General features: G+C 72.0%; 44 protein-coding genes. 30 read left to right on the top strand and 14 right to left on the bottom strand.

What is annotated here, in order from left to right:
* Nucleotides 1–1,132 precede the first annotated feature (1,132 nt).
* Together V6U86_RS31320 and V6U86_RS31315 are read left to right on the top strand one after the other, a co-directional pair.
* A complete protein-coding gene (locus V6U86_RS31320; protein ID WP_334509722.1) occupies nt 1,133–2,107 on the top strand; it encodes a pirin family protein in 975 nt (324 codons plus the stop codon).
* Between the two features lie 57 nt (nt 2,108–2,164).
* On the top strand, nt 2,165–2,833 hold the full coding sequence (locus V6U86_RS31315; RefSeq protein WP_334509720.1) for a hypothetical protein: 669 nt from the start codon (nt 2,165–2,167) through the stop codon (nt 2,831–2,833).
* A 259-nt stretch (nt 2,834–3,092) separates the two neighbouring features.
* Here the strand turns inward: V6U86_RS31315 and V6U86_RS31310 are convergent, their stop codons facing one another.
* Both V6U86_RS31310 and V6U86_RS31305 read right to left on the bottom strand, forming a co-directional pair.
* Nucleotides 3,093–3,758 (bottom strand): DUF1345 domain-containing protein, encoded by a 666-nt coding sequence (locus tag V6U86_RS31310; protein WP_334509718.1) that lies wholly within the window; start codon nt 3,756–3,758, stop codon nt 3,093–3,095.
* Nucleotides 3,759–3,836: 78 nt separating this feature from the next.
* Nucleotides 3,837–4,109 carry a DUF2795 domain-containing protein gene (locus tag V6U86_RS31305; protein WP_030332551.1) on the bottom strand — a complete coding sequence of 91 codons (273 nt, stop codon included), beginning with the start codon at nt 4,107–4,109 and terminating at the stop codon, nt 3,837–3,839.
* Between the two features lie 155 nt (nt 4,110–4,264).
* On the opposite strand from V6U86_RS31305, the gene V6U86_RS31300 reads away from it, so the two are divergent.
* From V6U86_RS31300 to V6U86_RS31265, 8 genes are all read left to right on the top strand, one after another.
* Complete coding sequence (locus V6U86_RS31300; protein ID WP_334509716.1) at nt 4,265–4,675, top strand: DUF2267 domain-containing protein; 411 nt, start codon at nt 4,265–4,267, stop codon at nt 4,673–4,675.
* A 217-nt stretch (nt 4,676–4,892) separates the two neighbouring features.
* A complete protein-coding gene (locus V6U86_RS31295) occupies nt 4,893–5,915 on the top strand; it encodes a TerC/Alx family metal homeostasis membrane protein (RefSeq protein ID WP_334509714.1) in 1,023 nt (340 codons plus the stop codon).
* Between the two features lie 75 nt (nt 5,916–5,990).
* The gene (locus V6U86_RS31290) at nt 5,991–6,590 is read left to right on the top strand and encodes a sulfite oxidase-like oxidoreductase (protein WP_091408112.1); all 600 of its coding nucleotides are present in this window, start codon (nt 5,991–5,993) and stop codon (nt 6,588–6,590) included.
* A gap of 7 nt (nt 6,591–6,597) precedes the next feature.
* Nucleotides 6,598–7,362, top strand: a complete 765-nt coding sequence (locus tag V6U86_RS31285; RefSeq protein ID WP_334509728.1) for a ferredoxin reductase — start codon at nt 6,598–6,600, stop codon at nt 7,360–7,362.
* 35 nt (nt 7,363–7,397) lie between these two features.
* Nucleotides 7,398–7,691, top strand: a complete 294-nt coding sequence (locus V6U86_RS31280; protein ID WP_334509709.1) for a DUF6510 family protein — start codon at nt 7,398–7,400, stop codon at nt 7,689–7,691.
* 34 nt (nt 7,692–7,725) lie between these two features.
* Nucleotides 7,726–8,145: a hypothetical protein gene (locus V6U86_RS31275; RefSeq protein ID WP_334509707.1), complete on the top strand. Its 420-nt coding sequence runs from the start codon at nt 7,726–7,728 to the stop codon at nt 8,143–8,145.
* Nucleotides 8,146–8,411: 266 nt separating this feature from the next.
* On the top strand, nt 8,412–9,134 hold the full coding sequence (locus V6U86_RS31270) for a VOC family protein (protein ID WP_334509705.1): 723 nt from the start codon (nt 8,412–8,414) through the stop codon (nt 9,132–9,134).
* 350 nt (nt 9,135–9,484) lie between these two features.
* Complete coding sequence (locus V6U86_RS31265) at nt 9,485–10,012, top strand: GNAT family N-acetyltransferase (RefSeq protein WP_334509703.1); 528 nt, start codon at nt 9,485–9,487, stop codon at nt 10,010–10,012.
* 37 nt (nt 10,013–10,049) lie between these two features.
* Here the strand turns inward: V6U86_RS31265 and V6U86_RS31260 are convergent, their stop codons facing one another.
* The gene (locus V6U86_RS31260) at nt 10,050–11,519 is read right to left on the bottom strand and encodes a M1 family metallopeptidase (protein ID WP_334509701.1); all 1,470 of its coding nucleotides are present in this window, start codon (nt 11,517–11,519) and stop codon (nt 10,050–10,052) included.
* A gap of 199 nt (nt 11,520–11,718) precedes the next feature.
* Between V6U86_RS31260 and V6U86_RS31255 the strand changes: the two genes are divergently transcribed.
* Nucleotides 11,719–13,020 (top strand): NAD(P)/FAD-dependent oxidoreductase, encoded by a 1,302-nt coding sequence (locus V6U86_RS31255; protein WP_334509699.1) that lies wholly within the window; start codon nt 11,719–11,721, stop codon nt 13,018–13,020.
* A gap of 68 nt (nt 13,021–13,088) precedes the next feature.
* Here V6U86_RS31255 and V6U86_RS31250 read toward each other — a convergent pair whose 3' ends face one another.
* The 3 genes from V6U86_RS31250 to V6U86_RS31240 form a co-directional block, all read right to left on the bottom strand.
* On the bottom strand, nt 13,089–14,183 hold the full coding sequence (locus tag V6U86_RS31250) for an AI-2E family transporter (RefSeq protein ID WP_334509697.1): 1,095 nt from the start codon (nt 14,181–14,183) through the stop codon (nt 13,089–13,091).
* Between the two features lie 58 nt (nt 14,184–14,241).
* Nucleotides 14,242–15,036, bottom strand: coding sequence for a spermidine synthase (locus V6U86_RS31245; protein WP_334509695.1), 795 nt, complete (start codon nt 15,034–15,036; stop codon nt 14,242–14,244).
* A gap of 115 nt (nt 15,037–15,151) precedes the next feature.
* Nucleotides 15,152–16,129 carry a DUF2267 domain-containing protein gene (locus V6U86_RS31240; protein ID WP_334509693.1) on the bottom strand — a complete coding sequence of 326 codons (978 nt, stop codon included), beginning with the start codon at nt 16,127–16,129 and terminating at the stop codon, nt 15,152–15,154.
* A gap of 200 nt (nt 16,130–16,329) precedes the next feature.
* On the opposite strand from V6U86_RS31240, the gene V6U86_RS31235 reads away from it, so the two are divergent.
* Nucleotides 16,330–16,644, top strand: coding sequence for a hypothetical protein (locus tag V6U86_RS31235; RefSeq protein ID WP_334509691.1), 315 nt, complete (start codon nt 16,330–16,332; stop codon nt 16,642–16,644).
* A gap of 75 nt (nt 16,645–16,719) precedes the next feature.
* Here the strand turns inward: V6U86_RS31235 and V6U86_RS31230 are convergent, their stop codons facing one another.
* Nucleotides 16,720–17,052, bottom strand: coding sequence for an STAS domain-containing protein (locus tag V6U86_RS31230; protein ID WP_334509689.1), 333 nt, complete (start codon nt 17,050–17,052; stop codon nt 16,720–16,722).
* Between the two features lie 159 nt (nt 17,053–17,211).
* On the opposite strand from V6U86_RS31230, the gene V6U86_RS31225 reads away from it, so the two are divergent.
* The 5 genes from V6U86_RS31225 (at nt 17,212) to V6U86_RS31205 (ending at nt 21,630) form a co-directional block, all read left to right on the top strand.
* Entirely contained in the window at nt 17,212–18,969 is a 1,758-nt protein-coding gene (locus V6U86_RS31225; RefSeq protein ID WP_334509687.1) for a PP2C family protein-serine/threonine phosphatase, read from the top strand.
* Nucleotides 18,966–20,003 carry a cobalamin B12-binding domain-containing protein gene (locus V6U86_RS31220; RefSeq protein ID WP_334509685.1) on the top strand — a complete coding sequence of 346 codons (1,038 nt, stop codon included), beginning with the start codon at nt 18,966–18,968 and terminating at the stop codon, nt 20,001–20,003. Before V6U86_RS31225 ends, V6U86_RS31220 begins: the two co-directional genes overlap by 4 nt.
* Before the next feature lie 114 nt (nt 20,004–20,117).
* Nucleotides 20,118–20,465 carry an STAS domain-containing protein gene (locus V6U86_RS31215; protein ID WP_334509683.1) on the top strand — a complete coding sequence of 116 codons (348 nt, stop codon included), beginning with the start codon at nt 20,118–20,120 and terminating at the stop codon, nt 20,463–20,465.
* 82 nt (nt 20,466–20,547) lie between these two features.
* The gene (locus tag V6U86_RS31210; RefSeq protein WP_334509681.1) at nt 20,548–20,994 is read left to right on the top strand and encodes a response regulator; all 447 of its coding nucleotides are present in this window, start codon (nt 20,548–20,550) and stop codon (nt 20,992–20,994) included.
* A 114-nt stretch (nt 20,995–21,108) separates the two neighbouring features.
* The gene (locus tag V6U86_RS31205) at nt 21,109–21,630 is read left to right on the top strand and encodes an ATPase (RefSeq protein WP_334509679.1); all 522 of its coding nucleotides are present in this window, start codon (nt 21,109–21,111) and stop codon (nt 21,628–21,630) included.
* Between the two features lie 139 nt (nt 21,631–21,769).
* On the opposite strand, the gene V6U86_RS31200 is transcribed toward V6U86_RS31205, so the two are convergent.
* From V6U86_RS31200 to V6U86_RS31190, 3 genes are all read right to left on the bottom strand, one after another.
* A complete protein-coding gene (locus V6U86_RS31200; protein WP_334509677.1) occupies nt 21,770–22,618 on the bottom strand; it encodes a hypothetical protein in 849 nt (282 codons plus the stop codon).
* A 430-nt stretch (nt 22,619–23,048) separates the two neighbouring features.
* Entirely contained in the window at nt 23,049–23,474 is a 426-nt protein-coding gene (locus V6U86_RS31195) for an OsmC family protein (protein ID WP_334509675.1), read from the bottom strand.
* 70 nt (nt 23,475–23,544) lie between these two features.
* Nucleotides 23,545–24,492, bottom strand: coding sequence for a serine/threonine-protein kinase (locus V6U86_RS31190; RefSeq protein ID WP_334509673.1), 948 nt, complete (start codon nt 24,490–24,492; stop codon nt 23,545–23,547).
* 198 nt (nt 24,493–24,690) lie between these two features.
* Here V6U86_RS31190 and V6U86_RS31185 point away from each other — a divergent pair, with 198 nt between their 5' ends.
* The 5 genes from V6U86_RS31185 to V6U86_RS31165 all read left to right on the top strand — a co-directional run bounded on the left by V6U86_RS31185 (nt 24,691) and on the right by V6U86_RS31165 (nt 30,699).
* The gene (locus V6U86_RS31185; protein WP_030491015.1) at nt 24,691–24,921 is read left to right on the top strand and encodes a hypothetical protein; all 231 of its coding nucleotides are present in this window, start codon (nt 24,691–24,693) and stop codon (nt 24,919–24,921) included.
* A 112-nt stretch (nt 24,922–25,033) separates the two neighbouring features.
* Complete coding sequence (locus tag V6U86_RS31180; protein WP_334509671.1) at nt 25,034–25,780, top strand: response regulator transcription factor; 747 nt, start codon at nt 25,034–25,036, stop codon at nt 25,778–25,780.
* A 31-nt stretch (nt 25,781–25,811) separates the two neighbouring features.
* Nucleotides 25,812–27,257, top strand: a complete 1,446-nt coding sequence (locus V6U86_RS31175; RefSeq protein WP_334509726.1) for a sensor histidine kinase — start codon at nt 25,812–25,814, stop codon at nt 27,255–27,257.
* A gap of 44 nt (nt 27,258–27,301) precedes the next feature.
* Nucleotides 27,302–29,464, top strand: a complete 2,163-nt coding sequence (locus tag V6U86_RS31170) for an ArnT family glycosyltransferase (RefSeq protein ID WP_334509669.1) — start codon at nt 27,302–27,304, stop codon at nt 29,462–29,464.
* A 5-nt stretch (nt 29,465–29,469) separates the two neighbouring features.
* A complete protein-coding gene (locus V6U86_RS31165; RefSeq protein WP_334509724.1) occupies nt 29,470–30,699 on the top strand; it encodes a glycosyltransferase in 1,230 nt (409 codons plus the stop codon).
* A gap of 8 nt (nt 30,700–30,707) precedes the next feature.
* Here V6U86_RS31165 and V6U86_RS31160 read toward each other — a convergent pair whose 3' ends face one another.
* Genes V6U86_RS31160 through V6U86_RS31150 form a run of 3 tightly spaced genes read right to left on the bottom strand, consistent with a single transcriptional unit; the run spans nt 30,708 to nt 33,479 of the window.
* A complete protein-coding gene (locus V6U86_RS31160) occupies nt 30,708–31,844 on the bottom strand; it encodes an FUSC family protein (RefSeq protein WP_334509667.1) in 1,137 nt (378 codons plus the stop codon).
* 46 nt (nt 31,845–31,890) lie between these two features.
* Nucleotides 31,891–32,265, bottom strand: a complete 375-nt coding sequence (locus V6U86_RS31155) for a sensory rhodopsin transducer (RefSeq protein WP_334509665.1) — start codon at nt 32,263–32,265, stop codon at nt 31,891–31,893.
* Complete coding sequence (locus tag V6U86_RS31150) at nt 32,262–33,479, bottom strand: D-arabinono-1,4-lactone oxidase (RefSeq protein ID WP_334509664.1); 1,218 nt, start codon at nt 33,477–33,479, stop codon at nt 32,262–32,264. Before V6U86_RS31150 ends, V6U86_RS31155 begins: the two co-directional genes overlap by 4 nt.
* Before the next feature lie 68 nt (nt 33,480–33,547).
* Here V6U86_RS31150 and V6U86_RS31145 point away from each other — a divergent pair, with 68 nt between their 5' ends.
* The 5 genes from V6U86_RS31145 to V6U86_RS31125 all read left to right on the top strand — a co-directional run bounded on the left by V6U86_RS31145 (nt 33,548) and on the right by V6U86_RS31125 (nt 40,706).
* A complete protein-coding gene (locus tag V6U86_RS31145) occupies nt 33,548–35,389 on the top strand; it encodes a glycoside hydrolase family 15 protein (RefSeq protein WP_334509662.1) in 1,842 nt (613 codons plus the stop codon).
* A gap of 232 nt (nt 35,390–35,621) precedes the next feature.
* The gene (locus V6U86_RS31140) at nt 35,622–35,771 is read left to right on the top strand and encodes a hypothetical protein (protein WP_334509660.1); all 150 of its coding nucleotides are present in this window, start codon (nt 35,622–35,624) and stop codon (nt 35,769–35,771) included.
* A gap of 17 nt (nt 35,772–35,788) precedes the next feature.
* On the top strand, nt 35,789–37,219 hold the full coding sequence (locus tag V6U86_RS31135; RefSeq protein ID WP_334509658.1) for a class I SAM-dependent methyltransferase: 1,431 nt from the start codon (nt 35,789–35,791) through the stop codon (nt 37,217–37,219).
* Complete coding sequence (locus V6U86_RS31130; protein WP_334509656.1) at nt 37,212–39,215, top strand: sulfatase-like hydrolase/transferase; 2,004 nt, start codon at nt 37,212–37,214, stop codon at nt 39,213–39,215. The genes V6U86_RS31135 and V6U86_RS31130 overlap by 8 nt, the downstream gene beginning before the upstream one ends.
* 207 nt (nt 39,216–39,422) lie before the next feature.
* On the top strand, nt 39,423–40,706 hold the full coding sequence (locus V6U86_RS31125) for a citrate synthase (RefSeq protein WP_334509655.1): 1,284 nt from the start codon (nt 39,423–39,425) through the stop codon (nt 40,704–40,706).
* Nucleotides 40,707–40,933: 227 nt separating this feature from the next.
* Here V6U86_RS31125 and V6U86_RS31120 read toward each other — a convergent pair whose 3' ends face one another.
* Nucleotides 40,934–42,397, bottom strand: a complete 1,464-nt coding sequence (locus tag V6U86_RS31120; RefSeq protein WP_334509653.1) for a glycosyltransferase family 4 protein — start codon at nt 42,395–42,397, stop codon at nt 40,934–40,936.
* 317 nt (nt 42,398–42,714) lie between these two features.
* Between V6U86_RS31120 and glgX the strand changes: the two genes are divergently transcribed.
* From glgX to treZ, 3 genes are read left to right on the top strand one after another with little or no spacing between them, the layout of a single operon-like run.
* Nucleotides 42,715–44,832 (top strand): glycogen debranching protein GlgX, encoded by a 2,118-nt coding sequence (glgX, locus tag V6U86_RS31115; protein WP_334509651.1) that lies wholly within the window; start codon nt 42,715–42,717, stop codon nt 44,830–44,832.
* Nucleotide 44,833: 1 nt separating this feature from the next.
* A complete protein-coding gene (gene treY, locus V6U86_RS31110) occupies nt 44,834–47,140 on the top strand; it encodes a malto-oligosyltrehalose synthase (protein ID WP_334509649.1) in 2,307 nt (768 codons plus the stop codon).
* On the top strand, nt 47,137–48,861 hold the full coding sequence (treZ, locus tag V6U86_RS31105; protein WP_334509647.1) for a malto-oligosyltrehalose trehalohydrolase: 1,725 nt from the start codon (nt 47,137–47,139) through the stop codon (nt 48,859–48,861). Before treY ends, treZ begins: the two co-directional genes overlap by 4 nt.
* Nucleotides 48,862–48,966: the final 105 nt, after the last annotated feature.

Below are 48,966 nucleotides of genomic sequence, written 5' to 3'. Positions count from 1 at the left end.
ACCGCCCGCCCCGCACGCCAGCCCCACAGCACGGCAAGACCGCACGAAAGGCCGCGGGCCGCCACCCGCACCCCGGGGGTCCCGCCCAGCGCCCTTTTTGCTGTCGTGGCCGCCGTCCGCTGCCTGCCCGCTGCCCGCTGCCCGCCGTCCGCTTGCCGCCGTCTGCCGCCTGCCGTCGCCCGCCGCCCCTGCCCGCGCTGCCTGCTGTCCGCTGCGCCCACCGCCTGCCCGCCGTCCGTCGCCTGCCGTCTGCCGCCGTCCGTCCTCTGCCGCCTGCGGCTAGTCGTTGGCTGGTCGCTGGTCGCTGGTCGCTCGTGGTGGCTGGTCGCCGGTTGCAGGGGTGAGGATGCCGCGCAAGGCCTTTGGGGGAGTCGGGTGGCGTGGTCTGGTCGGGGGTTTTCCGTAGATCTTGGACAGTTTCCGTTCTGCGTGAACTGCGTGAACGGAAACTGTCCAAGATCTACGTTGGCGACGTAGCGGAGTGACGTGATCGGCGCCGAGTGATCCGATCGACCGGCGGGTACGGACCCCTGAACGGGGGCCGTCGGAGGGATATGAGGCATGGCCGCAGTGGGGAACGGCGCGGATCGCGAACTGGAGTCGGAGCCGGGCCCTTCCGGTGTGGCCGCGCCACGACAGTGGTCCACCGGGCTCGCCTGTTGGTGGCTGCCGCCGCCGTCGTGTTGCTCCTGGGGGCGGCAGCGGTGGCCATGATCGTTGCCGATCCTGACCGCCTCGGCGTGATCTACTCCGGCCAATCCGACGGCGCGCGCCCTGACGCGCCACGCCACGCCGCGCGCCGGGCACGCCAGGTCACGCCGGGCATGCCAGGTCACGCCGGGCTGCGCCGGGCCGCGCCGGGCACGCCGGACCGCGCCGGGCACGCCGGACCGCGCCGGACCGCGCCGGACCGCGCCGGGCCAGGTCACGCCGGGCCGCGCCGGGCCACGCCAGGTCACGCCGGGCACGCCGGGCACGCCACGCCAGGCTGCCCCGGGCCAGGCCGTGCCAGGCCAGGGGCCGCGCCGCGCCAGGTCACGTCCGGCCGCGCCAAGGCCACGTGCTGGTGAAGCGTGGCAGCCCTGGCTGGAAGCGCGGCGGTCGCAGGCGGGTGTGAGCGTACAGTCGGGCGGTGGAGCGTACTGATTCGATGCTGGCGCAGACCCGACCGCCTGGCGTGGCCGACGTCGATCCGGGCAGTGTGTTGTTGCCCGGCCACGACGTGCCGTTGGGTAGGTACACCACGGTGCGGCGGCTGCTCCCGCAGCGCGCCCGCCGGATGGTTGGCGCATGGTGTTTCGTGGACCATTTTGGCCCGGACGATGTGGCGCAGCGGCCCGGTATGGAGGTGCCGCCGCACCCGCACACCGGGCTGCAGACGGTCACCTGGCTGCTCGACGGTGAGATCCTGCACCGGGACAGCCTCGGCAACGTGCAGCCGATCGTTCCTGGCCAGCTGAACGTGATGACCTCCGGGAACGGCATCGCCCACTCGGAGCGGTCACCGGCCACCCACCCGCCGGTGATGCACGGCGTGCAGCTGTGGGTGGCGCTGCCGGACCCGGCGCGGGCCGGAGCGGCCGGTTTCGCACACCACGCCGACCTGCCGCGCTGGCGGGACGGCGACCTGGACGTCACCCTGCTGGTCGGCGAGTTCGCCGGGGAACGGTCACCGGCGAGGGTGCACACCCCGCTGGTGGGGGTGCAGTTGGAGCTGTGCGGCGAGGCGCCGGCGACGATGTCGTTGCGGCCCGATTTCGAGTACGCCGTGCTGGCGATGTCCGGGTCCGCGGAGGCGGCCGGGGTCGGGTTCGAGCCGGGGGAGCTGCTCTATCTGGGCTCGGGCCGTCGGGAGCTGACCGTGCGGGGCGGGGCCGGGGCCCGGTTGCTGCTGCTGGGCGGTACGCCGTTCGAGGAGCCGTTGGTGATGTGGTGGAACTTCGTCGGCCGGTCGCACGAGGAGGTCGCCGCCGCCCGGGACGACTGGATGGCCGGCGATAGTCGCTTCGGTGTGGTCGCCGACGATCCGGCGCCGCCGCTGCCGGCGCCCGCGCTCCCCACGACCCGCCTCAAGGCCCGCGACCGCACCGGCGGCCTGCACGGCTGACGACACCGGTGCGCGCGGCCCGGTGTGTGGCAGTTGGCGGCGCGGGTAGTCGCCGATATGGCGACAAGTTTGATCACTCCGGTGGAGGACCGTAAGCGTCTGGCGCGCCGGCTCGCCGGTAGCGGGCGGGGCTTCGCCGAGCAGTACGGGTTCCGGGTGACCAACAACCCGGCGAGCCTGTTCCAGGTGCTCTACCTGTCGGTGCTGCTGGCCCGTCGTGGTGACTTCCGGCGGGCGTTGGACGGTGCACGGGCGTTGCGCGACGAGGGGTGGGACAGCGCCGCCCGGCTGGCTCGTTCGCTGCACGAGGATCGGGTACGGGTGCTGCGCGCCAGCGGCCAGCGTGGTGACGTGGACGCGGTCGCGGCCGTGCTGGGGGACCTGGCCCGGACGGTGGTCGAGCGGTACCGGGGCGATCTGCGCCGGTTGCGGGCGCTGGCGCACCACGACCCGGTCCGGGAGCGGGCCCTGCTCGCCGAGCTTCCGGGCGTGGACGATCAGGTCGTCGTCCTGTTTCTCCGCGAGGCGCAGGCGTTGTGGCGGGAGGTGGTTCCGGTCGCCGACCGGCGGGCGTTGGCCGCCGCGCGTCGGCTCGGGCTGGGCAGGTCGGCGGACGACCTGGCTGGCCTGGCCAGTGGCGAGTCGGAGCAGCTGGCCTGGTTGGTGGGTGCGTTGGCCCGGGTCGACCTGGAGCACCGGTACGCGGAGGTGACCGGTCGATCGTGACGTGCCCTGGCCCACACTTCCGCAAATTCTGACCAAACGGAGGATGTTCTGTCGTATGGTTGGACCCGGCAGTGCTGGCCGCTCGGTTCGGGCGGGCCTCCACTGCCTGGTGACCGCGACCGGTTCGGATGCGGTTCACCGCCTGGGCAGGCGTCGTGGCGCCCTGGGTCGCGGTTCGTGACCAGGGGCGCCCGCCTGTCCCGGCGCTTCGATCGGCCCACCCCGTGTCGCGCTCCGGGGGACCGGCAAGCCAGTGTCGTCATCGCGCCAGACCCGCCAGCAGGTTCACCGTCACGGCGATGATGAACGCGCCGAACAGGTACGACACCATCGAGTGGCGCAGCACCGTACGGCGCATCTCGTTGCTGGTGAGGTTGGTGTCGGAGACCTGGAACGTCGTCCCGATGGTGAACGCAACGTACGCGAAGTCGGAGTAGCACGGCGGCTCGTGCTGGTTGAAGTTCACCCCGCCGTCCGGACCCGTGTAGTAGATCCGGGCGTACCGGGCGGCGAAGACGGTGTGCACCACAAACCAGGAGAGCACCACGCTGAGCACTCCCACGCCGCTGTGCAGTTCCCTGGTCGTCCCGGGGGGCGCGTTCTGCGCGCTGGCCACGACCAACCCCACGGCCAGCAGGCTGGCCAGGCAGGCGACGAGCAGCAGGGCGTCCCGGATCGCCCGGTTCGGGTCCTCGTGGACGGCCAGCTGGGCGGTCCGCTCGGCGTCCATCGGCCAGATCTTGTGCCAGACCATGACGAGCCAGCTCAGCGCGCCGACGTCCCAGCCGACGAGCGCGGCGAGCGGCAGCGGCAGCAGCAGCGTGAAGACGCAGCCGGCGATGATGCCGACCACCGCCACCACGGCGAGCTGTGCCGCAGCCGGGAAACGCACATCAGCGGGTCGGGACGGGCCGGTACGGGTCATCCGCACCGCTCCTCGGTCCGGGGGGTGGACGGTTCGTGCCGGGTGGCGACGACGGGATCAGGCAGCGCCACCGCCGGGTCAGATGCCGCGCAGGTGCTGCGAGACCCGGTTGTGCTTCTTGTCCCGGGCCTGCTCGGCCCGCTGGGCGGGGCCCACCTCGGGCGCCGCCTCGATTCCGGCGGATCGGGCCACCTCGGTCCCGTTGGCGTAGTCGACCGGCGGCAGGGCGCGCAGCGCCTTCAGCACGTCCGGCGGCGCACCCTCCCGTTCGGCCTCGCGGACCACGTCGTCCTTCTCGGCCGGGTAGTCCAGGCTCGACAGGTACTGCAGGACGTCGGCGTAGCTCGCCATGGCGTGGGCTCCCTCGGGCATCGATGTGGTGACGACCGGCGGCGGTTACCCGCCCGTCGGCCGGTCACGCCCACCCGGCGAAGGAAACCCGGGGTCGTTTCTCCTCGGGCGCCGCGGGTACCCGCTGACGCCGACGCGAGCCCAAGGAGTACGCGATGAACTACGACACCTTCATCGACCAGGTTTCCCAGCGCACCGCCACGTCGTCCGAGCGGGCGGTGGAGCTGACCCGGGCCGTGTTGGAGACGTTCGCCGAGCGGTTGACCGGCGGCGAGGTTCTGGACCTGGCCGCCCAGATGCCCCAACCGCTGCAACTCGTGTTGAAGCCGAGCCCGAGCACCGAGCAGGCGGACCGGTTCGGCGCTGCGGAGTTCGTCGCCCGGGTCGCGTTGCGCGCCGGCGTGCAGGAGCCGGCCGCTCGGGACGCCAGTCGGGCGGTCTTCACCACCTTGCGGGAGGCGATCACCGGCGGTGAGTTCGATGACGTGGTGACTCAACTGCCGCGTGACTATCGGGGCCTGGTCGAGCCGGCGATGGCCCCGGGGGCCACGCTGCGCCGCGGCTGACGGCCCTCGTTCGGCCCACACACAGCGGTTTACCAGGGCAACCATCGATGTCCCGCTTGGCGTGGCCATTCAGCCTGGCCTAACCTGGTCGTGCGAGGGGAGTACTTCCCACGAACCATTCCGGTCAGTACGGCGCGCCCGGCGTGCCTCGGGTGGTTGCCCATCAGGTGGTGGGTGAAGGAGACCTCGAACATGACGGTGTTCGAGGAGACCCCACATGAGCGAGTCGTATCTGTCCGCCGCCAGTGACCTGTCGTCGGTGGGCACGCCCACGCTGTGGGCGGTCACCATCATCGGGGTCATCCTGCTGCTGGTGTTGGACTTCCTGGTCACGCGTCGCCCGCACGAGGTGTCCATGCGGGAGGCCATCGGCTGGTCGGCGTTCTACATAGCGCTGCCGCTGGCGTTCGGCGCCTGGATCTGGTCGCGTTTCGGCTCCCAGCAGGGCGTCGAGTACCTGACCGGTTACCTGGTGGAAAAGTCGCTCTCGGTCGACAACCTCTTCGTCTTCATGCTGCTGTTGGCGGCGTTCGCGGTGCCGGCGGTGCTCGCCCAGCGGGTGCTGCTCTACGGGATCGCCGGCGCGCTGGTGCTGCGGGCCGTCTTCATCGCCCTCGGCGCGGCCGCGTTGCAGACCCTCGACTTCGCCTTCCTGCTCTTCGCGATCATCCTGATCGCCACCGCGGTGAAGCTGCTGCGTGACGCCCTGTCCGGGCACCAGCAGGAGGTCGACATCAACAAGATGCGCTCGGTGCGGCTGCTGCGCAAGGTCATGCCGGTGGTCGACGACTACCACGGCACCAGGATGACCGTCCGGCAGGGCGCGAAGCGGGCTCTCACCCCGTTCGCCCTGGTCGTAGTCGCGGTGCTGGCCACCGACATCGTCTTCGCTGTCGACTCGGTGCCGGCGGTCTACGGGATCACCGAGGACCCGTACCTGGTCTTCGCCACCAACGCGTTCGCCCTGCTCGGCCTGCGGGCGCTCTACTTCGTCCTGCACGCGGCGTTGAGCCGGCTGGTGCACCTCAGCTACGGCCTGGCCATCATCCTGGCGTTCATCGGTCTCAAGTTGGGTCTGCACTGGGCGCACGGCATCTGGGACAGCGTGCCGCAGATCCCCACCCTGGCCTCGCTCGGCGTGATCATCGGTGTGCTGGTCGTCGTCACGGTGACCAGCCTGCGCGCCACCCGGGGCGGCAACCTGCCGCAGGACCGCGAGGTCGTCGCCGAACGGCACTGACCGCGCCGCGCCAGCCGACGAGGGGGTACGCGGGAAAGCTCCCGCCCCGGCCGGCGCGGGTGGTACGACTGTGCAATGGGAATCGTGTCACCGGGCTTTCAGGGTCGGCCCCGAACGCAGGAGCCGGCCCTGCCACCCGGTCAGTATCTGACCGAGGACTTTCCGGTGCTCTCGGCCGGCCCGACGCCCCGGGTGTCACTGGACACCTGGGAGTTCGTGATCTCCGCCGAGAACGGCAGCGAACACCGGTGGTCGTGGCAGGAGCTGATGGCGCTGCCGCAGGAGACGCCGATGGTGGACATCCACTGCGTCACCCGCTGGTCCAAGCTCGGCACCAACTGGCAGGGCGTCTCGCTGGACACGTTGCTCGCTGACGTCGACACGGGGGCGCACTTCGCGCTCGCGCACTCCTACGGCGGGTACACCACGAACCTGCCGCTGGACGATCTGCGCGGCGGTCAGGCCTGGGTGGTGCACACCTTCGACGGTGCCCCGCTGCCCGCCGAGCACGGCGGGCCGGCCCGACTGCTGGTGCCGCACCTGTACTTCTGGAAGTCCGCCAAGTGGGTGCGCGGCCTCCGCCTCAAGACGATGGACGAGCCGGGGTTCTGGGAGACCGCCGGCTACCACGACTACGGCGACCCGTGGCGCGAACAGCGGTACCAGGGTGACTGAGCGCGCCGTGGCGACGAGCACCTCGGCCCGGACGCCGAATCGTTGGCAGGTTGGCCGGCTGGTGGAGCGCCGGGTGGAGACACCGACCGCGCAGACTTTGGTGCTGGAGGTGCCGGACTGGCCGGGGCACCTGCCCGGGCAGCACGTCGACCTGCGACTCACCGCCCCGGACGGTTACCAGGCGGCCCGCTCGTACTCCATCGCCGGGCCGGCCGTGGACGGGCCCGGCGGCCCGCGCATCGAGGTGACCGTCCAGCGGGTGCACGACGGCGAGGTGTCCCCGTACCTCATTGATGTCTTTGGCGCCGGCGAGCCGGTGGAGGTACGCGGACCGCTCGGTGGCTGGTTCATCTGGCGGCCCGAGGAGACCGCGCCGGTGCAGCTCGTCGCCGGTGGCTCCGGCATCGTGCCGCTGATGGCGATGATCCGGGCACGGCGGGCGGTGGGCAGCAAGGCACCGTTCCGGCTGATCTACTCGGTGCGCACCCCCGTCGACGTGATCTACGCCGACGAGCTGCGCCGCCGGGTCCGCGACGACTTCGGGCTGGACATCGCGTACGTCTACACCCGCGAAGCACCGGACGGCTGGCGCGGTGAGCCGCACCGGATCGGTCTGGCCGACGTCAACACGCACGGGTGGCCGCCGGACCTGGAACCGCTCACCTACGTCTGCGGCCCGACCGCGTTCGTGGAGACCGTGGCCGACCTGCTGGTGGGGCTGGGGCACCCGTCGCGCCGGGTCAAGACCGAACGTTTCGGCCCCACCGGTTGACCACCCGCTCGCTCACGCAGTGTCGAGGAGATCAGATGACCGAGATGTCGTACATGGACGGCAACATGCTCGACGGCCCGATGCGCGAGCTGTTCACAGTCGACCTGAGCAGCGCGGTGGGCCGCTGCGAGAACTGCGGGATGACCGGGTCGATGGCCAGCCTGCACGTCTACTCGCACGCCCCGGGCCTCGTCGCACGCTGCCCCTCCTGCGAGGAGGTGATGATGCGCCTGGTGCGCGGGCCCGACCGGGCCTGGCTGGACATGCGCGGCACCACCTTCCTCCAGGTGCCGATGCCGATGGAGCAGACGTTCCCCGGCCCGCTCTGACGGAAGGCTCGCCCGGCTGAGGCAGGATGGCCGGATGAGCGCCGGTCGATGGCGTGGTGTGCCGCTCGCGGTCCGGTGCGTGGTGGCTGTCGCCGTGCTGGTCTTCGCCTACGGCACCGCGGTGCACGTGGTGCAATTGCTCCTGCCCCAGTTCGGGCCGCAGCTCGCCCTCCCCGGCTGGCTGACGTTCTACTTCATGTCCCTGACGCTGTGGGATCCGGTGGCGGCGATGCTGTTGGTTGCTCGCCGGGTGGAGGGGCTCGTGTTGGGCTGCGCGGTGCTAGTGACGGACGCGGCCGCGAACGGGTACGCCAACTACGTGCTGGACCCTGCGGCCGGTGTCACCCCGGGCCGGATCGGGCAGGCCGTCATCACCGCCCTCGCCGTCGGTCTCGTCGCGCTCACACCGTGGCTGGCCCCGTGGCTGGCCCCGTACGCGGTTCAGCGGCGCTGAGTGGGCCTGGCTACCGCGTCTCCCGGCTGGCCTCGGCGAGGACAGCTTCGACCACGGCGTCGGGTTGGTCCTTGTGGATGTAGTGGCCGCTGGGTCGAGGTCGTCGGAGCTGAGCAGGCGCTCAAGTCTTCGGCGGACCGGCTTGTGGCCCCGCCCTGCCGGGGGATGACCCCGCCGAAACTCGGGTGCGGTCGACCCGGCACACCTCTAGGCTCCCGCTCCGACGGCTGGCACGGCGTCCGGTCCGAGGGGAGATGAGCGCAGCGATGACCGCACACCTGTTCGCGATCAGCTTCGACGCGAGCGAGCCTCGGCGGCTCGCGCACTTCTGGTCCGGGCTGCTGGGGCGGGAGATCGTCGACGATCCACGCGACGGCGTCCTGCTTCCACCCACCAACGACAACGGGTTCCACATCCGCTTCGCCCCGAACCAGCAGCCGAAGGTCGTCCAGAATCGGATGCACTTCGACCTGACCAGCAGTTCGCTGGAGGACCAGCAGCAGACTGTGGCTCGGGCGTTGGCGTTGGGCGCACGGCACATCGACATCGGGCAGGGCCCGGAGATCGATCATGTGGTGCTCGCCGACCCCGAGGGCAACGAGTTCGACGTCATCGCTCCGGGCAACAACTTCCTCGCCGGCTGCGGCTTCGTGGGTGCGCTGGCCTGCGACGGATCGCAGCAGGTCGGGTACTTCTGGAGTGAGGCGCTGGGGTGGCCGCTGGTCTGGGACCAGGGCGAGGAGACCGCGATCCAGTCACCGAACGGCGGCACGAAGATCTCCTGGGGCGGTCCGCCGTACATGCCGAACGGAGGCAGGGACCGAGTGCGGTTCGACCTCGCCCCGGCTGTCGACGTCGACCCGCAGGTCGAGGTTGCCCGTCTGCTCTCGCTCGGAGCGACCCTGGTCGGCACCGACCAGGACCGGGCCGGCCGGTTGGTGCTGGCCGACCCCGATGGGCAGGAGTTCAGCCTCCTGACGCCCCTCTAGCGCGGCCATCGCTCGCATGATCGTGCTTGATCGGTGATGTAAGCGCCGATCTTGCGGTTTCTGTTGTCGACTTGGGTGGAATGCGGCTTGTGTCGGGACAGAAAGTGCAAGATCGCGGAGCAGGGGCGGTGCGGGCGCGGTGATCATGCAGTTGTGGTGCCAGGTTTGGCGGTTTGTGGGCGTTTTGTTGCCCATCACAACTGCATGATCGGCGAGGCGGCCGAACAGCCGTCCCGCCTAACGCAATGGCGTTGACATCCTTGTTCGAGCACGATCACGCGACCGCGGGGCGCCACGCACCGGGCGGCCGGTTGGACAACGGTGGCACCGGTCGGTCAGAGTGATCCGCCGTGAGATACCTGCGTACCGGTGGTCCCGCCGCGATCAGGCGGCCTCGGCCCACCGACTCCGACGAGTTCGTCGCCGCCGCGCGGCGCAGTCGGGACCTGCACCACCCGTGGTTGAACGCGCCGGCCAGCCCCGAGGAGTACGAGCTCTATCTGCGCCGGATCCGTCGCCGCGACAGCGCCGGCTACCTGATCTGCGACCGGGCCAGCGGCGAGATCGCCGGCTACGTGAACATCAGCGGGATCGTGCTCGGTGCGCTGCGCGGTGGCTACCTGGGGTATGCGGCGTTCCTGCCGTACAGCGGGACCGGGCACGCCTCGGCGGGCGTCGCCCTGGTGATCGACCACGCGTTCACCTCGGCCGGCTTGCACCGGCTGGAGGCGAACATCCAGCCGGGCAACGAGCCGTCCCGGCGGGTGGCCCGCAAGCTCGGTTTCCGGTTGGAGGGCTTTTCCCCGGACTACCTGTTCATCGACGGTGCCTGGCGCGACCACGAGCGTTGGGCGATCACCGCGCCAACCCCCGCCTGACCGTCGGCCCGGCCGCGCCGGGCCGACGGTCGGTGCGTCACTGCGGGAGCGGGGCGGTCTCCGGCGGCGTGGTGGGGGAGTCCAGCCACGCGTCGATGAGCGCGGTGAAGTCGTGGCCGGTCTGCTTGTTGACGTACGCGGTGAACGACGCCCGGGTCTGCTGGGTGTGCAGGTTCTCCTGCACCCAACCGCGTGCCAGCGCGAAGAACCGCTCGTCGCCCAGCGCCTGGTGCAGTTGGCGCAGCATCGCGGCGCCGCAGGTGTAGACGTTCGTCGCGCCGAACTCGGCGGGGTCCGGCTTGCTCGGCGGGCCGTACTCCTTGCGCAGTTCCCCGTCGCGTTGCCGGCTCGACTTCACCAGCTCGGCGTCGGAGAGCCCGTACGTGTCCTTCTCGTAGAGCTTCTGCGCGTAGAGGCCCCAGCTCTCGTTGAGCCACATGTCGCGCCAGTCGGTGAGCGTGACGGCGTCACCGAACCAGTGGTGGGCGTACTCGTGCACGGCGGTCAGGGCGAACATCTGGTCACCGCGTGCCGGTTGGACCTCGCCCATGGTGACCATCTGCTGGGTTTCCATGGCCGAGCCGGACTCGACCATGACCAGGCCGGCGGAATCGAACGGGTACGGCCCGAAGCGCTTCTCCAGCCAGGTCAGGAACGCCGGGGACCGCTTGAGCATCGGCAGGTACCGGGCGTCCTTCGCGCGGTACCAGGTGGTGACCGGGATGCCGTGGGGGCCCTCGGCGGACAGCTTCTTGTACCTGCCGACCGCCAGCGTCGTCGCGTACGACGCCACCGGGGCGGTGCTGCGGTAGGTGAACGTGTTGCCGTTCTGCCCGACCGGGGTGCCGCTGGCCACCCCCGTCCAACCCTTCGGCGCGGTGACCGCGATGTCGTAGAGCGCCTCGTCGGAGGGGTGATCGTTGGCCGGGTACCAGGTGAAGGCGCCGAACGGCTCCTGCATCGTCCAGATTCCGCCGTCGCTGTCGACGGTCAGCCCGAGCGGGTGGGAGTCACCCCGCTTGGATGGCATCGGGGTGGTGGACGGTTTGCCGTGGTAGCCGACGACGAGCGTGATCGGGACGTCCGCCCGGACCGGCGTCTCGACCACCAGCTTCTCGCGGGTCACCGCGCCCTTGGCGTTCTTGCCGTCGACCGTGAGCGTGTCGATGGTGTACGGCTTGAAGTCCAGGCTCACCGACTGGGCGTCCCGAGTCGGGCGCAGGTGCACTGTCGCGGTGCCGGTGAGGGTGCGCGTGGCGGGCGACCAGTTCAGATCCAGTCCGTAGTGCAGCACGTCCACCGCGTCGGTGCCGCGCTCGGGGTAGAGCGGGTCGACGACCGGCTCCGAGACACCAGCCGCCCAGGCCGCGTACGGGCCGGAGAGCGCCGGTGCGCCGGACGGGGTCGAGAAGGTGCCACCTGAGGTAGGTGCGGTTGTTGGGTCTGCTGTGCAGCCGGCGAGCAGCGTCAGGGACGCCAGCACGGCGACGGTGGATCGGGTACGCACCTGTGAGCTCCGAGGGTCGGGGACGTGTTGCGCGACTTCAAACGCCCTGGCCACGCCGGTAAGTTGCTAGCACCCGGGTTGCCATCTTGTTAATTCGTTCCCCAGGAGCCCCGGTGGGGTTGGGCTGAGCCCGCCGCCGACCTGAGCGCGGGTGGCGCCTCGGACGTTTGTCGCTGGCTGCGACGGGAAACGGCCCGCAATGACGAAACCTCGTGTGGTGATCGTGGGGGCCGGGTTCGCCGGTTACCACGCGGCGAAGACGTTGAGCCGGATCGCCCGGGACCGGGCCGAGATCGTGCTGCTGAACTCCACCGACTACTTCCTGTACCTGCCGCTGCTGCCCGAGGTGGCGGCGGGGGTGGTCGAGCCCAAACGGATCGCCGTGCCGCTGACCGGGACGCTCAAGGGCGTACGGGTGGTGATCGGCGAGGCGGACCACGTCGACCTGCAGAACCGCTGGGTCGGCTTCACCCAGGCCGAGGGGGACAAGAACCGGCTGGCGTACGACCGGTTGGTGCTGGCCGTGGGCAGCGTCAACAAGTTGCTGCCCATCCCGGGGGTGACGGAGTACGCGCACGGCTTCCGCGGCCTGCCCGAGGCCGTCTACCTGCATGATCACATCGTCCGTCAGGTCGAGCTGGCCGAGCAGGCCGAGGACCCGGCCGAGCAGCAGGCCCGGGCCACCTTCGTGGTGGTCGGGGCGGGCTACACCGGCACCGAGGTCGCCGCGCACGGGCAGCTGTTCACCGACGCGTTGCACGCCCAGCGGCCCCGGCTCGGCGTCCGCCCCCGCTGGATGCTGCTCGACGTGGCGTCGCGGGTGCTGCCGGAGTTGGACAAGCGGATGTCGGACACCTCGCACAAGGTGCTCAACAAGCGTGGGGTGGACGTGCGGATGGGCACCTCGGTGGCCGAGGCGACCTGCGACGGGGTGAAGCTCACCGACGGTGAGTACGTGCCGACCTGCACCCTGGTGTGGTGTGTGGGGGTGCGCCCCGACCCGTTCGTCAACGAGTTGGGCCTGCGGACCGACCGGGGTCGACTGGTGACCGACGAGTTCCTCAACGTTCCCGGCTACCCGGAGGTGTACGCGTGCGGCGACGCCGCAGCCGTGCCCGACCTGGTCAACCCGGGGAAGGTCTGCGGGATGACGGCCCAGCACGCGCAGCGGCAGGGCAAGCGCGCGGCGTACAACATCGCCGCGTCGTACGGTTTCGGCCGGCGCAAGCCGTACAAGCACCACGACCTGGGCTGGGTTGTCGACCTGGGTGGCAAGGACGCGGCGGCGAACCCGTTGCACGTCAACCTGGGCGGGTTGCCGGCCAAGGCGGTCACCCGGGCGTACCACCTGATGGCGATGCCGGGAAACCGCACGCGGGTCAGCGCCGACTGGGCGTTGGACGCCGCGTTGACCCGGTCCGCGGTCCAGTTGGGCCTGGTGCCGGCGAACGCGGTGCCGTTGGAGAGCACCACCCCCGAGGTCGCGACCCGGGCCCGTTGAGCGGGTAGCCCGGTCGCCGGGCAGCGGGGCCGGTACTGGCTGGCGTCGGCCGCACCCGCGCCGGTCGGTCAGTCAGGAGATCCGGCCGGCCGCGCCGACCGGGGGGCCGGACCGGCCGGCGGGGCGGGCCGGAGCCGGCGCGGGCCGTACTCGCGGAGCAGGGTCTGGACGATGCCGGCGGCGGGGATGGCCAGCAGCGCGCCGAGCAGACCGGCCAGCTCCGCCGCGAGCAGCAGGCTGACCAGCACGGTCAACGGGTTCAGCCGCACCGAGCGCGACAGGATGAGCGGTTGCAGCAGGTGGTTCTCCAGCTGCTGGTAGAGCACGAAGAAGACCAGCACCACCACCCCGGCGGTGGGGGAGTGCAGGAAACCGGCGCCGGCCGCGATCACCGCGCCGAGGGTCGCCCCGACCAGCGGTATCAGGTCGGCCACCGCCACCAACAGGGCGATCACGGCCGCGAAGGGCACCCCGGTGAGGGCCAGCACCGCGTAGGTCAGCGCCCCGCAGATCACGCTGATCAGCAGGTTCCCGGTGAGGTAGCCGGTGACGGTGCGCGACACCTCCCGGCCCACCCGCCGCAGCCGCTCGCCCTGACCGTCCCCGGCCGCCGCGAGCAGGCCGCAGGTGATCCGCGGCGCCTCCAACACCATGAGGTACGCGAGCACGATGACCGTGACCAGCCCGGCGATCGACTCGACGACGCCCCGCAGCACACCGACCGCGGGTTGGCGCAGCCGGCTGCCGAAGTCGCGCAGCTGCTCGGAGTGTTCGCTGACGTAGCGCCGCGCCCCGGTGCGCTCCAGCATCTGCCCCACCGGGCCCTGCCCGGCGCGGGCCTCCCGCAGCAGCTCGGGCGCCCGGTCGGCGAAGCGGCCCACCTCCCCGAACAGCGGCACCAGGATGAGTGCGGCCAGGATCGCCAGCAGCACGAACGCGCCGAGGAACACCAGCAGCGTGGCCAACGCCCGACGCCGGACGAGGCGCCGTTGCAGCCGGTCGACGAGGGGTTTGAGCGCGACGGCGAAGAACGCGGCGACCACCGCCCAGACCAGCACCCGGCGGGTCGCGTACACGAAGCCCAGCGCGAGCGCGGTCGCCAGCACCAGACCGATCACGATCAGGGTTCGGCGCGCGGTGCCCCGATCGTCGGTGTCGCTCACCCGGCGCGACTTCCCCGCGCACACCGTCGGAAACCCGGCATCGGGGACGCAACGGTGATCAGTGGCGGGAGGTGCCCTCCTCGTCGGCGACGGGGTGGGCGCCGGCGACGAACGTGTCCAGCGCGGCGGCGTGCAACAGACCCCCGGGCACCGGGTCGCGCAGGGCGGCCACCGCCAACCGGGCCACCGGCAGCCCGCCGGGGCGGGAGGTCGCGGCCAGCACCAGATTGCCGTACCTGCGGCCGCGCAGCATCCGCCGGTCGCCGACCACGCACACGTCGGCGAAGACCGCCCGCAACGTGGCCACCTGCACCCGGGTGCCGACCAGTGGCGGCAGGTCCGTGACGTTCACCAGATACGTCCCGTCGGGGCGCAGGACGCGGGCCACCTCGGCGGCGAACTCGACGGTGCGGACATGCCGGGGCATCCGGGCCGCCCGGTAGATGTCGGCGATCACCAGGTCGTAGCGCCCGGCCGGGGTGGCGGTCAGGGCGTCCCGGGCGTCGGCGACCTCCACCCGCACCTCCGCCGGCAGCGGTGGCAACTCCCGAGCCACCAGCTCGACCACCGCCGCGTCCCGCTCGACGACCCGTTGCGGGGAGCCGGGCCGGGTGGCGGCCAGCCAGCGGGGCAGCGTCAACGCGCCGCCACCCAGGTGCAGGACGCTCAGCGGCGTGTCGGGCGGGGCCGCCACGTCCACCGCCGAGGCGATCCGCCGGACGTACTCGAAGTGCAGGTGGCGGGGATCCTCGACATCCACGTACGACTGCTCGACCCCGGCGGAGAGCAGTGTCCGCCCGGTCCGGCGGACCGGGTCGGCGACCAGTTCCAGCCGGTCGGCGGCGCGGTTCATGTCCGGCACGCTAGCCGAGCCCACCGTCCACCCGATCGGTGGCCCGGCGCGACGGACGGGCCGGCGGAGCGGGGTCGCCCCCGGCCCGCCGGCCCGCCCATGGTTCGGTAGCCGGTCAGCCGCCGGCCATTCCGGCCCCCACCTCGTCGATGGCGTCATCGATCTGGCGGGCGAGGTCCACGTCGAGCGCGGTCACCCCGTTGGCCTGATTGGTCCGCACGGTCAACACGGCGGCGGTGTCTCCCGGACGCCCGATGCCCGGCCCGCGGCCGTTCTCCTGGCGCAGCCGGTCGAGTCGGGCGAGCACCCGGTCCAGGTTGTCGGGCGGCAGCGCGACCACCCGGTAGAGGCCCTGGGTGTCGCCGGTCCAGTAGGGCAGGTCGTCGAGCGCCGCCCTGATCTCGTCGGCGTCCAGGGTGGGTGTGGTGGTGGAGGCGCCCACCAGGCCGCCGCCGGCTTCCGGCGGGCTCAGCAGGTCGCGCAACCCGTCGGGTACGTGCAACGACTCGACCAGGTCGCCGTCCTGCTCGGCGAGCGCGGCGATCGTCGCCTCCGCCTGGTAGCGGGCCTGCTCCGGGGTGTTGCCGCTGATCCGGCCCACCTCGGCGAGGAAGCCGGGCAGGTCCCGGTGCCGCTCGATGCCGTCGACCGGCACCACGTCGTGCAGCGACGCTGGCACCGCGGCGAGCAACCGTTGCCGCTCGGCGGCCTCCAGGGCGAACGCGAGGACCAGCACTGTCGCCTCGGTGCCCACCTTGGCCGTCTTGAAGTCGACCCCGGCGCGACGCCGTACCTCGTCGACCAGGTCGTGGTAGCCCATGCTGCGCACACCGGCCGCGCCGCTCGGCGGGGACGGCTGAGGGCGCGGGTTGTCGGCGTTACCGACCGGCGGCGGTGCCGGCCCACCGCGGGTGCTGTCCGGTTTGTGCGGTCCGGCCGCTGGTGGGCCGGCTCGCTTGCCCGCCTCAAGGCTCTTGAGCTGCTTGGAGGCGCTCAGGCTGGCGCCGATCTCGCTGGGCTGGCGATTCTGTTCCCGGGCCTGCCGGGCCAGCGCCCGGCGCCGCTGGTTGTCGCCCTCCATCTGCTTGCGCATGGTCGCACCCCTTCCGCTGGGGATCGTGGCTGCGCCAGTCGCCTTCCCGCCGTCGCGGAGGACGAAACGGAGGCCGCCGGCCGGGGTCGGAACGGCCTCCGCCCGCTTCATCCGGCAGGGGTGAGGGGTGCTCACCCGCACGGCCCACATGATCGGGTCAGGACCGGAGTTCTTCCGAGGTACGCGGAAGGAAGGTCGTCATGAAGGAGATCGTCGAGATCGTCCCCGCCCGACCCGGCTGGTACGCCCGCTGGCAGCTCACGCCTGAGGTCACCAGGTGTTATCCGGTGAGCCTGTGGGCGCTACTGGAGGAGGCCGACGGGACCGGCCGTGAGGTAATCGGCATGGACTGCATCGGCCAGTGGCCCGGCGCGGACGACAACGAGGCGGGTGGGCAGTTCGTCCGCTACCTGTACCAGACGCCCGATTCGGGGGAGCCAGAGGACGTCGACGAGACCCCGATCGGCGAGCTGCGTGAAGACGGCCCCCGGCTCCAGCCGATGACGGCACCCTAGACATTCCTCCGGCCCCCGACCCCAGGTCCCAGGGTCGGGGGCCATCCCCGTTCGCATCCGGGGATGGCCTGCGGATCAGCCGATCGCGCGTACGTCGTCGTCGGAGTAGGCCACGGCCAGCAACTCACTCAGGCCGGTGCGGTCCAGCATCCGCTGGAGCTGCGGACTGACGCCGGTCAGCCGGATCGCCCCGGCGGCCCGGTGCACCACCAGCAACGCGCTGAGCCCGGAGGAGTCGCACAGGGTCACCCCGGTCAGGTCGACCAGCACCGGGGCGTCGCCGTGCAGCTCGGCCGCCGCAGCGATCAGCTCGGGCGCGGTGTCGTAGTCGAGGTCGCCGGTCAGCCGGAGTCGGACGTGCCCGGCGGCGAGCCGGGTTGTCTCGATTGTCAACAGCTGGTCAGGCATCCGTCCATCTTCCTTGTCGGGCGACAAAACGCAAAGCGGGGGCGAGGACACGCATCCGTTTCCTTCGTCCGGCGTCCCCCGCCGTGGCGGTGCCCGCCACCTGTCGTGGGATGCCGCTGTCCGGGTTCGGGCGTAGGGTGAGCTGGTGAGGCTCAGCTGGTGACTGCTTCCGACGTCAGGGACTTCGACCCGGGCGACGGACGGCTCTCCACGCCGAGCACCACACAACCCTCGCCGTCGTCCGCCGACGTTCGCCGCCCCCCAGCGGCTCTGCCGCCGCTGGCCCCCGATCGGGGCCAGGTCGCACCCGACTGGTTCGAGGTCGTCGAACATTTTCGTGAGGGCCTGGTGGTCTGCGACGCCGACGGCGTCGTGCGGCACGTCAGCCCGGTGGCCGAGCGGTTGCTGCCCGAGGTGACGTCCGGCGAGCTGCTCAGCGCGGCCGGGGTGCCCGGGCTGAGCGACGATGCCGGCGGCGGGTTCACCCATCGTGGGCGGCGGCTCACCGCGCGCCAGGTGCCGCTCTCCGGCGCCCGCTGCTGCTGGTATGTCGAGGACGTCACCGACAGTGTCAGCCGCGCCGACGCGCTGCTCGCCGAACGGGCGCGCTCGGCCTTCCTGGCCGTGGTCGGCGACAAGCTGGGCAACCCTCTGCACCCCGACCGGGCCGCCGCTGCGGTCGTCCGACTCGCCGTGCCGACCCTGGCCGAGGTGGCGGTGCTGGTGCTGGCCCCGCGGTCCGGGCGCGCCCGCTGGTGGCGGGCCTCGCGCACCGACGAGGACGCGCCGGCGGTGGACAGCGGCGTGCTGGTCGGCGGCGAGCTGCCGACAGCCGTCGCCGACGGGCTCACCGGGGCCGAGCCGCACGCGGTGGACTGGCTGGTCGAGCAGGCGGTCGACGCTGGTTGGCTGCCGGGGCTCGTCGGCACGGAGAGCGTCGCCCGGGTCGTCCCGCTGCCGGGCCGCGACGCACCGGTCGGTGTGCTGCTGGTGGCCCGCCGCGCCACCCGCTGGTACGACGAGGACGACGTGGAGCTGGTCCGCGCGTTCGCGGCCCGAGCCGGCGCGGCGTTGACCACCGCGCTGCTCTACCGCGACCAGGCGGAGGTGGTCGACACTCTCCAGGCCAGCCTCCTGCCGGTCGAGCCGGTCGAGGCCGTCGGCGTGCAGTGGGGCACCGCGTACCGGCCCGCGCAGGCGGGGCTGCGCATCGGCGGCGACTTCTACGGTTCGCACCGGCTCACCGACGGCGGCTCGCTGTTCTTCCTCGGCGACGTGTCGGGCAAGGGCGTCGAAGCCGCCGTCTTCACCGGCCAACTGCGCCAGTGCCTGCAGGCGCTGCACCGGTTGGAGTCGCATCCCGCGCGGTTGCTGCAGCTGCTCAACGACGCGTTGCTGGAGACCACCCAGGCGCACGGCCAGGGCCGCTTCGCCACGATAGTGCTCGGCGTGGCCCGGCCGGAGCGCGACGGTGGCCTCACCCTCAGCATGGCCGGCGGCGGGCACCTGCCGCCCCTGGTGCTGCGCGGCTCCGGTGAGGTGGAGGCGGTGCCGTTGCGCGGCATGCTGATCGGGGTGGTCCCCGACCCCCGCGTCGGGGAGGTGACCGTGCGCCTGGCGCCGGGCGAGACCTGCCTGCTCTACAGCGACGGTGTGACCGAGGCCCGGGGTGGTCGGCGCGGGGACGAGCAGTTCGGCCCCGAGCGGCTGGTCACGGCGCTGACCGGCTGCCAGCGGATGCCCGCGCCGGCCCTGGCCGAACGGGTCGAGCAGGTCACCTGCGACTGGCTGGCACAGGGCGACCACGACGACATCGCCGTGCTGGCGTTGCGAGCGGTTGGCCTGAGCGGTCGCGGCGGGCGGCACCTGCGCTCGGTGCCCGCCGGCATCGACCAGACAGAGGGGACTGACGCGTGACCGCCGCCACGGCCGCTGCCGACCTGGGTGAGGCGTACTCCGGTTACCTGGACCACCTCGCCGACGCCGACGAGTATGCCGCGACCGACCTGGCGATCGGCCTGCTCGACGCCGGCGTCGCGGCGGAGCGGGTGCTGCTCGACCTGGTCGCGCCCGCCCAGGCCGAGGTGGGCGAGCGGTGGGCGCGCAACGAGTGGAGCGTCGCCCAGGAACACGCGGCCACCCACATCAGCGAGCAGGTGGTGGCTGCGGTGTCCGCGCACGTCAAGCCGCGGCCGACCGGCGGCCGGGTGGTGGTCGCCTGCATGGACGGCGAGTGGCACGCGCTGCCGCCCCGGCTGGTGGCCGAGGTGTTGCGGTTACGCGGGTGGCAGGTGACCTTCCTGGGTGCCAGCGTGCCCGCGGCGCACCTCGTGTCGTACCTGCACCGCTACGACGCGCACGCGGTCGCGCTTGCGTGCGCGCTGCCGATGCGCCTGCCGCACGCCCACCGGATGATCGAGGCATGCCGTCGCTCGGACGTGCCGGTGGTGGTCGGCGGGCGCGGGTTCGGCGCGGACGGCCGGTGGGCGCGGCGGCTCGGGGTGGCCTGGGCGCCGGACGCGCCCTCGGCGGCCGAGCTGGTCGCCGACGAGCGGACGCTGCGCGGGGTGCCGCCGGCGCGGCTGGCCCACCTGGCCGACGACGAGTACGCCAGCCTGGTGCGTCGTCGCGGTGAGCTGATCGACAGCGCGTTGGCCCAGTTGCTGGAGCGGGTGCCGGCGGCACGGGCGTACACCGCCGCGCAGCTCGACGCGACAGTGAGCGACCTGGGCCACATAGTGGATTTCCTGGCCGCCGCGGTCTACGTCGACGATGCCTCGTTGTTCACCGAGTTCGTGCAGTGGCTGTCGGGGATCCTGCTCAGCCGTGGGGTGCCCGTCGGGGCGATCGCCCTGCCGCTGGAGCACTACGGCGCCGCGTTGCGGGACTTCCCCCGGGCGGCCCGGGCGCTGTCGCTGGGGTGCGCGGCGCTGCCCGATATGCCCCGTTGACCGACCCGCCGCCGGCTTCGGATCGATCACCGCGCTCGGCGGCGGTCGATCAGCTCTGCGTATACTTGCCAGACCGCAAATGTCCCGCCGTGGGTGGGAGCGAGGGGGAGAACGGTGACGTTCAGCGTCAACTACGTCCAGCGCGACGGGGGTGGCGCCTGCCTGCGGCTCGCGGGCGAGCTGGACCTGAGCACCGCCCCCGAGCTGGCCGCCGTGATCGACCGGCTCACCGCGACGGGCGAGACCCGGGTGCTGCTCGACCTGACCGACCTCACGTTCTGCGACTCCACCGGGATGGCCGTGTTCGTCCGCGGCGACAATCGGGCGGCGGCCGACGGGGGGTGGCTCCGGCTCACCGGCGCCCATGGGCGGGTCGAGCGGGTGCTGCGGGTGACCGGCCTCGCCGACGTGTTGCGCTACGAACCGGAGTCGGTTGACCCCGCGCTCCGCAGTGCTTCCTGATGGGCTAAATTTTCCCGCCAGCATTTTCGCCAGTGCGGTGACCGTCAGGGTCCCGTCCCCGCCGACTCTGAGGCAGGTAGTGATGGGCGTAGACAGCCCGCAGCCGGTACGCATCCTGGTGGTCGACGACGACCCGGGTGACGTGCTGATGATCGAGGAGGCGCTGGCGGACTCCGACGTCGACAAGATCATCGACGTGGTGAGTGACGGCGAGGAGGCGATGGAGTTTCTCCGCGCCGAGGGTCGACACGAGCAGGCCCACCGACCGGACATGATCCTGCTCGATCTGAACATGCCGCGGATGGACGGTCGGCAGGTGCTCGGCGCGGTCAAGCAGGACGAGGATCTGCGGACCATCCCGATCGTCGTGCTGACCACCTCCAACGCCGACACCGACATTCTCGGCAGCTACACGTTGCAGGCCAACGCGTACGTCACCAAGCCGATCGACCTGGACGACTTCAACGATGTGGTCCGCCGCATCGACGAGTTCTTCGGCCGGGTCGTCGTGCTGCCCAAGCGCGGGTGACCCTGCGCCACCCTGAGCGCATGCTGAACATTTTTCCCGAACCTCCTCGGCGCGAGCGGTCCCGGCCGAGGATCCAGGTGGGGAAGTAACAGCACCTGCCTGGGGGGCGACAGCATGAGGTTCTCGGTCGTTGAAAGCGGTTACGACCAGCGGCAGGTGGATTACTGCCTGGACGAGTTGGGGATCCGGTTGTCCCGGCTCGCGGCGCGGGCCGAGGGCGTGGCCGGGGCGGCCCGGGAATGGGACGAGATCCGCCAGGAGGCGGCCTGGCTCAGTGGGCTCCTGCAACGGCTGGACCTGGGCGACGCCGCCGTCACCCGGTACGCCGCAGACGCGGTGCGGCGCGAGGCCGCCGAGATTCTGGCCCAGGCCCGCGTCGAGCTCGACGAGGCCCGCGAGGAGGCGCGGCGGGTGCGGGAGCGGGCGTACGCGGAGGCCGTGCAGGCCCGACGTGACGTCGAGGCGGCGTTGGACGCCCGCCGACGGCGCGAGGCGCGGGTGGAGGAGATCCTCAGCCAGGTGACTGTCGACCAGGTGCCCGCCGACACCCCGACCGCGGCGGCCGGGGTTCCGGGCAGTCGCGTGGGCGTCGGCGGGCTGGACGCGGGCGCGGAGCCGCCGCCGGGCCGTCGCTGAGGCCGTCGCAGGGCCGCCGCCGGGCCGTCGCTGAGGCCGTCGCTGAGGCCGTCGCTGAGGCCGTCGCCGGGCCGTCGCCGGGCCGTCGCAGGGCTGCCGCCGTCGCTGAGGCCGGCGGCACGGGCCTGGGCGCCCGTGCTCAGGCGGTGAGCGCCGCCGCCACGGTGGTCGCCCGGTCCTCGTGCTGGGCGTACGCGTCGGGGTAGGCGGAGATCTGCACGGCCTGGGCGGCGGCGGTGACGCTCATGTCCTGCCAGCCGGGGATCTCGTTGAGCGCGCTGTAGAAGGCCCGCGCGGCGTACGACGGGCGCATCAGCTGGGCCACCGTGCCCCAGCCGCTGCTGGGCCGCTGCTGGAACAGCCCGACCGAGTCGTGGTCGGAGCCGCTGCCCTGGTTCGGGTACTGCGCCGACTCGGGGAGGACGTCGCTTGCCAGGTTGTAGAGGTTGCTCTCCTGCATGGCGGTGGCCAGTGCCACCACCAGGGCGCGGCGCGGCATCTTCATCTCCAGGCCGACGTCCACGATGATCTTCGCATTGTCCATCTGTGCCTGGTCGAGGCCGGCGACCGGCCGGGGGCGGCGTGGCTTGACCGGCTTCTTGGGCGCCTTACGGACGATGGTGGGAGTGGGCGTCGGCTTGGCCGTCGGGCTGGGCAGGATCCGGGCGGGGGCGGCGTCGCGGTCCAGCGACCGGGAGGCGCGTTCGTCGGCGATGGCGGCGCGGTCGGCCACCGCCTCGGCGAGCGGCTCGACAGGACGAGGGGTGTCGTCGTTGCCCCGGGCGGTGGCGACCGCGACGAGGCTGAGGCAGCAGGTGACACCGGTGGCCAGCGCGACCCGCACCGGGGTCGAGCCCAGCAGGGCCCGCCTCGTCGGCTCGGGAGCGCGGTGACGGCCGATCGTCCGTTCGGTTGATGCGGCGTCGTCCGAGAGGGTGGTCGGGCGCGCGTCGGTCAGCTTCTGGGCGGAGGGGTCGTCGGGATGCACCTGCCGAGGCTAAAGAGCTGAATGGCCGACGCCACCAGCCGATACGGTGGCATGCGCCACAATTTGCCCTGATCTTGCCGACTTAAGTGGGCAAAACCCCAGCGAAGCCAATCAACCTCGCAGATCACTCCAGACGGTTATGCCCGACTTGCCGGGCGAATGCGGTCCCCCCGCCACTCCGCCGGCCGCACCTCCAGCAAACGTCATGACTCAGCCGAACAACCGAGGCCCACCCCCACCAACCGGCCCCCAGACCCCCCCAGACCCCCCACCTCGGCGATCTTGCACTTGCTGTCGCGGCATAGGGGGCACTACGCCTCATATCGACGACCGAAAGTGCAAGATCGGCGCGGTGGGGCGTGCGTGCGGGTGGGTGGGGCGTGCGGGTGGGTGGGTGGGTGGGTGGCGGGGGAGGACCTGGAGCGTGGAGTCAGTGTCGGCCGTTCTCGGCTGGGGTGACTGTCAGTCGGTGTCGGCTGGTGTCGCTGCTGGAGAACGGCCAGAGCCGGTCGGCGTACTCGACCAGGTCGGCCAGTTGATCTCGGCTCAGGCCGGCTGAGGAGATCTCGGCGTGCACGTCGGCCCGGTACCGGCCGTCGTCGTCCCGTCCCAGCCTCGCCTCCGCCCGGACCTGCAAGGTGTGCGCCTCGTCGGTGATCTCCCCGGCCACTTCCACCGCCGCGTGATGCAGGCAGGACGCGAAGGCCGCAGCCAGCAACTGTTCCGGGGTCAGCCCGGTGCAGTGCGGCGCCAGCGGTGAGGCCAGCGCGGTGGAGAGCCCGCCATCGTCGGTGCGTACGTGACCGCCCTCGGCGGTCGCTGTGGCTTCACGCAGCCAGGAACTCTGATCCGGCATCGCGTTTCTCCCGTCGCTCACCGGCTCGGCTACCCCGCCGCCGCCCGACGAAACGCCGTGGGCCGTACGGTCAGCGGCCGGAGGGCATGCTCGGCTCGTCCACCAGCGCCACCGCCTCGGTGGCCTCCGCAGCGGCCCGTTCGGTCCACGGCGACGTCGAGGCCTGGCGGCGGGCCGTCGGGATCGTCATCGGCACGTACACCCGCGCGTCCACCGCCTCGGCCAGCAGCAGCGCCGCGACCAGGCTGCTCGGACGCCGCTCGGGGTCGTCGGCGAGGCAGGAGTGGCACAGCTCGGCGACCTCCGCCGGGAGCCCGGCGATGTCGGGCAGCGGCTCCGGCGGCTGGCAACGGCGTACGGAGAGCAACTCGCTGGCGGTCGCCGCGCGGTACGGCAGGCGGGCGGTGAGGCTGTAGTACAGCAGCACGCCGAGGGCGTACATGTCGGCGGCCGGGGTGGCCGGTGCCTCGTCCAGTTGCTCGGGCGCCAGGTACGCCGGGGTGCCGAGCACCATCCCGGTCGGCATCGGGTCCAGTGCTCCGGCGGCGATGGCGATGCCGAAGTCGAGCACCTTCACGCCGGCCGGGGTGAGCATCACGTTGGCTGGCTTGACGTCGCGGTGCACGATGCCTTCGGCGTGCGCGGCGGCCAGCGCGGCGGCGACCTCCGCGCAGACCCGCACCGCGATCTGCCAGTACAGCGGCCCGTTGCGCAGGTGCACGGCGAGCGTCTCGCCCTCGGCCAACTCCATCACGATGTAGGGCACCGGTCGGCCCGGCCACGTCGAGGAGGTGCCGAAGTCGTGCACGCTCGCCACGTTGGGGTGCACGAGGCGGGCCGCCGAACGGGCCTCGGTGCGGATCCGGTCCACCAGGCCGTCCTGATCGTCGCGACCGGGCGAGATGAGCTTCACCGCGACCGGCCGGTCCAGCACCTGGTCGTGCCCGCGCCACACCTCGGACATCCCGCCGACACCGATGCGCCCTTCGAGCCGGTACCGCCCGTCCAGCGTGCGCATCGACCACTCCTCGCCCTCGCCCCGCCGGCGGCGGGTGCTCAGGTGCCGGTACCCGCGCGTTGAACTGGGCAAACCGGAGCAGGATTCGGGTCGGATGCCCCCGCGCACCTCGCTGCGCTCCGGCGGCGGGTGCGGTAGCTTGCGAGCCAGAGCCGGTGTCACCGATTGTGCCGGCACGGTCACCGAGGGGACGCCGCGATGAGCGAGGTCACCGTACGCTTCGTCGGCGGGCCCGCGGACGGTCTGGTCCGGCTGCTGCCGGCCGGGTCGGACGGCGCCCCACCCCAGCGCTGGGTCATGCGGCACCCGGACGGTACGGGCCCGGTGCAGCCCGGCCCCGACCACCTCTACGAACGTGACCGGCCGGACGAGGCGGGCGGCTGGAGCATGCGTTTCGTGCGCACCGACGCGTACGGGGTGTCCGAGTGACCACGAGGCGGGGCTGACCGGTGGCGACGCCGGCGTCGCGTCGGCCCGGCCGCACAGCTGACGCACAGCTTCCGCAGGGGCGCGGTACAGACATCGTGGCCACGATGGGGGCATGGTCATGAACGGGCAGGCCGCGCCGAGCCGGATCGAGCTGCGTCGCCCGGACGGCGAACCCGTCCGGGTGCTGGTGGTCGACGACGAACCCACGCTCACCGACCTGCTGTCGATGGCCCTGCGCTACGAGGGCTGGCAGGTCCGCACCGCCGGCGACGGCATGACGGCGTTGAGCACCGCCCGCCAGTTCCAGCCGGACGCCGTGGTGCTCGACGTGATGCTGCCCGACCTGGACGGCTTCCAGGTGCTGCGCCGGCTACGCGAGCACGCCCCCACCGTGCCGGTGCTCTTCCTGACCGCCCGCGACGCGGTCGAGGAACGCATTGCCGGGTTGACCGTGGGCGGCGACGACTACGTCACCAAACCGTTCAGCCTGGAGGAGGTGATCGCCCGGCTGCGCGCGCTGCTGCGCCGCTCCGGGCTGGCGATCGCCGCCCGGGAGGAGGCGGTGTTGACAGTCGGTGACCTCAGCCTCGACGAGGACAGCCACGAGGTCCGCCGCTCCGGCCAACTCGTCACCCTCACCGCCACCGAGTTCGAGCTGCTGCGCTACCTGATGCGCAATCCGCGTCGGGTGCTCAGCAAGGCGCAGATCCTCGACCGGGTGTGGAACTACGACTTCGGCGGCCAGGCCAACGTGGTGGAGCTGTACATCTCGTACCTGCGTAAGAAGATCGATGCCGGTCGGCCGCCGATGATCCACACTCTGCGCGGCGCGGGCTATGTCCTCAAGCCCGCCGAGTAGGCGCCGCCCGCTGCGCGCCGCCCGCGGCTGCCTGGCCGGGCGGTCCCTGCGTACCCGACTGGTGTTTGCCCTGCTCGCGCTGCTGGCGTTGGTCAGCGTCGCGATCGGCGGCCTGACCACGGTGGCGCTGCGGCACTTCCTGATCGACCGGCTGGACGCGCAGCTGGCCCCCGCGACGGGCCTGCGGGGGGACCGTCCGGGGCGGCCGGCCTTCCCCGGCAACGGACCGGCCATCCCACCCGGGTTGCCGTCCGGCACGGTGGTCGCCGAGATCGCCGACGGTCGGGTGACCAGCGCCCGGACCCTGACCAACAGCGCCTCCGACGCGTTCCCCGACCCGAGGTCGGTGCCGGTGGGGGAGGTCGCCGCGCTGGCGGACCTGACGGTCGACACCGCACCGCGCACCGTCGACCTCGGCGATCGCGGTGACTACCGGGCCGTGGCCCGGCAGTACTGGGACGGCCGGGTGCGCGTCGTCGCGATCCCCCTCGCCGGCGTCCAGGAGATCGTCTGGCGGATGGTCGCGGCGCAGCTCGGGGTGGCCGCAGCCGGGCTGATCATCGCCGGTGCCGCCGGAGCGCTGATCGTGCGGGCCACCCTGCGCCCACTCCACCGGGTGGCCGCCACCGCCACCCACGTCGCCGAGCTGCCCCTGGACCGGGGGGAGGTGGCGCTCGCCGTCCGGGTGCCGGCCGCCGACACCGACCCGCGCACCGAGGTCGGTCAGGTCGGCGCGGCGCTGAACCGGATGCTGGGCCACGTCGCCGACGCGCTCTCCGCCCGGCAGGCCAGCGAGACCCGGGTACGCCAGTTCGTCGCCGACGCCAGCCACGAACTGCGGACGCCCCTCGCGGCGATCCGCGGCTACGCCGAGGTGGCCCGGCGGGGCCGCGACGAGGTTCCCGCCGACGTGGCGCACGCGCTGCGCCGGGTGGAGTCGGAGAGCACCCGGATGACCAGCCTCGTCGACGACCTGCTGCTGCTGGCCCGCCTCGACACCGGCCGTCCCCTCGCTGTCGAACCGGTCGACCTGACCGCCCTGGTGGTGGATGCGGTCAGTGACGCGCACGTCGCGGGTCCCGAGCACCGGTGGCAGCTCGAACTGCCCGACGTGGCGATCCGGGTGCCCGGCGACGCCGCCCGGCTGCACCAGGTGGTGGCGAACCTGCTCACCAACGCCCGGGTGCACACCCCGCCGGGCAGCACTGTCACCACCACGTTGGCCGTCGACGCCGCCAGCGCCGTGCTCACCGTCGCCGACGACGGGCCCGGGGTGCCGGTGGAGCTGCAACCAGAGATCTTCGAGCGGTTCGCCCGGGGCGACAGTTCCCGGTCCCGCGCGCAGGGCAGCACCGGCCTCGGCCTCGCGATCGTCGCGGCGGTGGTGGAGGCCCACCACGGCACCGTCGGGGTGCAGAGCCGTCCAGGTCGGACCGTCTTCACCGTCCGGTTGCCGAATCCCACAGCTGACGCATAGTTCGCGCACGGCGTCGTGCCAGGCGAGCCCTCAAGGCTGACCGTGTGGAAACAACAGAGACCCGGCCCGCCGCTGCGGGGTCGCCGCCGGCGGTCCCTCGCCCCGCCGAACAGTCGCCGACAACGCACCGCTCGCCGGCCTGGGCCCGGCCCGCACTGGTGCTCCTGCTGCTCGCCACCGGTGTGCTCTACCTGTGGGGTCTCGGCGCATCAGGCTGGGCCAACTCGTTCTACGCGGCGGCCGCGCAGGCCGGCTCGGTGAGCTGGAAGGCGTTCCTCTACGGCTCGTCCGACGCCGCCAACTCGATCACCGTCGACAAGACACCCGCGTCGCTGTGGCTGATGGCGCTGTCCGTCCGCGTCTTCGGGCTGAACAGCTGGGCGATGCTGGTGCCGCAGGCGCTGTGCGGGGTCGCCGCGGTCGGCGTGCTCCACGCGACGGTGAAGCGCTGGTACGGGCCGGCCGCCGGTCTGATCGCCGGCGTGGTACTCGCGGTCACCCCGGTGGCGACGCTGATGTTCCGGTTCAACAACCCGGATGCGCTGTTGGTGCTCCTGCTGGTCGCCGGGGCGTACGCCACCGTGCGCGCACTGGAAACGGCCAGCACCCGGTGGATCTTGCTGGTTGGGGTGCTGGTCGGCCTCGGCTTCCTCACCAAGATGTTGCAGGCGTTCCTGGTGGTGCCGGTCTTCGCCGGCGTCTACCTGCTGGCCGCGCCGACCGGGCTGTGGCGGCGGGTCCGGCAGCTGCTGCTGGCCGGACTGGCGGTGCTGGTCTCGGCCGGCTGGTGGGTGGCGCTGGTCGAGCTGGTTCCGGCAGGTTCCCGCCCGTACGTCGGCGGCTCGCAGGGCAACAGCATCCTGGAGCTGACCCTCGGCTACAACGGCCTCGGCCGGATCACCGGCGAGGAGGTGGGCAGCGTCGGCGGCGGTGGCGCGCGGCCGGGTGGTGGCGGCCCGTTCTCCGGGCAGACCGGTGTGCTGCGGATGTTCGGCGGCGAAATCGGCGGTCAGGTCTCCTGGCTGCTGCCGGCCGCGCTGATCCTGCTGGTGGCCGGCCTGCTGCTGGCCGGGCGGGCCACCCGCACCGACCGCACCCGGGCCGGGCTGCTGCTCTGGGGTGGCTGGCTGCTGGTCACCGGCCTGATCTTCAGCTTCATGTCCGGGATCTTCCACGCCTACTACACCGTGGCGCTCGCACCGGCGATCGGCGCGCTGGTCGGCATCGGCGTGACGCTGCTCTGGCGGCAGCACCGACCGGCCGCTGCCGCTGCCGGCACGCGCTGGCGACGGTGGCGTCCGCTCGCCGCCACGGCGACGCTCGCCGGCGCGCTCGCGGTCACCGTCTGGTGGGCGTGGGTGCTGCTCGGGCGGAGCCCCGACTGGTATCCGTGGCTGCGGACCACGGTGCTCGTCGCCGGCCTGCTCGGCGCGGTGCTGCTCCTGCTGGTCACCCGGCTGCCCGGCCGGTTCGTGCCGGTCGTGCTGGGCCTCGGCGCGGCGGCGGCCCTCGCGGGCCCGGTGGCGTACGCGGTGCAGACCGCCGGGACCCCGCACACCGGGTCGATCCCGAGCGCCGGCCCGTTCGTGGCGGGCGGGTTCGGCCGGGGCGGTTTCCCCGGTGGGCGACCCCCGGGCCGCATGGAGTTGCCGGCCGGCGGCCAGCTCCCGGGTGGTGGTCAGTTCCCGGGCGGCGGCCAGTTCCCCGGTGGCGGCCAGTTCCCCGGCGGTGGTCAGTTCCCCGGCGGCGGTCAGTTCCCCGGCGGTGGTCAGATGCCGGGTGGCGGTCGCCACGGCGGGCCCGGTGGCCAGGGACGCCCGGCCGGTGGGGGGATGGGCGGCCTGCTCGACACCCGCGAGCCCAGCGCCGCGCTGCGCGAACTGTTGGAGCGCGACGCCGACGACTACACCTGGGTGGCGGCGACGATCGGCTCGAACAACGCCTCCGGTTACCAGCTCGCCACCGGCGAACCGGTCATGGCGATCGGCGGCTTCAACGGCAGTGACCCGTCACCGACCCTCGCGCAGTTCCAGCGCTACGTGGCCGACGGGAAGATCCACTACTTCGTCGGTGGTGGTGGCTTCCGGGCCAACGGCGGCAGCTCGGCCTCCCAGGAGATCGCAGCCTGGGTCGCGGCGACATTCACGGCGCAGACCGTCGACGGGGTCACCCTCTACGACCTCAGCGCCGCTGCGGAGGCCTCGTGACCACGCTGGGCGGCACCTGGGCCGCCGTTCAGGCCCGACCCACCGCCACCGATGCGGTGCTGGACGTGGTGATCCCGGTCTACAACGAGGAGACCGACCTCGGGCCGTGCGTACGGCGGCTGCACGCCCACCTGAGCGCGCACTTCCCGTACCCGTTCCAGATCACCGTCGCCGACAACGCCAGCGTCGACGACACGCTGAAGGTGGCCCAGGGCCTCGCCGGTGAGCTGCCCGGCGTCGAGGTGCTGCACCTGGACGCCAAGGGGCGGGGGAGGGCGCTCTCCGCCGCCTGGTCGGCGTCGTCCGCGCCGGTGCTCGCGTACATGGACGTGGACCTGTCCACCGACCTGGCGGCGCTGTTGCCGCTGGTCGCACCCCTCATCTCTGGCCACTCCGACCTGGCGATCGGTACTCGGCTGGCGCGAACCTCCCGGGTGGTGCGCGGTGCGAAGCGGGAGGTGATCTCCCGGGCCTACAACCTTCTGCTGCGCGGCGCGTTGGCGGCGCGGTTCTCCGACGCGCAGTGCGGGTTCAAGGCGATTCGCGCGGACGTGGCCGCGGAGCTGTTGCCGTTGGTGCGCGACACCGGCTGGTTCTTCGACACCGAGCTGCTGGTGCTGGCCCAGCGGGTCGGGCTGCGCATCCACGAGGTGCCGGTGGACTGGGTCGACGACCCGGACAGCCGGGTCGACATCGTCGCCACCGCCCTGGCCGACCTGCGCGGGATGGGCCGACTGGGTCGGGCGCTGCTGACCGGCGCGCTGCCCCTGGCCGACCTGCGCGCGCAGCTCGGTCGAGCGCCGCTGACCGGGTCGAGTGCCCAGCCGGGGCAGGTGCCGGTCGGGTTGCCTCGGCAGCTGGTCCGGTTCGCGGCGGTGGGGGTGGCGAGCACGCTCGCGTACCTGCTGCTCTTCGTCGCCACCCGGGGGATGCTCGGTGCGCAACCGGCGAACCTGCTGGCCCTGCTGGTGACTGCGGTGGCGAACACGGCCGCGAACCGGCGGCTGACCTTCGGCATCAGCGGACGTCGGCACGCCGCTCGGCATCACGCCCAGGGGTTGCTGGCCTTCGCCCTTGGTCTGGCGTTGACCAGCGGCGCGTTGGCCGTGCTGCACGCCGTCGTCGCCGTACCGGCCCGGCCGGTGGAGCTGGCCGTGCTGGTGGCCGCGAACCTGACCGCCACCGTGCTGCGGTTCGTGCTGCTGCGCCTCGGCATGCACCACCGCCGTACCTGAGGCGTCGGTCAGCCGGCGGCGGCCTCGCGGACCAGCCGGCGTGCCTCGTCCCGGGGCACGCCGGTGGCCCGGAGGAGGTCGTTGGCGGCGGTCCGCAGTTGGGAGACCACTATCGTCCCGGAGAAGCCCAGATCCTGCCGGCAGGCCACGCCTGCTTCCCGGACGGCGTGCAGCACCCGCTCCCGGGCCCGCACCGGCTCCTGCGCGGCCACGAACTCCCGGTGCAGCAGCCGGACCGCTTCGCCGAGGTGCTCCACAGCGGCGGGCAGGGCCGCCGGCACCGGTTCCTCGTCGCGTAGGGCGGTGCCGATCCGGCGGACCAGACCGCGACTGTTGCGGAAGGCCCGCTCCATGTGCGTCACCCCGGTGCGGTACGTGGCGATCGCCCGGCGTCGTCGCCACCGCACCGGGGAGAGCCGGACCACCTCGTCGGCGGCGGTCGTCACGGCGACGAGCTGGCGCAGTTGCGGGTCGGCGGCGCGCATCCGGGCCAGCACCGCCCGCGCACGGCCCCGGTCCGCCTCGGCCAGCGCCTGCGCCGAGGCGGTCATCTCACGGGCGAACAGGTTCAGGGCGGGCTCGGCGGAGCGACGCACCATCCGCATCGGATTGAGGGGCAGCAGGACGAGCATCACGAACAACCCCGCCGCCCCGCCGACCAGGGCGTTGACCGTTCGGGGCAGCTCCAGGTCCGGCGCGGTCGGGGTGAGGGTGGCGATGAGCACGGCGGTACCACCGGCCTGGGTCATCAGCGCACCGGTGCCGCGTACCAGCACCGACGCGGTTATCGCCAGGAAGACGATCGCACCGGTCTGCCAGGGGCCGGTCCCGAACAGACTGATCAGCAGGTCACCCACGCCGATGCCGAGCACCACCCCGGCGACCAGTTCCAGCGCGCGGGGAGCACGGCTGCCCAGCGACGCCGCGATGACGCCGACCGCCGCGGCCGGTGCGAAGGTCGGCTCCGGGTTACCGAGCACCTCGCGGGCCACCAGCCAGGCCAGGGCGGCAGCCACGCCGGCCTGGAGCGCCACGATCAGATAGAGCCGCAACCGCTGACGACCTTCTCGGACGGCCCGCCCGGCGCGGGTCCGCAGCTCGCCCGCCGCCGCTCGCGCCCCGGTCGCCCCGGCCGTTGGTTTCATGGCGGGGGGTACCCGGCCCGCCCCCTACCGAACCTGCGCCAAACGGCTACGCCGGGTACGCCATGGCCGTGGTGAGGGCGACCATCCCGGGCAGCCGGGTGTCCTGGCGCAGGAACTGCACCACCACCGGCACCGGGGAGCGCAGCAGACAGCCGTACGGCCGGTCGAGCCGCACCGCCTCCGGGTCGATCAGGTCGTTGAGCCGGACGTGTCGCACCCGACGGGCGTCGACGGTGATGGCGTACGGACCGACCGGCTCGGTGTCCTCGTAGTAGAGGTGCAGCTCCGCGTCGGCGCGGGTGTCGGTGGTGTTGAGGACGCACAGCTGGTCGAAGCTGGTGAACGCTGGCTCCGGGCCGGTGCTGGGGAACGGGATGTGCCCGCCCGGCACGACCCACAGGCGGGCCCCGACCCCGGTCATCGGCTCTCCTCCAGCAGTCGGGCGAGGTCGGGGCTGAGGAACACCCCGTCCGGGTCGAGCCGGCGGCGGGCGTCCTGGAAGTCGTCCCAGCGCGGATAGAGGGGCCGCAGGTCAGGGGCGGTCAACCAGTGCTTCTTACCCCAGTGCGGCCGGCCCCCGTACTGACGGAAGAGCGCCTCCATGTCCCGGAAGTAGTCCTCGTACGGCAGCGACGTGTTCTGCAGGCAGGCGATGGTGGTGGTCGGTCGGCCGTACGCGTTGCTCAACCAGATGTCGTCGGCGGCGATGGTGCGCACCAGTACCCGCCAGCCGACAACAGTGCGGTGCCGTTGCAGGATCCGGCGTCGGACCTCGGCGAAGCAGGCCGGGAACGCTTCCGACGGCAGCATGTACTCGATCTCCTCGAACCGCAGCTCCCGTTCCTGTGGGATGGTGCGGTGGATCGGACCGGACCGGATCTCGTGGGGCGCGCCCCACGGGCCGGAGTCCGGCACCCGCGGTGCTGCCCACACCCGCACGCCGGACGTCCTGTCCGGCCGGTTGAGGGTGCGGATCTGGGTCTGGTCGCTGCGCGGGTACCAGTAGAAGTCCATGTTGCGGTTGGTGTGCTGCAACTCGGCGAGGTGGTCGAGGGTCCAGTCGATGTGCGCGCACCACGCCCGGCGGCGCAGCTCGTATTGCGGTTGCACGTCCAGGGTGACCTGGGTGACCACCCCGAGAGCACCCAGCGACAGCCGAGCCGCCGGCAGCAGGTCCGCGTTGTCGTCGGCGGAGATGTCCAGAACCTCGCCGGTGCCGGTGACCAGGCGAACGCCGGCCACCTGGGTGCACAGGTTGCCGAAACCGATACCGGTGCCGTGCGTACCGGTGGCGGTCGCGCCGGCGATCGACTGGTAGTCCACGTCGCCGAGGTTGTCCATGGCCAGCCCGGCGTCGTACAGGCCCTCACCGAGAGCCTTGAGTTTGGTGCCGGCCCAGGCCCGCGCCCGGTCGGCGTCCTCGGTGATGACACCGGCGAGCCGGTCGACGCTGAGCAGGATGTCGTCAGTGCGGGTCAGCGGGCTCGACGAGTGGCCGGATCCCACCGGCCGGATCGTCCGCCCGGACTCCCGTGCCCGGACGACCAGTTCCCGCACCGCGTCCTCGTCGGCCGGCTCGGCGAACTCCCTCGCAGTGAACGAGAGGCTGCCGGACCAGTTGACGAACTCTCGCATGCGGCGGGGTACCCACCGACATGACCGGTAGTCGCGTTTCCTCGTCGACGCGTCGGGTAGGCAGTCGCGTGCCGGCCTTCGGCTCCGCGAGCACGCCGCCGATCGACTCGTACGCGTTCCTCTCCGACACCCACACCGGGGCGTTGATCGGCGTGGATGGCGGGGTCGACTGGTTCTGTGTGCCGCACTTCGAGGGCGACGGGGTCTTCGCCCGGCTGCTGGACCGTCGCGTCGGTGGCGCGTTCACGTTGTCCGTCGCCGCTGACGCCGCGCCGGTCCGTCGGTACCTGCCCGGCACCCTGGTGCTGGAGAGCGCGTACCGGGCCGCCGGTGGCACCGCGATCGGTCAGGATTTCCTCGCCGTCCGGACCGGCGACGACGCACAACCGTTCCGCGCGGACATGCTGCTGGTGCGCCGCCTGCAGGTGGGCGCCGGGTCGGTGCGGGTGCGGGCCGAGGTGACACCGCGCCCCGGGTACGGGTCCCGCCCGGTGGACTGGCGTTGGGACCACGGCCAGTGGGTAGCCGCCGAGGCGGGGCTGCGGCTGTGCTCCGCGCTGCCGTTCCGGGTCGACGGCGCCACGGTGCGCGCCGAGGCGGTGCTGCGCGCGGGGCAGACGATCGACGTACTGCTCGGCTACGGCCCCGGCCGTATCGACGAGGTCGACCCGGCCGAGCTGCTGGAGCGGACCTGCCGGACCTGGCGTGACTGGTCGGACCGGACCGACTACACCGGGCAGGGCAGCGCCGAGGTGCGGCACAGCGCGGCCGTCCTGCGGGGCCTGTCGTTCGACGAGACCGGGGCGTTGCTCGCCGCGCCGACCGCCTCGCTGCCCGAGGAGATCGGCGGGGTGCGCAACTGGGACTACCGCTTCACCTGGCACCGCGACGCCGCACTGCTGCTGCTCGCGCTGTTCCGGCTGGGCCACGCCGAGGAGGGCCGTCGCTACCTGCACTTCCTGCTCACCATGTGCGGTTGTGCCGGCGAGGTTCTCACCCCCCTCGTCGGGATTCACGGGGTGACTCGCGAGGAGGCGAGGCTCGAGCACCTCGACGGGTATGCCGACTCACGGCCGGTGCGCATTGGCAACGAGGCCGCCCACCAGCTGCAGTTCGACACGTACGGGCACGTGCTCGACGCCGCGCTGTCGTACCAGCGGCTCACCGGCGAGTTGACCACTGAGCAGTGGCAGGTGCTGCGCCGGCACGTGGACACCATGGCCACCCGGTGGCGGGAGCCGGACCACGGCATCTGGGAGATCCGCGGGCCGCTGCGGCACTACGTCAACTCGAAGATGATGGCCTGGGTCTGTCTCGACCGGGGTATCCGCCTCGCCGACCTGGTCGGCGACCACGACGCCCCCGTCAAGCGGTGGCGCGGGGAGCGCGACGCCATCCACGCCGAGGTCATCGAGCGTGGGTTCGACAGCGGCATCGGCAGCTTCGTGCTGGCGTACGACTCGACCGAACTCGACGCGTCGTTGCTGCGGATGCCCCTGGTCGGGTTCCTCGCCGGTGACGACGCGCGGGTGGTGGGCACCATCGATCGCGTCCGGCGGGATCTCGCCATCGCCCCGGCGCTCATCCGCCGGTACACGGCTGACGACGGGTTGCCCGGGGAGGAGGGCGCGTTCCTGCTCTGCTGCTTCGAGCTGGTCTCGGCCCTGGTCCTGGCTGGGCGACGTGAGCAGGCCGCCGAGCTGTTCGACCAGCTGTGCGGGTACGCCGGGCCGCTCGGCCTGTACGCCGAGCAGCTCGACGCCGACGGCACCGCGTTGGGCAACTACCCGCAGGCCTTCACCCACCTCGCGTTGATCGAGGCGGCGCTGAACCTCGACGGTGCCGGCGACCGCGACGCGCTGCACGCGTGGGCGGAACGGACGGCACGACCGGGGACGGCCGGCGGCTGACCGGTCAGCCGTTCAACGTCGCCCACGATCATCCAGCGCCCGTGCGCAGCGTACCGGCGCGGTCCTCCGTCGTGACCGCATTCTGTGGGGAGGCTGGGAGTCCGCCGATGTGCCCGCGACGGCGACCGGTACCGGCGTACGGTGTGGGACAAGTCCGGCTTTCTGGGTTAAAAGCCTCAGTGGTGCATGACCGGGATGCCGGTGTCGAGACGGCGAGGGCAAGGAGCGATCGGTGAAACATCTGGCCTACCTGGACGCGGGGTCCGGCAGCCTGATCGTGCAGGCGGTCGTCGGCGGGGTGGCCGGCGCCGCGGTCGCCGCGAAGCTCTACTGGCGACGGCTCGTCGACCGGTTCCGCCGGCAACCCACCGACCAGCACTGAGCAGGCCAGTCCCGACCATGGCGATCTCACCCACCGAGGTACGGCCCGAACCGGCCTCCTTCCGCGACCCGGCCAACCGGGTCTTCCACGTCGGCGACGAGGTGCTGCGCGGGCTGGACCCCCAGGCCGCCGAGCACTGGCGGGCACTGACCGGCAGCACGTTCTTCCCGGCGCTCGTCGCCGCGCGCAAGGTCTGCGCCACCGAGGACGCCCCGCCCACCCTGGTGCCCGCCGCGACCGGGACACCGTGGGCCGCCGTGCTGCGCCACGAACGCATCCCGTTCGTCTCCCACCCGTACGAGTGGTCGTTCAGCATGCTGCGCGACGCCGCCCTGCTGCACCTGGAGATCCTCAACGCCGCGCTCGGCGAGGGTTTCACCACCAAGGACGGCTCGGCCTACAACCTCCAGTGGCGCGGCGCCGAACCCGTCTTCATCGACATCGGTTCCTTCGAGCCGGTCCGCGACGGCGAACCGTGGGCCGGCTACCGGCAGTTCTGCCAGACCGTGCTCTACCCGCTGATGCTGACCGCCCACCTGGGCGTCGACTTCCAACCGTGGCTGCGTGCCCGGGTCGACGGCATCGAGGCCGACCAGCTGCGGCCGCTGTTCAACGGTGCCCGCCGGCTGCGCCCCGGCGTGCTGACCCACCTGCACCTGCACGCGGCGATGCAGCAACGCAACGCCGCCGCCAGCACCACCGAGGTCCGCGACCAACTGCGGGCCGCCGGCTTCTCCCGTGAGTTGCTGCTCGCCACCGTACGCGGCATCGAGAAACTGGTCCGCAAGCTGGACCGCCGCCCGACCGACAGCCACTGGTCGGACTACCAACGCACCTGCGGCTACTCGGCCCGCGACCGGGTGGCGAAGGAGCAGTTCGTGGCCGCCTCGGTGGCTGCCGGTGCCCGACCGCGCCTGGTTCTCGACCTCGGTGCCAACGACGGCCGGTACTCCCGGTTGGCGGTCGGGCACGCCGACTACGTGGTGGCCGTCGAGCAGGACCCGACCGTCGTCGACGAGTTGTACCGAAAGCTGCGCTCCGAGGGGCAACGCCGCATCCTGCCGCTGGTGCTGGACCTGGCCGACCCCTCGCCGGGTGGCGGCTGGCGGGGCGTCGAGCGGGCGGGCTTCGCCGAGCGGGCGTCCGCCGACGTGGTGCTCGCCCTGGCCGTGGTGCACCACCTGGCGATCGGGCGCAACGTGCCGCTGCCGGAGGTCATCGACTGGCTGGCCGGGCTGACCGCGCCCGGCGGCGCGGTGGTGGTGGAGTTCGTCCACCCGGAGGACCCGATGGCGACCCGGTTGCTGGCCAACAAGCCCGCCGGTCTCTTCCCGGACTACCGACGTGACACCTTCGAGACGTTGCTCGCCGCCCGGGGGCGGATCACCGACCGGTTGGAATTGCCCTCGGGCACCCGCACGCTCTACCGGACGGTGATGGGTGGCTGAACCGCGGTGGGACCGGGGCTGGCGAGGGGAGCTGGGTCGGCTGCTGGAAATCGTCGCGCTGGTCGGTCTCGTGGTCACCCAGCCACTGCTGGACGTGCTCGGCCGCAGCCCCGACTTCTTCCTCTTCCACCGCGCCGACCCGGCCCAGATCCTGCTGCTGGTCGCCCTGGTGACGGTGCTCCCCACAGTCGCGGTGGCACTGCTCGGCGCGCTCAGCCGACTCGCCGGCCGGACCGCCCGCGCCATCACCCACACCGGTCTGGTCGGGTTGCTGGTCGCCGCCCTCGCCGTGCAGGTGGGCCGGCACGTGACGCCGCTTCGGGGCGTACCGCTGCTGCTGGTGGGAGTGCTGGCCGGAGCCGCCGGCGCGAGCGCGCACCGGCGGTGGCGGGCGCCGGGCCGGGTGCTGCGACTCGCCGCCGCCGGCCCGGTGGCCTTCGTGGCGCTCTTCCTGCTCGTCTCGCCCACCTCGGTGGTGGTGCTGCCGCGCGGCGACGGCGGTGTGGCCGGCACCGCGCAGGGCTCGGCCGCACACCCACCGGTGGTGATGCTGATCCTCGACGAGCTGCCGCTGGTCAGCCTGCTCGGCGCGGACTCGACGATCGACGCCGGGCGGTACCCGCACTTCGCCGAGCTGGCCGGCGCATCCACCTGGTACCGCAACTCCACCGGGGTCAGCGGATGGACGCCCAACGCGCTGCCGGCGATGCTCACCGGCCGCTACCCGGCGAAGCCCGTCGCCCCGCACTACTCGCAGTACCCGGACAACATCTTCACCGCCTTCGGCGGCCTGTACGACATCCGCGCCGAGGAGAGCATCACCCGGCTCTGCCCACCCAGCCGCTGCGAGCAGCCGGTCACGCCGGAGCAGGGGCTCGGCGTGCTGGCCCGCGAGACCGGCAAGCTGCTCGGCCGGGTCGCCGGACCCACCGAGAGCACGGTCGACCCGGAAGACTCCTACCGCGAGCAGACCCGGGCCGAGGCCGGCCTGGACGCCGCCGAACCGGTGCCGTCCGATCCGAAGTTCCGCTGGGACAGCCTGGACGACAACCAACCGGCCCGGTTCACCAGCTTCCTGGCCGGGCTGAAGCCGACGCCCCGCCCCACCCTGCACTTCCTGCACCTGCTGATGCCGCACTCACCATGGGCGTACCTGCCGTCCGGCGCGCGTTACGACGCACCCGAGGACCTGCCCAACGACGGCGCCGGCTGGGCCGACCTGGCCCGGCAGCGGCACCTCGCCCAACTCGGCTACACCGACCGGCTGATCGGCGAGACACTGCGGACGCTGCGCGCCAACGGCCTCTACGACCAGGCCCTCGTGGTGGTGACCGCCGACCACGGGGTCAGCTTCCGCCCCGGGGCGCAGGGCCGCGGAATGGACGCCATCAAGGCCGCCGCCGGCGAGGTCGCCTGGGTGCCGACGTTCGTCAAGGAGCCCCGGCAGCAGACCGGCCGGGTGGACGACCGCAACTGGGAACACGTCGACCTGCTGCCGACGGTGGCCGACGAGGCGGGCATCCGGTTGCCCTGGAAGGTCGACGGGCGCTCCGCCCGGCAGGCCCCCCGCACCGACGGTACGAAGCACTTCTACGACCGCCCCGGCGAACCGGTCACCTTCCCCGGTGGCGTGCCCGCCCCGCCACCCCTGCCGACACCGCACCCGCTGGTCGGCACCGAGGTACGCGCCGGCCCGGCCGCCGGCAGTGCCCGGGTCGCCGACCTGGCCGCGTTCACCGCCACCGACCCGGACACCGGCACCCTCCCGGCGCTCGTCTGGGGCGACGTCCCGGACCGGATCCCGGACGGCACCCTGCTGGCGGTCGCAGTCAACGGCCGCATCGGCGCCGTCGTCCCGGTGGTGCCGACCGACCCCGGCGGACGCCGCTTCGCCGCGCTGCTCGCCGACGACAACCTGTTCCACGCCGGCAGCAACAAGCTCGACGTCTTCCAGGTCGCGACGGACGGCACGCTGCGCCGCCTCACCCTGTCCTGACCGTGCTTCCGGGGCCGGTCCGGTCTGTCCCCGGGGTCGTCCGGTCCGGTCCCGGTTGGCGGGACGCCGGGTTTCCCGGCCCCGTGGTCGGGAATCGGGTGACGCATACCTCACCGCCGAACCACGGCGGGCGTTGTCCCCCGAGCCGCAATTACGGTAGAAGCGAAGGCAATTCAACGTAGATCTGCCGGCGAAGCGAGGAACCACATGACGGAAGTCAAGCTCGATCACCCCGGTGGGCAGCTGTCGATGCCGGTGCATCCTGCGGTCGAGGGCCCCGCCGGTATCGGGGTGAGCAAGCTGCTGAAGGAAACCGGAATGACCACGTACGACCCCGGTTTCGTGAACACCGCCGCTGCCTCATCCGCGATCACCTACATCGACGGCGACGCGGGGATCCTGCGTTACCGGGGGTACCCGATCGAGCAGTTGGCCGAGAAGTCCTCCTTCCTGGAGGTCTCCTACCTGCTCATCTACGGTGAGCTGCCGACCGAGCAGCAGCTGACCGAGTTCACCGAGTGGATTCGGCGGCACTCGCTGCTGCACGAGGAGATGCGTCGCTTCTTCGACGGCTTCCCCCGGGACGCCCACCCGATGGCGGTGCTCTCCTCCGCGGTGAGCGCCCTGTCCACCTTTTACCAGGACAGTCTGGACCCGTTCGACTCCGAGCACGTGGAGATCTCCACTGTCCGGTTGATGGCGAAGGTCCCCACCATCGCCTCGTACGCGTACAAGAAGTCCATCGGTCAGCCGCTGCTGTACCCGGACAACTCGCTGGGGTACGTGGACAACCTGCTGCGGATGACGTTCGGCGTGCCGGCGGAGCCGTACGAGGTCGACCCGGTGATGTCGAAGGTGCTGGACATGCTCTTCGTCCTGCACGCCGACCACGAGCAGAACTGCTCCACGTCGACCGTCCGCCTGGTCGGCTCCAGCAACGCCAACCTGTTCGCCTCGGTCTCGGCGGGCGTGAACGCGCTGTTCGGCCCCCTGCACGGTGGCGCCAACCAGGCGGTGCTGGAGATGCTGCAGCAGATCCACACCGGCGACGACGACGTCCAGTCCTTCGTCCGCAAGGTCAAGGACAAGCAGGACGGCGTCAAGCTGATGGGCTTCGGCCACCGGGTCTACAAGAACTACGACCCGCGGGCGGCGATCGTCAAGAAGGCCGCGCAGGACGTGCTGGGCCGGATGGCCAAGCCCGACCCGCTGCTGGACATCGCCATGGAGCTGGAGGAGATCGCCCTCGCCGACGACTTCTTCGTCTCCCGTCGGCTCTACCCGAACGTGGACTTCTACACCGGCCTGATCTACAAGGCCATGGGGTTCCCGACCAAGATGTTCACGGTGCTCTTCGCGCTCGGCCGGCTTCCCGGCTGGATCGCCCAGTGGCGCGAGATGATCAACGACCCGGAGACGAAGATCGGCCGTCCGCGGCAGGTCTACGTCGGCTCCGCCGAGCGGGACTACGTCCCCTTCGGCGAGCGCTGACCGCTCGTCGCTTCGCCGGCAGGCCGCCGACCCCGCACGGGTCGGCGGCCTGCCGCGTTCGGTGCGTCAGAGCCGCCCCGCCCCGTCATGGTCGACTCGGGTTTCTTGAAGGCGCGGCGTCCGTGGCTCCGGGACGCCCCGACTTTCAGAAAGCCGAGTCGATCACCGCTCGGCCGAGGCGTGGCGGCACTGAGTCGATCAGCCGGCCCCGCCGAGCGGGCCGCGCGTCAGCGCAGGCCGGCGGCGGCGAGCAGGTTGCCGTCGGGGAGCGCCGGCAGGCCGCGCCCCTGCGACATCCGCTGCTCGGCGCGCTCGGCGGTGAACGCGGCGTCGTGCTGGATGGCGGCGGCGTAGCTGGAGGCGGTGCGCTGGGCGATCGCGGCCCAGCCGTACTGGTCGTGGACCATCCGGCGGGCGTGGCGGGCCATCACGCGGGCGCGGTCGGTGTCCGACAGCAGCGCGTGCACGGCGTCGGTCAGGCTGTCCGGGTCGTGTGGCCGGAAGGTCGTTCCGGTGACGCCCGGTTCGACGATCTCGGCGAGGCCACCGGTGGCGGCGACGGCGAGGGGAGCGCCGGCCGCGGCGCCCTCCAGGGCGACCATGCCGAACGGTTCGTAGATGCTGGGCACGGCGAAGCAGTCGGACGCGGCCATCAGCGCCGGCAGGTCGGTGCCGCCCAGGAAGCCCGGCATGCTGACCATGCCGCCCAGGCCGAGGCGGTGCACCTCGGCCTCCAACTCGGCGCGGTACGGGCCGTCGCCGGCGATCACGGCACGCAGCCCGGGGTGCCGCTCGCGCAGCCGGGGCAGCGCGGCGATCAGGTGCTGCACGCCCTTCTCGTACACGAGGCGGCCGGCGAAGGTGACCAGCGGTCCGTCGCCGGCGAAGCGGGCGCGGGCGGCGGCCACCGCGCTCGCGGGCACCCGCCAGCGGTGCGGCTCGACGCCGTTGGCGACCACGTCGACCCGCCCGGCCGGTACGCCGAAGAGCGCGTTCACCTCGTCGCGCATGTACCCGGAGCAGACGATCACCCGGTTGGACTCGCTGCTGAGCCACTGCTCGACGCCGTGGATGGTGCGGTTCATCTCCTCGGGCAGCCAGCCCTGGTGCCGCCCGGCCTCGGTGGCGTGCATGGTGGTGACCAGCGGGAGGTCCAGGTGTTCGGCGAGGGTGACGGCCGTGTGGGCGACGAGCCAGTCGTGGGCGTGGATGACGTCGTAGCTGCCGGATTCGGTGGCGCGTAGGGCGGTGCGGGTGAGGGTGTGGTTGAAGGCCATGGTCCAGGCCAGGAGGGAGCCGGTGGCGAGGGGGAAGGTGACCGGGTCTTCGGGGGCGCGCAGGATGCGGACGCCCTCGGCGTACTCCTCCAGGGGTGCGCCCTCGCTGTGGCGGGTGACGACGGTGACCTCGTGGCCGGCGGCGGCGAGGGCGACGGAGAGGGCGTGCACGTGTCGGCCGAGTCCGCCGACGAGCACCGGCGGGTACTCCCAGGACAGCATGAGGATGCGGCGGGTCTGCGGGGGCACCCCGGGGCCGGACTGCGCCGGCACGACCGCGCCGGGCTGCGCGGACAGGCCGGACTGCGCGGGAAGACCGGGCTGGGTCGGGAGCGGGGGCCGGGTGGTCAGGGTGGGCCGGTGGGCCCGGTCCTTGGTGGCAGCGAGCTGCCCGTCGACCCGCAGGGTCGTCACATCAATCTCCGTCCATGCATGGTGGTGCGCGCCGGCGTCAGTGGCGGCGGAGCGAGAGGTGTAAGGGGTGGCCGAGGGCCTGGCGGGACGCGCGCGGACGCTTGCCCCCGGTCAAGGAAAGTCCATCGAGCCCAAGAGCGCATCTCGAAAAGGGTCATCGTGACGGACGACACCCGATCGGGGTAGCGCGCATCAGACAGGCGGTTTCCGGGCAGTGCCTGTCAGGATGGATTGGCGTGCCCGGGCCGGGGGCAATACCCGCGTGCGCGCGGGCGGGATCGGCCGGTGTGCACACGACCACTGTTCGAAGGAGCAACATGCAGGTCTGGCCGGGCGAGCGGTATCCCCTGGGCGCCACCTACGACGGGATGGGCACCAACTTCGCCATCTTCTCCGAGGTGGCCGAGCGGATCGAGCTGTGCCTCTTCGACGAGTGGGACACCGGCGCGGAGCGCCGCGTCGAGCTGCGCGAGGTGGACGCCTACGTGTGGCACGCGTACCTGCCGGGCATCGAGCCGGGTCAGCGCTACGGCTACCGGGTGCACGGCCCGTACGACCAGGCGAACGGGTTGCGCTGCAACCCGCACAAGCTGCTGATCGACCCGTACGCCAAGGCCATCGACGGTGACGTGGCGTGGGACCCGGCGGTCTACGACTACGACCTGGCGCAGCCGGAGCGGATGTCGGAGACCGACTCGGCGCCGTTCATGCCGAAGTCGGTGGTGGTCAACCCGTACTTCGACTGGGGCAACGACAGGCCGCCGCGCACCCCTTACCACCACTCGGTGATCTACGAGGCGCACGTACGCGGGCTGACCATGCGCCACCCGGACATCCCGGAGGAGCTGCGCGGCACGTACGCGGGCATCGCCTCCCCGCCGATGATCGACTATCTGACCCGGCTCGGGGTGACGGCTATCGAGCTGATGCCGGTGCACCAGTTCATCCACGACAACCGCCTCGTCGACCTGGGGCTGCGCAACTACTGGGGTTACAACACCATCGGCTTCTTCGCCCCGCACCACGGCTACTCCGCGCTGGGCCGGCTCGGGCAGCAGGTGCAGGAGTTCCGGGGCATGGTCAAGGCGCTGCACGCCGCCGGCATCGAGGTCATCCTCGACGTGGTCTACAACCACACCGCCGAGGGCAACCACCTCGGGCCGACGTTGAGCTTCAAGGGCGTGGACGCCCCGAGCTACTACCGGCTCAGCGAGGAGGACCCCCGCTACTTCGTCGACTACACCGGCACCGGTAACAGCCTCAACGTGCGCAGCCCGCACTCGCTGCAACTGATCATGGATTCGTTGCGCTACTGGGTGACCGAGATGCACGTCGACGGCTTCCGGTTCGACCTGGCGGCCACCCTGGCCCGCGAGTTCTACGAGGTGGACCGGCTCTCCACCTTCTTCGAGGTGGTGCAGCAGGACCCGGTGGTCAGCCGGGTGAAGCTCATCGCCGAGCCGTGGGACGTCGGCCCCGGCGGCTACCAGGTGGGCAACTTCCCGCCGCTGTGGACGGAGTGGAACGGAAAATACCGCGACACCGTGCGGGACTTCTGGCGCGGTGAACCGGCCACCCTCGCCGAGTTCGCGTCGCGCATCTCCGGGTCGGCCGACCTCTACCAGGACGACGGCCGCCGACCGTTTCACAGCATCAACTTCGTCACCGTGCACGACGGGTTCACCCTCAACGACCTGGTGTCGTACAACGACAAGCACAACGAGGCCAACGGCGAGGAGAACCGCGACGGCGAGAGCCACAACCGGTCCTGGAACTGCGGGGTCGAGGGCGACACCGACGACGAGGCGGTGTTGGCGCTGCGGGCCAAGCAGCGGCGTAACTTCCTGGCCACCCTGATGCTGTCGCAGGGCGTGCCGATGATCGGCCACGGCGACGAGCTGGGTCGCACCCAGCGCGGCAACAACAACGTCTACTGCCAGGACAGCGAGCTGGCCTGGGTCGACTGGGACAACGTCGACGAGCAGCTGTTGGAGTTCGTCCGCACGCTCACCGACTTCCGCAAGCGGCACCAGGTGTTCCGCCGCCGCCGGTTCTTCACCGGGCTGCCGGTGGGCGGGCGCGGCACCGACGAGCCGCTGCCCGACCTGGCCTGGCACACCCCGGACGGCCGGGAGATGACCGGCGAAGACTGGGGCAACGACTTCGGTCGCTCGGTGGCGCTCTTCGTCAACGGCGAGGGCATCCGCGAGCGCGGCCAGTACGGCCAGAAGCACCACGACGCGTCGTTCCTGCTCTGCTTCAACGCCCACGACGCGCCGCTGGACTTCACCATGCCCGGCAGCGAGTACGGCCAGAAGTGGGAACGGGTGATCAGCACTGCCGAACCCGAGCCCGGCGATGCCACGGTGATCACTGCGGGCGGCACCATCCGGGTGCCGGACCGCTCCCTCGTCGTGCTGGAGAGGACGATCTGACATGTCGGCCACCCCTCCGAAGGCCACCTACCGCATCCAGGTCCGCCCCGGCTTCGACCTGGACGCCACCGCCGCTATCGTCGACTACCTCGCCGACCTCGGTGTCAGCCACCTCTACACCGCCCCGCTGTTGACCGCCACGCCCGGCTCCCAGCACGGCTACGACGTTGTCGACCACCGGGCGGTCAGCCCGGAGCTGGGCGGGGAGGCCGCCCGGCAGCGGCTGCTGCGCGCCCTGCGCGACCAGCGGCTCGGCCTGGTCGTCGACATCGTGCCCAACCACGCCGGGGTCGCCGTGCCACCGGCCAACCCGGCCTGGTGGGACGTGCTGCGCCGGGGGCGCGACTCGGCGTACGCCGACTGGTTCGACATCGACTGGGACCGGGGCCGGCTGCTGCTGCCGGTGCTCGCCGACGACCCGGCCGCCCTGGACGACCTCAAGCTGGTCGACGGGGAGCTGCGCTATCACGAGCACCGCTTCCCGGTCGCCGACGGCACCGGCGACGGCAGCGCCGCCGAGGTGCACGACCGGCAGCACTACCAGCTGGTCTCCTGGCGGCGCGGCGACGCCGAGCTGACGTACCGCCGGTTCTTCGCCATCGCGGGCCTGGCCGGTCTGCGCGTGGAGGACCCGGCGGTGTTCGCCGCCACCCACGAGCTGATCCTGCGCTGGGCCGCCGCCGGTGAGGTCGACGGCATCCGCGTCGACCACCCGGACGGCCTGCGCGACCCCGCCGGCTACCTGACCCGGTTGCGGGCCGCCGCGCCCGACGCCTGGCTCGTGGTGGAGAAGATCCTTGAGTACGGCGAGGAGCTGCCGGACTGGCCGGTGGACGGCACCACCGGCTACGACGCCCTGGCCATGGTCGGTGGGCTCTTCATCGACATCGACGCCGAGGGCGACTTCACCGCGCTGGACAACCGCCTCACCGGGCAGCGCACCTCCTGGGAGGACCTGACCCACACCACCAAGCTGGCCGCCGCCACCCAACTGCTCTCCGCCGAGCTGACCCGGCTCGCCGCCCTCGCCCCCGAGGTGCCCACCGAGCAGGCCCGCGCGGCGCTCGCCGAGCTGGCCGCCGCGTTCGACGTCTACCGCGGCTACCCGCCGCACGGCGCCCGGCACCTCGCCGCCGCCCGATCCGAGGCCGGCCGCCGCCGCCCCGACCTGGCCGGTGCCCTGGACGCGATCACCCGCCGACTGCGCGACCCCGACGACGAGCTGGGCCTGCGGTTCCCGCAGCTCACCGGTGCGGTGATGGCCAAGGGCGTGGAGGACACCGCGTTCTACCGCTGGACCCGGTTCGTGGCGCTCAACGAGGTCGGCGACAGCCCCACCCGCTTCGGGGTGCCACCGGCGGAGTTCCACCGCTTCGCCGCCGCCCAACAGGTCCGCTGGCCCGCCAGCATGACCACCCTCTCCACCCACGACACCAAACGCGGCGAGGACGTCCGCGCCCGCCTCGCCGTGCTCAGCGAACTGCCGGGCCGCTGGGCCGAGCAGGTCAAGACCTGGATGGAGTACGCCCCGCTGCCCGACCCGGCCCTCGCCCACCTGCTCTGGCAGACCGCCGTCGGCGCGTGGCCGATCGAACGGGAACGGCTGCACGCGTACGCCGAGAAGGCCGCCCGGGAGGCCGGGGCCTCGACCAGCTGGGCGGACCCCGACCCGGCCTTCGAGCAGGCACTGCACGCCCTGGTCGACCAGATGTACGACGACCCGAGCCTGCACGACGAGCTGACCGAACTCGCCGCCGCGATCACCCCGGCCGGCTGGTGCAACTCCCTCGGGCAGAAGCTGATCCAGCTCACCATGCCCGGGGTGCCCGACACCTACCAGGGCACCGAGCTGTGGGACAACTCGCTGGTCGACCCGGACAACCGCCGCCCGGTCGACTTCGACGTACGCCGAGAAATGCTGGCGCGGATCGACGGCGGCTGGCGTCCCCCGATCGACACCGACGGAGCGGCGAAGCTGCTCGTCGTGTCGCGGACCCTGCGGCTGCGGCGGGCGCACCCGGAGCTGTTCACCACCTACCGGCCGGTGCCCGCGCACGGGCCGGTGGGCCGGCACGTGGTGGCGTACGACCGGGGCGGCGTGATCGCCGTGGCCACCCGGCTGCCGCTCGGCCTGGCCCGCGCCGGTGGGTGGTGTGACACAGCCCTGTCACTTCCCGTTCACGAGATGAAGGACCTGTTCACCGGGCGGGTCTACAGTGGCGGAGAGACGCCGCTGGACACCCTTCTGGCCGATTACCCCGTCGCTCTACTGGCTCCTCCCACCGCTGCCGAGGAGGCCGTTTCATGACCGAATTCTCCGTCTGGGCACCGGACGCCAGCCGGGTGCGCCTGCGCCTGGCCGGCGACACCGACCACGAGATGCGCGCCGCCGCCGACGGCTGGTGGCAGGTCGACGTGCCCGACGCCGGCGTCGACTACTCCTTTCTGCTGAACGACGACGAAACCCCACTGCCCGACCCCCGCTCACCGTGGCAGCCTGCGGGAGTGCACGGGCCCAGCCGCCGCTACGACCACCTTGCGTTCCAGTGGAGTGATTCCTCCTGGACGGGCCGGCAGCTGCCCGGCAGCATCCTCTACGAGCTGCACATCGGCACCTTCACCCCGGAAGGCACCTTCGACGCGGCCATCGACCGCCTCGACCATCTCGTCTCACTGGGTGTCGACCTGATCGAGTTGCTCCCGGTCAACGCCTTCAACGGCGAACACAACTGGGGGTACGACGGCGTCTGCTGGTACGCCCCCCACGAGCCCTACGGCGGCCCCGACGGCCTGAAACGGTTCGTCAACGCCGCCCACGCGCGTGGGATGGGGGTGATCCTCGACGTCGTCTACAACCATTTCGGGCCCTCCGGGGCCTACGCGCCGCAGTTCGGGCCCTACCTCGCGGAGCATTCGAACACCTGGGGGCGTTCGATCAACCTGGACGGCCCGCACTCCGACGAGGTACGCCGCTACATCATCGACAGCGTGCTCATGTGGCTGCGCGACTACCACGTCGACGGGCTGCGCCTGGACGCCGTGCACGCGCTGCCGGACACGCGGGCTGTGCCGCTGCTCGAAGAGCTGGCTATCGAGGTCGAGGCTCTGTCGACGCACCTGGGTCGGCCGTTGTCGCTCATCGCCGAGTCTGACCTCAACGACCCGCGGCTCATCACGCCTCGGGAGGCCGGTGGGTTCGGGCTGCACGCCCAGTGGAACGACGACGCGCACCACGCCCTGCACACGTTGCTGACGGGGGAGCGGCAGGGGTACTACGGCGATTTTGGCTCTCTGGAGACGCTGTCGGACGTGCTGACGGGTGGGTTCTTCCACGCGGGGACCTGGTCGAGCTTTCGCAACCGGCACCACGGGCGGCCTCTGGATTCGCGGGTGCCTGGGCATCGGCTGGTGGCGTATCTCCAGAACCACGATCAGATCGGGAACCGGGCTACCGGGGATCGGATCTCTGCTTCGCTGTCGCCTGCGTTGCTGCGGGTGGGGGCTGTGCTGCTGCTGACCGCGCCCTTTACCCCGATGCTGTTCATGGGGGAGGAGTGGGCTGCCTCTACGCCGTGGCAGTTTTTCACGTCGCACCCTGAGCCGGAGTTGGCTTCTGCGGTGCGCACCGGGCGGCGGCGGGAGTTCGCTTCGCACGGGTGGCCTGAGGGTGACGTGCCCGACCCGCAGGACCCGGAGACGTTCGTGCGGTCGCGGTTGGACTGGGCCGAGCTGGACAAGCCTGAGCATGCCTCGATGCTGTCGTTCTACCAGCGGTTGATTGCCTTGCGCCGGTCCTCTCCAGACCTGTCGGATCCTCGGATGCACGAGGTGTCTGTGCAGCACGGGGACCAGTTCCTGGTGATGCGGCGGGGGGACACGTTGGTGGTGGCGAACTTTGCTGGGCGGGGGCAGGGGGTGTCGCTGCCTGGGGTGGCTCGGCGGGTGCTGCTGGCTACGGGGGAGGGCGTTACCGTTATGCGGGACCGGATCGAGCTTCCTGCGGAGACTGCGGCAATCGTAGCGCTCTAAGACCTACTGTCCCTGCACGGAGTGGTTCTCCGGGAGGGTTGCCTAAGGGACGTCTCGTAACCCCGGTGTCTGTCTGCTAAGGATGATCATCGAGGATGCCTGGGT

Origin of the sequence: Micromonospora sp. CPCC 205558, assembly GCF_036902955.1 — a bacterium.
Classification (GTDB): domain Bacteria; phylum Actinomycetota; class Actinomycetes; order Mycobacteriales; family Micromonosporaceae; genus Micromonospora.
Note: the sequence above shows the minus strand (reverse complement) of the source record. Positions and strands in the feature narration are given on the sequence as shown.

What these genes read in the sequence shown, in the direction of transcription:
- V6U86_RS31290 (WP_091408112.1), top strand. Translation starts at nt 5,991, where the DNA reads ATGGGAATCGTGTCACCGGGCTTTCAGGGTCGGCCCCGAACGCAGGAG.
- V6U86_RS31295 (WP_334509714.1), top strand. Translation starts at nt 4,893, where the DNA reads ATGAGCGAGTCGTATCTGTCCGCCGCCAGTGACCTGTCGTCGGTGGGC.
- treY (WP_334509649.1), top strand. Translation starts at nt 44,834, where the DNA reads ATGTCGGCCACCCCTCCGAAGGCCACCTACCGCATCCAGGTCCGCCCC.
- V6U86_RS31230 (WP_334509689.1), bottom strand. Translation starts at nt 17,052, where the DNA reads ATGCCTGACCAGCTGTTGACAATCGAGACAACCCGGCTCGCCGCCGGG.
- V6U86_RS31305 (WP_030332551.1), bottom strand. Translation starts at nt 4,109, where the DNA reads ATGGCGAGCTACGCCGACGTCCTGCAGTACCTGTCGAGCCTGGACTAC.
- V6U86_RS31135 (WP_334509658.1), top strand. Translation starts at nt 35,789, where the DNA reads ATGGCGATCTCACCCACCGAGGTACGGCCCGAACCGGCCTCCTTCCGC.
- glgX (WP_334509651.1), top strand. Translation starts at nt 42,715, where the DNA reads ATGCAGGTCTGGCCGGGCGAGCGGTATCCCCTGGGCGCCACCTACGAC.
- V6U86_RS31195 (WP_334509675.1), bottom strand. Translation starts at nt 23,474, where the DNA reads ATGCCGGATCAGAGTTCCTGGCTGCGTGAAGCCACAGCGACCGCCGAG.
- V6U86_RS31125 (WP_334509655.1), top strand. Translation starts at nt 39,423, where the DNA reads ATGACGGAAGTCAAGCTCGATCACCCCGGTGGGCAGCTGTCGATGCCG.
- V6U86_RS31210 (WP_334509681.1), top strand. Translation starts at nt 20,548, where the DNA reads ATGGGCGTAGACAGCCCGCAGCCGGTACGCATCCTGGTGGTCGACGAC.
- V6U86_RS31180 (WP_334509671.1), top strand. Translation starts at nt 25,034, where the DNA reads ATGGTCATGAACGGGCAGGCCGCGCCGAGCCGGATCGAGCTGCGTCGC.
- V6U86_RS31310 (WP_334509718.1), bottom strand. Translation starts at nt 3,758, where the DNA reads ATGACCCGTACCGGCCCGTCCCGACCCGCTGATGTGCGTTTCCCGGCT.
- V6U86_RS31275 (WP_334509707.1), top strand. Translation starts at nt 7,726, where the DNA reads ATGAGCGCCGGTCGATGGCGTGGTGTGCCGCTCGCGGTCCGGTGCGTG.
- V6U86_RS31255 (WP_334509699.1), top strand. Translation starts at nt 11,719, where the DNA reads ATGACGAAACCTCGTGTGGTGATCGTGGGGGCCGGGTTCGCCGGTTAC.
- V6U86_RS31270 (WP_334509705.1), top strand. Translation starts at nt 8,412, where the DNA reads ATGACCGCACACCTGTTCGCGATCAGCTTCGACGCGAGCGAGCCTCGG.
- V6U86_RS31240 (WP_334509693.1), bottom strand. Translation starts at nt 16,129, where the DNA reads ATGCGCAAGCAGATGGAGGGCGACAACCAGCGGCGCCGGGCGCTGGCC.
- V6U86_RS31205 (WP_334509679.1), top strand. Translation starts at nt 21,109, where the DNA reads ATGAGGTTCTCGGTCGTTGAAAGCGGTTACGACCAGCGGCAGGTGGAT.
- V6U86_RS31300 (WP_334509716.1), top strand. Translation starts at nt 4,265, where the DNA reads ATGAACTACGACACCTTCATCGACCAGGTTTCCCAGCGCACCGCCACG.
- V6U86_RS31280 (WP_334509709.1), top strand. Translation starts at nt 7,398, where the DNA reads ATGACCGAGATGTCGTACATGGACGGCAACATGCTCGACGGCCCGATG.
- V6U86_RS31245 (WP_334509695.1), bottom strand. Translation starts at nt 15,036, where the DNA reads ATGAACCGCGCCGCCGACCGGCTGGAACTGGTCGCCGACCCGGTCCGC.
- V6U86_RS31150 (WP_334509664.1), bottom strand. Translation starts at nt 33,479, where the DNA reads ATGCGAGAGTTCGTCAACTGGTCCGGCAGCCTCTCGTTCACTGCGAGG.
- V6U86_RS31315 (WP_334509720.1), top strand. Translation starts at nt 2,165, where the DNA reads ATGGCGACAAGTTTGATCACTCCGGTGGAGGACCGTAAGCGTCTGGCG.
- V6U86_RS31235 (WP_334509691.1), top strand. Translation starts at nt 16,330, where the DNA reads ATGAAGGAGATCGTCGAGATCGTCCCCGCCCGACCCGGCTGGTACGCC.
- V6U86_RS31160 (WP_334509667.1), bottom strand. Translation starts at nt 31,844, where the DNA reads ATGAAACCAACGGCCGGGGCGACCGGGGCGCGAGCGGCGGCGGGCGAG.
- V6U86_RS31185 (WP_030491015.1), top strand. Translation starts at nt 24,691, where the DNA reads ATGAGCGAGGTCACCGTACGCTTCGTCGGCGGGCCCGCGGACGGTCTG.
- V6U86_RS31155 (WP_334509665.1), bottom strand. Translation starts at nt 32,265, where the DNA reads ATGACCGGGGTCGGGGCCCGCCTGTGGGTCGTGCCGGGCGGGCACATC.
- treZ (WP_334509647.1), top strand. Translation starts at nt 47,137, where the DNA reads ATGACCGAATTCTCCGTCTGGGCACCGGACGCCAGCCGGGTGCGCCTG.
- V6U86_RS31190 (WP_334509673.1), bottom strand. Translation starts at nt 24,492, where the DNA reads ATGCGCACGCTGGACGGGCGGTACCGGCTCGAAGGGCGCATCGGTGTC.